Raw genomic sequence first — 57,671 nt, 5'->3', positions numbered from 1 at the left:
CGATCAGGGCTGGCGCGTAGGAGCAGGGCCAACTTTGGGCTGTCAAAATATCTGGACTGATCAGATCAACAGTCTGGTGCAAGTGGAACTGCCTTATTGGGAAGATTCGCATCACTGGCATCTGAAGCTAAATACCCAATTGCAATATGCCTTTACTGCACAGAATGCAGTTCGATTGTCTTGGGAATATCAGCAACAACAGGCGAAAGACTGGGATCAATGGAGTTTGGGCCTGATCCGTTATTTTTAAACGGCTTACATATTTTAAGGGCTAGTTTACGAAACTTTTCCTGTGAATCATCGATCAGTATAATTGGAATAATCTTGTCGATATTTTAGTTAATGTACCCGAATTTTGTTATATTTGTCACATAATGTTAATACAAATTGCAATATTTGGGGAATAGGCTGTATGAATAATGAATGCATGGCAATGCTGGCCGAACAATGGAAGCAGATTTGTCAGAATTATTCATCAGATGACCTGTTACATGCCTTCCAGTTCATTCAAGACCATTCTCAGGTACTGGTTGAAGAATTCTATAAAAATATGCTGCTCGAACAAGAATCGGCACATTTTTTAACCGATGAACTGGTGCAAAAACGTTTACGCAACACCCTGATTCAATGGTTATCAGAAAGTTTTAGTGTGCCAATCAATAAGCGCTATGTCGAAGCAGTGCAAAAACAGAATATCGTGGGACATGTACATGCGCGCGTGGGCATTCCATCCTGGCTGATCATGCGCGGCATCCGTGAAATTGAACGTAAAATGTTTGAATTGCTGAGCCTGAATCCCCAGCCAAACATGCTGACAACCTGTAGCTATATTATCCAAATCATGGGCTTTTCGACTGAAATCATGTGCCGTTCTTATGAAGCCAAAACCGCCATGAATCAGGAAATCAAACACAGTTACCGGGTTTTTTCTGCGATGCAGGATGTGGCGGTACAAAAAGATAAACAGCGCAGCTCACTGCTGGACTGGGAAAATGAACTGATGTTCAAGGTCTTTTCTGGTCATATCGGCTTGAAGCATCCGATGCTGTCCAAGTCTGAATTTGGTTTATGGTTTATACACAAAGCCTCTTATGCCTTTACCGGTTCCGATCAGGTCGACCTGATTATTGAACGGATTTACCAGGTCGATGCACTTAATCAGGCCATGCTGAACTGTACTGATAAAAATAATGCGCTGGGCTTAATTCAGCAAATTCGTGACTTCAATCGTGAGATCCAACTGCTGGTCGATCAGTTATTTCAGGTTGCAGAATATATTGAATCAGGCAATGATTCATTGACCCAGCTTTTAAATCGCCGTTATTTAAATACGGTGATTTCCCGTGAAATCACTTTTTCCCGCAAAAATCATACGCCCTTGTCTTTACTGGCCATAGATGCCGATTTCTTTAAAAGCATCAACGATAAATTTGGCCATACGGCAGGGGATTTAGCGCTCAAATTTATTGCAGAAGCATTGCAAAAATACAGTCAGGGCAGTGATTATGCATTCCGGATTGGCGGTGAAGAGTTCTTATTGTTGTTAGTCGATACGGATCAGCAACGTGCCTTGAATATTGCCGAAAGTATTCGCAAATATGTTGAAAATGGCATGATTAACACGACGCAAGGACAACAGTTTAAAATCACGATCAGTATTGGATGTACGCTCTATGACGGGCATCCGGATTATCAGCGATTTTTAGATGCTGCGGATGCCGCACTGTATATGGCGAAAAATACCGGTCGTAACCGGGTCTATATGGCACAGTCGCCCTCAAATCCGGTAGGGCAGCAATGATCCAGCTAGCTTAAAAGTTTTATTCCTCTGCCGTATGTTGCTGGATAAATGCCTGAAATTTTCGCTTTTGCTGAATATAGTCTGGATGGTTTTTCGCATCATTCCATTTTTGTTTAAAAATGTCGGCGGCCGCTGCTTTGACCGGATCTTCGTGGCTGCGTGGCAATTCTGAACGGCCATGTGCGCCGCTTAAGCCTTTCTTATCTTGCGGAACCGGCCCATCATATTTTTTCCCACCTTTATGGTTGGCGTAACGGCGGGCACGGGTATAACCCATCTGTAAAAACTTGCGTGCCATGTCCGCACCGATAAAATCATCTTGTTTTAAATAAGCTAGGAATAGCTGATAAATTTTGTCACTGCTGGCTTGGGCTTTTTCTTCATCCGCAAAGCGCCAGTGCGGCAGAATTTCAGATTTATAAGGCTCCACCAATAATACGCCTTGTTCTCCTCGGCCAATTCGGTACAACTCGGGCCGTTTGCGAAAATTAATCTTTTCGAAGTCCAGAGAATAATCAAAACTATTCGACACCACCCGTGACTGACGTTTTGGCGGCGGATTTTGGCTGCTGGACTCATATCTTTGCCTTATATTTAGAAGAGTAGATATCACCCAATAAAGAACACACTAAAAAATATAAAATAATTCTACTGATCTACTCACCCGAGATCAGGATCAAGAAAAGCCCCAGTCATGGGGCTTGGATTTTACTTTGACTTTTTCGAACTGGTCTTCGAGGTTTTGGCTTTATCAGACTTGCTCTTGGACGAAGTGCTTGACTGCTTTTTGGCCGGTGCTGATTTTTTTGAAGAAGATTTTTTCGTCTTGCTGTCTTCATCTTTGCTCTTATTGCTGCTTTTCGCTTTAGACGGTTTTTTCGCTGAAGATGTTTTCAGGTCTTTGGCTTTATCGCTGCCTTTAGAACTCGCACTTTTCTTCGTCTTCACTTTTTCATCTTTGCTGGCATTCTCTTTTTTAGAAGATGCTGCTTTAGATTTAGCACTTTCAGCTTTTTTGCTGACTTTGCGATCGCTGTCCTTGTCACTGCTTTTGTTTGACTTCTTCAGTTTTTCATCTTGCGTCTTTTTAGCAGTTTTTGCAGATTTCTTGCTGTCTTTGTCCTGATTGTTTTTGCTATTCGCCATGGTCATTTTCCTTGTCATTAAAAATCAAGCAGAAAGATATAAAGCTGTTTGCTGTATATCAACGTCAATTTACTTTAAGCGAGGACTAACTGGATTAAAACTTTATCATGTATCTAAATGTAGGCTTGTTGCAAAGATAAGCAGCAATTGTTTAGCTTCAAGTATAACGAATGCAAATTTGGTCAACAGCAGCTGTGATATCGATATTCTCTGACCAGAGCAATTTATAAGAAATTAAAAAAACCCCGAATGATCGAGGCTTTAAGTAACTGTTTTTTTTAAGGCTTAGTAGCTTTCTGGAACTGCACTTAAAAACTCACGGCGGGTTTCTTTATCGGTTTTAAAATCACCAATAAAAGAGACTGTACGTGTAGTCGATTCCTGTTTGCCCACACCACGCATCATCATGCACATATGTGCAGAATCAATCATCACGGCAACACCACGTGCTTTGGTGATTTCCGCCACTGCTTCTGCAATTTGCTGGGTCAGGTTTTCCTGGATTTGCAAACGACGCGCAAACATTTCAGTAATACGGGCAAATTTGGACAGGCCCAAGACATGACCTTCTGGTAAATAGGCGATATGGACACGGCCATAAAATGGCAATAAATGATGTTCACATAAGGAATAGAATTCGATGTTTTTGACCAGTACCATTTCACGGTTGTCGGAAGGAAAGACCGCTTTGTTGGTGACTTCTTCAAGTGTCTGACTATAACCCGAGGTTAAATATGAAAATGCTTTGGCAGCACGCACAGGCGTATCTTTGAGACCAGGGCGATTGAGATCTTCGCCAACGGCAGTAAGAATGTTTGCGTAGGATTGCTGCATAGTCATATGACGTATTCACTTAAACTGAGAATGAACAAGGACGGCATTGTAGCAGAAAACTTTTACAATGCCTTGTTTTGAGGCGAAAACCGGTTACTGTTTAAACTTTGGATTCTTTTCTGCACGTTTTAGCAGAACCAGAACTGCACCAGTACCGCCTTGTTTTTCAGGCGCACTGACAAAAGCCAAAACATCGCGATGCTGACGCAGCCAACCATTCACATAGGTTTTTAAAATCGCTTCCGGGCCTTTACCGTGTACGATCTTAATCACGTTCTGGTTTTCATCTTTGGCGATCTGGATAATTTGTAGCACCGCCTGACGCGCTTCTTCCACGGTACAGCCATGCAGATCCACAGCTTCAAACCAGCGTAAATTGCCGGCTTTTAAGTCTTCAAACACTTTATGCTGCAAGGTGGCAATGCGATAGCTCAAGTTGGCCTGACTCCCGACAGGATTGAGCATGGCCTGCGTGTCCGATAATGCCATGGCATCTGTTTCCATCGGGCCAGTCGCCGCTGCACGCTTTGCCAGAACTTGTGCATCCGGTTTTTTCTTGCGTGGTTTGTCCAATTGAACGGTATTTCCCGATTCAATTTTTTGCACGCCCTGCATTTGCTTGCGGAATAATTCCAGTTCTTCTAAAGCTTCTTGCTCGACAGTCTTTTCAACGGGTGCAGCAACAACCGCAGGGGTATGTGGCTGTGTAATTTGCTTCTTAAAAGATTTCAGCAGGTTGTACTGATCTTTAGATAATGAACAATCGTGTTTACTCATAATGTAAAAACAAGGAAGATGCGGAATTTAACAGAATTATAGTCTGAAAATAGATAAAGGAGAAATGAATTGCTTGCATGACATGCTTCGGTATTTGTGAATTCACATGATGCTATTTCTTTTTCTTATTAATCCTGAAAATAAAAAAGCCCAATCCTGAGATTGGGCTTGGTCTAAATATTAAAGTGAGTCAATAGTTAAACCGATTCAGGCTCACCAAACAGGTTACGGAATGCATGATCAGGTCGAGGCTGTTTCATAAAACTTTCACCGACCAGAAAGGCATGAATATCATGCTGTTGCATCATCGCCACATCGGCAGGGGTAGCAATACCACTTTCAGTGACTAACAGGCGAGAGGGATCGAGTAAGTTCTTTAAACGAATCGAGGTATCTAAATCGACATCGAAGGTTTTTAAATTACGGTTATTCACACCCAGCAAGCAGCGATCTGAAAGTTTCAGCGCACGTTCCAGTTCTGCTTCATCATGTACTTCAACTAAAACATCTAAATTATGCTCAAAAGCAGTTTTCGACATTTCTTCTAGTTGCTGATCTGACAGACATGCCACAATCAGTAAAATACAATCCGCATCTAAGGCACGTGCTTCAATGACTCCATAAGGATCGATCAGGAAATCTTTGCGCAGCGCCGGCAGGTCACAATGCGAACGGGCAATCTGAATATTTTCATCTGCACCCTGAAAAAAGTCCACATCGGTCAGGACAGATAAACATGCGGCACCCGCATCTTGATACTGTGCTGCAATTTCTGCAGGATTAAAATTCTCACGAATAATCCCCTTAGATGGTGAAGCTTTCTTGATTTCAGCAATTACACCCGGACGTTTTGACATTAAAGACTGGGTAAAACCACGCACAGCTGATGCACCTTGAGCCAGCTCTTCCAGATCTTTATAGCTTTTCTGCTTTAAACGTAGAGCAAATTCTTCCGTTTTACGGTCAACAATCTTGCCTAAAATTGTATTTGCGATATCCACCATGATCAAAATTCCTGACCGAATTAAGCTTCGTATTGTTTAATGGTTTTGGTAAATTCAGACAGCACACTCATTTTCTCCAGAGCCTGGCCGCCATAAATAATGTCATGTGCCAATGCAACACCATGTTTATAGCTGCTGGTCAAACCGGAAACATAAATACCTGCACCGGCATTCAGGGCAATCATATTGGCCGCTTTATCACCGATCTCTGATTTTTTCTTGCCCAATGCATCCTTGATTAATGCCAGACTCTGTGCAGAATCTTCTACAATTAAACCAGTCAAGGTTTGAGATTCGATATTAACCAATTCAGGGGTAATTTCCCATTCAGTCACTTCGCCATTTTTTAGCTCAGCCACATACGTTGCAGATGCAAGACTGATCTCATCCAGCCCGTCGCGAGAATGCACCACCATCACATGTTCAGCACCGAGCTGTTTCATCACTTCTGCAATCGGACGGCACAGTTCATTGGAAAACACGCCAATGACTAAGCGATTGACGCCGGCTGGATTGGTCAGCGGGCCAAGTAAATTGAAAATGCTGCGAATCCCCAATTCTTTACGCGGGCCGATTGCATATTTCATGGCTGTATGATGATTCGGTGCGAACAGAAACCCGACCCCCACATCACGAATACAACGCTCGGTTTGCTGCATATTCAGGTCAAGATTAATCCCAGCCTGTTCCAGTAAATCTGACGAGCCTGATTTGGTTGAAACGCCACGGTTGCCATGTTTAGCAATGGTTGCGCCTGCTGCTGCAATCACAAATGCAGACGCGGTAGAGACGTTAAACAGGTTTTGACCATCACCGCCTGTACCGACAATATCGACTAAATAGGGAATATCGCTGACATCAATTTTGGTAGCCAGTTCACGCATGACCCGTGCGGCTGCGGTAATTTCATCAATGCTTTCACCTTTAAGGCGTAAACCCATCAGCAGGGCACCAATCTGGGCATCAGTGGTTTCACCTGACATGATGGCACGCATCACGTCTTGCATTTGATCCTGAGTCAGGTGAATGTTTTTGGTAATATTGTTTAAAGCTTGTTGAATATTCATAAGATGTTCTTAGGCATAAATTTCGAGAAAGTTTTTAAAGATTTGATGGCCATGCTGGCTCAGGATCGATTCAGGATGGAACTGCACGCCTTCGACCGGCAATGTCTTATGTTTTACCCCCATAATTTCTTCCATAGAGCCATCGGCTTCATTGGTCCAGCAGGTCACTTCCAGACATTCAGGCAAGGTGGCTTGATCAATCACCAGGGAATGATAGCGCGTTGCAGGAAATGGCGACGGAAGATTACTGAAAATCCCGGTATCGCTGTGGTACATATCCGACAGACGGCCGTGCATGACACGTTTGGCACGTATGATGTCACCGCCAAATGCCTGACCAATACTCTGATGGCCGAGACAAACGCCCAATAACGGAATTTTTCCAGCAAAATGCTGAATCGCAGGAATCGAAATGCCTGCTTCACTCGGCGAGCATGGGCCGGGGCCAATCACTAAATACTTGGGTTGCCATCGCTCTATATCTTCCAATGTCACGGCATCATTACGGACTACTTTTACTTCTTGATTCAGTTCGCCAAAATATTGAACGATGTTATAAGTAAAGGAGTCATAGTTGTCGACCATTAAAAGCATGAGCTTAACCTATTGAAATTAATGCACTTAACTGTGCTAAAGTTGTCCAGATCGTACTTTATTTGCGCTTATTGCAAGCACGGGTGTACCACGACTAAATCATTGATTTCATTGTGTGAAAATAAAGTACTATTCATCATAGCAAAAAATAGCCGTATTCGGCGCAACAATTTTGCTCAATTTATTTGCTTTAAAAGCATCTGTATCAACTGGAATAAAATTTTAATCATGATTTAAAGTAATAGACTTACTTAAAGAAACTTTAGAATTTATATTTTTTAGGGAAAAATTGATAAGTTAAAAATAATCAGCAATATTGATCTAAAATCTGTTGAAAAAAGCATCACTTGAATAATAGAAATTTATATAGATTATGGTATAGAAAGTATATTTAAAGAAAATGCATCAAAATATTCACTGAGCAACTGCATGTTGCAGATTTCTGTTTGCCTCAGACCATGAGAAAAGAGTCAATTTTTAGCAACATATGGGTGTTTTTTAAACAAATACACGAAAAAGTAGCAAATTTTATATAAAAAACTATGTTTTTAATACACTTCTATAGGTGATTGCACTATTTAGGTGCGCTAAAAAATAAAGCCGAAATAAAATAAATGAAGAATGCCTGAATATAGTGCATTTAGTTTCTCAACTAGTATAATAGTCGCAAAGTATTTTTGTCACTTCATGATTTCTTATATAGATTTCAAGATTTTATCTATACTTTGAATAGTTGGTACGGTAATTGCTTAATGACTACCAACTACTAACACGCACGTAACGAGTGCAACAAAAATTCATCGGAGCAAAATGAGCATGGCGAACAAAGTCCTTCAACTCATCCAAGAAAGTGGCGCGAAATGGGTCGATTTCCGTTTTACGGATACTAAAGGTAAAGAACAACATGTGACTTACCCAGCAGATACAATCGACGAAGATACTTTTGAAGACGGTAAAATGTTCGACGGTTCTTCAATTGCTGGTTGGAAGGGCATCGAAGCATCTGACATGATTTTACGCCCAGATGCAGAAACCGGTTTCATCGACCCGTTCTTTGCCGAGCCTACAGTTGTTGTGACTTGTGATGTGATTGAGCCTTCTACAGGTCAGGGTTATGACCGTGACCCACGTTCGATTGCTCGCCGTGCTGAAGAATACCTAAAATCAACAGGTATTGGTGATACAGCATTCTTTGGCCCAGAACCAGAATTCTTCGTATTTGACGAAGTAAAATGGGAAATCGATATGTCTGGCGCGCGCCATACATTGATCGCTGAAGAAGCTGCCTGGTCAACCAACAATGACTACGAAGGTGGTAACTCTGGTCACCGTCCACGCGTAAAAGGCGGTTACTTCCCGGTTCCTCCAGTTGATTCTTCACATGATATGCGTGCAGATATGTGTGCCAAAATTGAAGACATCATGGGCCCAGGTCGTGTAGAAGTACATCATCATGAAGTTGCATCTTGCCAGTTGGAAATTGGTGTAAGCTTCAACACCATGGTTCGTAAAGCGGACGAAGTTCAACAGTTTAAATATGCGGTTTGGAACGTTGCGCATCAATATGCGAAAACAGCAACCTTTATGCCTAAACCAATGGTTGGCGATAACGGTTCTGGTATGCACGTTCACATGTCGATCTCTAAAGATGGCAAGAACTTGTTTGCTGGTGATGAATATGCAGGCCTTTCAGAAATGGCATTGTACTTCATTGGCGGTATTATCAAACATGCGCGTTCATTGAATGCATTAACCAACCCTTCTACAAACTCGTACAAGCGTCTGGTTCCGCATTTCGAAGCACCGATTATGCTGGCTTACTCAGCGCGTAACCGTTCTGCATCTATCCGTATTCCTTACGTGTCAAGCCCGAAAGGCAAGCGTATTGAAGCTCGCTTCCCAGATCCAATGATGAACCCGTACCTCGGTTTCGCGGCATTGTTGATGGCAGGTATCGACGGTATCCAAAACAAGATTCATCCAGGTGAAGCGGCTGACAAAAACCTGTACGATCTTCCTCCTGAAGAAGAAGCGAAAATCCCGACAGTGGCGCATAGCCTGGATATGGCGCTTGAAGCACTTGAAGCAGATCATGATTACCTGCTGAAAGGTGGCGTGTTCACGAAAGACATGCTTGATGCCTATATCGAACTTAAAACTGAAGAAGTGCGTCGTTTAAACACCACCACTCACCCAGTTGAATTCGAGATGTACTACAGCCTGTAATTCTTTCAAGAATTTCCCTGTAAAAAACCCGCGCATGTCGCGGGTTTTTTCTATACTGGGTTAATATAAAGCAAAGAATGTTGAATTAGATTGTTATGGCTAAACCACGTAAAAAACATACCGGATTTTTTCCTTGGAATGATCCTAAAGACCATGCACAAGGTTTTAAGTTAAATTTTTCTGAAGTTACATATTTGGAAGTAGGGCATACCATTGAAGGTTATAAACAAGCACAGTTTGTTGAACTGAAAAATCCTGAACTGGCACTTACATTTGACTATCCAAAAGAGTTTTATTTAAGCGCTGAAGGCTTAATTTTAATTAAAACACCCCAAGGCAAATTTGAAGTGATTGCTAAAGCAGATAACTGTTAAACATGACGTATTTTTCTAAAAATCAGCATGCCTTGATGCCCACTATGTCTGCTGAGCTAAAACCATGGCTGTATGCCTCAGGTTCTCTGACACAGCAATTGACCGGCTTGGCGCAGGGACAATTTCATGTTGAGCCTATTCAAGAGCATTTTCAGCGTTTAAGCTTCGCCAATGCCAAATGGATGCAGATGTCACATCAGCATACTTCCTGGGTGCGGGAAAGCTATCTCTATGGTTCAGAACAGTCGCCCTGGGTGAAAGCAAAGAGTATTTTTCCAATTTTAAGCCTGCAGAAAAAAGCCCGAATCTTTCAGCATATTGGGACTAAGCCAATTGGCTGGTTCCTGTTTCAACGGACGAATCCACTTTGCCAGCGTCGGGTCATTCTTTTAGAAGAGGGTTGGACGCGTCAGAGCTGCTATACTTGGCACGGCTGTAAATTTATCGTACAAGAAACATTTTTACCGGCATTTGAAAACTTTATACAAAATTCAAGGGCTTGACTTTATATGGCAACTGCACAAGCAATAACCTGGCGTGAGCGTCTTGGCGCCTATTATTATCTTTGTCGTTTTGATAAACCAATTGGTACTGAACTGGTCTTTTGGCCAACCTTGTGGGCATTATGGATTGCGGCTCAGGGGATGCCACGCATTGAAATTTTAATTCCCATGATTTTGGGTGTGATTTTTATGCGGGCGGCGGGTTGTGCCATCAATGATTTTGCTGACCGTAAAGTCGATGCGCATGTGGAGCGTACTAAAAACCGACCACTAGCGACCGGAGTCATCAGCGCCAAAGAAGCGGTGATGGTATTTCTGGTTTTGGTGGCTGCCAGCGCCTGTCTGCTATTTTTCTTGCCGATCGAAACTTTTTACTGGTCATTTGGGGCTTTGCTGTTAGCGTTTATTTATCCTTTTATGAAACGTTATACCCATTTGCCTCAGGTATTTTTGGGTGCAGCATTTTCCTGGGCCATACCCATGGCCTATACCGCTGTTGGGCAAACTCCCGATCTGACCTGCTGGTTATTGTATTTTGGCAATCTGGCCTGGACTGTGGCCTACGATACTCAATATGCGATTGCAGACCGTGAATATGATTTAAAGATTGGAGTAAAATCAACCGCAATTCTGTTTGGTCGCTATGATATTCCAATCATTAGCACCTTGCAGGCGAGCAGTATTTTATTGATAGGTGCTGCACTTTGGCTGGAAAATTTATTGATTCCATTTGGCTTGTTAGCACTTTTGCTGGTTGCTGCTGATTTTATTTACCAATGGTTTAAAACTCGCGATAAAAATCCACAGCTATGTTTTTGGGCATTCCGTCATAACCGTTGGATTGGCCTCATTATTTTTGTGGGAATATTGTTTGCTCTAAGATAATTACCGTATGTCGGATAACAACAAAAGCATCCTATAAAGGATGCTTTTTTTATGATTAATTTTGAGTGATCTCGATTAAGAGATAGGGAATAACAATAAAAGGATAGAAATATGCAGAACAGTTATAAGAAATTGATGTTAGGTGTGCTGTGTTCCTCGGTACTATTTTTATCTGCGTGTAACGATGATGATGACGACAATTTTATAGGGTTTAATCCGGTTCGAACTTATGCAGTCGATGAGCAAGTAAAAACAGTGGTCGAACGTCATGATATTTTTACTTATAGAATGGAAGGTGTACAAGGTCGAGAAATTCGTGCGACCACATTGGTATTTACCCCGAAAGGTACTCCACCTGTAGGTGGTTGGCCGATCGTCGTCTGGGCGCATGGTACTACAGGTGCAGCAGATAAATGTGCTCCTTCACGCCTTGCTCTGGATGGGCCTGAAAAGGCCTTGGTTATGGGATTAGTAGAACGTGGTTATGCAGTGATTGCACCGGATTATGAGGGTTTGGGTAATGACAATGTGCCTCATCCATATTTACATCTGGAGAGTGCTGCCAAGTCAATATTGTCAGCGATTAGTGAAGCTCAAAAACAGTATGGTGGACTGCTGGCTAAAGATTGGGGAGTGATTGGTTGGTCTCAGGGTGGTCATGCTGCCTTGGCTGCTGCAGAATTTTATAAGGCTTTACCAAATAATACCTATCGTGGAGCAGTGGCGATTGCCCCGGCTTCCTATCTTAACGATACCTTAGAAGAGGGGCTTTTATTTGCTCAAGATCTGGCTGAGTCAGGGAATGTGGCACAAGCAGTTCCAATTGCTGCGACTTTGTATACGTATGCAGCCATCGTCAGTTCAGGAATTAAGGCAGAAAAAACCAGCTTTAATTACAATCAGGCCTTTGTCAATGCCAAGGTTGATCTGGCCAGGCAGGCTGAAAGTTTATGTTCCCCTGAGCTTGCACAACGTTTTGGTGCAGATATTCAAACGACATTACAAAGTGGTGTGAATTTCTCGCAATACCAAGCGTTGCAGAGAAACTTTCTGAGTGATCTTGATATTATGGATTATCTGATCGATAATCAGCCTGCACAAACTAGACTTGATCGCCCAGTTTATATTTTTCAAGGCACAGCAGATACCACTGTACCTTATACTATTACCGAGATGTTATATAAAGATATGCTGGCAGATGGAACTGATGTGGAGTTAATTCCAATACTGAATGCAACGCATGCCACAGTGGTCACTGAAAATATTCCAGCATTACTCAATACGGTAGAAGCGGTCATGAATACCCCAGTGTCTTAATTAAAACAAGAATAATAAATCCATGTTGGCTTGAGGTCGGCGTGGATTTAAATGTTTTTCGGCCTTGAGCTATGACTTTATTTTGTTATATTGAGCAGTGCAATTAAATGACGAAATTAAAGTAGGTTTGTTATGTCTGAGCAGCCGCAGCCCCGCAGTGTTAAAAAGCTGGTAATTTTAGGTGCGCTGGTATTATGTATACCGATATTTTTGGTGAGTATGGCTTTTCTTGCGGTAAATAGTGATGCTAAAAATCAGGAAAAATATAAACAGCAGCAGGCAGAAATGATTGCGCGCATCGAAGCGCGAGAAGCTGCGGAAAAGCTCAAAGCAGAGCAAGATACAAATTCAACCCAAGCTGCATCCGAAAGCGCAGTAACCTTACCTTAAATTATCTCAAATCTCTTTGCAGTTGTCTGATGCTTGGAATCTGAGTGTATCGAATCACGGTATAGCCTGCTGCAATCAGCATAGCATCCCGTTCAGCATCTTCCTGCTCTTTGCCAATGTGGCTGGGATCATCCAGTTCAATAATGGCCAGTACATTATAGTCACGATCAAGCACCACAAAATCTGTAACTTTACGATTGAACTGATTACGCATGTTCATCTGGTCATGCGTAATCAAGGCGCTAAAGGCAACCTGAGCCAGAATATGATGATGAGGAAAGGCTTCTTTTAGGCGTGTAAACATCCTGCTTTCAAAAGCAGTAATCACACGCTTCGGATAGAATTTTTTTTGACGGGTGAACAGATGCGGGAAGAGCAGGCAAACTAACGCAAAAGTTGCCAGGCAGCCAATCACAAAAAATATAAACTGACTCAAATTAAACACAGATCACAAATAGGGAAGAATAAAAAAAACCCACTTCGCAATGAGTGGGTTTTTTCAGAATCTTGGCTCTCCCACCTGGGCTCGAACCAGGGACCTGCGGATTAACAGTCCGTCGCTCTACCGACTGAGCTATGGGAGAATAGATTGGCTCTCCAACCTGGGCTCGAACCAGGGACCTGCGGATTAACAGTCCGTCGCTCTACCGACTGAGCTATTGGAGAATCTGACAGCGATTATAGAGAGATTTGAAAAGGGGTCAAGGCACTTTTAGAAAAAAGCCGAAGAAATTGAATCAAGTGTTTTAAAAATAGTCGAAAAGGCTTGGAGTTCAAACTGTTATGTTTATGTAAACAGTCTGAGCAGTCAGATTGTTATCAGCCTTAATTTTTGTAAGTGATCTGGCTCAGAGAATATAAGGTAGCTAATTGTATATACAGATATCACTACCGATCTCAATTTAAAAAAAGCAGATATAAAAAAACCCACTTCGTAATGAGTGGGTTTTTTAGAATCTTGGCTCTTCCACCTGGGTTCGAACCAGGGACCTGCGGATTAACAGTCCGTCGCTCTACCGACTGAGCTATGGAAGAATAGATGGCTCTCCAACCTGGGCTCGAACCAGGGACCTGCGGATTAACAGTCCGTCGCTCTACCGACTGAGCTATTGGAGAATCTGATCGGCATTTTAGGCAGGAAACCCAAGGTCGTCAATCAATTAATGTAAAGAAATGAATTGTTTGCTTTATAAATATTCATTTGGGGCTTAAAAATAAAAAAATCACCCGAAATGGGTGATTTTTTAGCAAAGAAATAAAGAATTATTTCTCAACACCTGCAGGCTGACCTGCATATTTCGCATTTGCATAATCCCAGTTTACTAGGCTTTCCAGGAAAGTAGAGATGTATTTAGGACGTGCATTACGGAAGTCGATGTAATAAGCATGTTCCCAAACGTCAATCGTCAATACTGCAACTTTACCGTGCGCCATTGGCGTATCAGCATTTGAAGTTTTCATGATTGACAGTTGACCGTTTACTTGGTCAGCCACTAACCAAGCCCAACCTGAACCGAACTGAGTGGTTGCAGCAGCAGCAAATTCTTCAGCAAATTTTTCGTAAGAACCGAAAGCTTCATCAATTTTTGCAGCCAAAGTGCCCGTTGCTTTACCGCCACCGTTTTTAGCCATACAGTTCCAGTAGAACGTGTGGTTCCAAACTTGAGCAGCGTTATTGAAAATACCTGCTTTAGACGCATCACCAGCAGTTGCTGTAATGATTTCTTCTAGAGTTTTGCCTTCAAGCTCAGTACCAGCGATCAGGTTGTTCAGGTTAACCACATAAGTATTGTGGTGTTTGTCGTGATGGTATTCTAAAGTTTCTTTGCTGATGTGTGGAGCAAGATCTTCGTAGCCATAAGGTAATGCTGGTAAAGTAATGGTTGTCATGTTCTCAATTCCTTGCATTTAGCTGGGTTTTAACAATAAGTGGCTTTATTGTAATAGATAATCGGACCAAATGGGCATTGCGTATAAATAACAATACACAATAAATCCTGAAAATATATAAATAAAGCTCGTGGAAAATGCTGTCAGCGAGAATTAAATCGGATTGTTTAATTCGTAATAAGCATACTCAATATTAAACTGTTCTGAAATCGCTTTGGCCAGGCGCTGTACACCATATTTTTCAGTGGCATGATGGCCACAGGCATAATAATGTACATTCAGTTCCTGAGCTTCATAGAAGGTGCGTTCGCTCACTTCACCAGAAATATAAGCATCACACTCTTGTAGCGCTGCTTTATGAATATAATCCTGCGCACCACCGGTACAGAAACCGACTTTATGGATTTGAGTTTTGTCCGCAGGAAGATGAATTGCATCAAAGCCAAGTTTTTCTGAAATATGGTTTTTAAAATATTCAGGACGCATCGGTTGTTTTAAATAGCCAATATTGCCAATCGGATGGCGTTCACTCGGATCCAACTGTTCAATATTTTCCAGTTCTAATAAATCTGCAATCGCCGCATTATTGCCTAAAGTTGGATGACTGTCTAAAGGCAGATGATAGCCAACCAGAGAGATATCATTTTGAATTAAGGCTCTAATCCGTTTACCGCGCATACCAGTGATCGGATAGGCTTCACCTTTCCAGAAATAGCCATGATGAACCAGCAGTAAATCTGCGCCTTGCTCAATTGCCGCTTCGATCGCACTTTGCGAAGCACTCACGGCACACAGGATTTTATTGACCTCAGATTTACCTTCAATCTGCAAGCCATTCGGTGCATAGTCCTTAAATTCACGTGCTGCCAAAGTCTGTTCACACCACTGAATAATATCGTTTAAATTCGCCATAAAATTCCTGTTCGTTTAAAAATTTGCCAATATTTATCTTTATATTTAATTGTAACTAAAGCTGCACAAAACTCTGTGGAATTTTTTGTGTTTAGTTATGTATTTCGCATTACAATAGAACACAAATTACTTAGTCATCAACGAATTAAAATATTTTAGAGGATAACAACGTGCGCCGCACCTTTACATGGTTACCCTGGGTGTTACTGATTTTGGTCATTATCGGTTTTTTGGGGTGGCAACAACTACAAAAACCAAAAGCACCGGTTGCACCAGATGGTGTCAAGATGCCTGCTGAAAAAGTAGAGCCGTTGATTGATACGTCGCGCTCAGGAGGCGTGGTCTCCTATAGTGCTGCGGTAAGAGTGGCAGCGCCGGCTGTAGTCAATATCTTTACCACTCAAAAAGTCAAACAGCAGGCTCATCCTTTGCTGACCGATCCGGTATTTCGTGAGTTTTTTGGCGATCAGTTGCCTGACCAGTATGGACAAAGTCCGAATGAGAACAGTTTAGGTTCCGGGGTGATTGTACGTCCTGATGGGTATATCCTGACCAATAACCATGTGATTGCACAGGCAGACCAGATTGTGGTGGCATTGCAGGATGGACGACGTGCTGAAGCAAAAGTTGTGGGAATGGATCCAGATACCGATCTGGCAGTGATTAAAATTGAACTGGATCAATTACCCGTGTTGCCTTTTAAATTGAGTGGCAATGAAGTCGGTGACGTCGTTTTGGCCATTGGTAACCCATTTGGTGTGGGTCAAACCGTAACGCAAGGGATTATTTCAGCAACAGGGCGTTCAGATCTGGGCATTAATACCTATGAAGACTTTGTGCAAACCGACGCTGCAATTAACCCGGGAAATTCAGGCGGAGCCTTGATCGATGTCGCCGGCAACTTGATTGGGGTGAATACGGCAATTTTCTCGCAAACTGGTGGTTCACTGGGGATTGGTTTCGCCATTCCAGCCAAAATCTGTCAGCAGGTGATGAATGCTATTCTGAAAGATGGCCGTGTCGTTCGTGGCTGGTTAGGAATCAGTTTATTACCGACAGAACGTGATGATGTACTGCAACCTAAAGAGAAAGGGGTGACCGTCGCAGAAGTGCTGGCAGATGGACCGGCAGCGAAAGCGGGCATTCAGCGTGGCGATAAAATTATGAAAGTGAATGAGGAAGAGATCAGTTCGGCTTCGCATTTGATTAATTTTGTTGCCCTGCAAAAGCCGAATAGTACCATTCAGATTGAAGTGGAGCGTGCTGGCAAAACCATGATGCTGGATGTAGTAGTGACTGAGCGTAAAGCACAAAACAGTTCTTCTCAATATATTCCACTGCCAGGTCAGTAAGTTTTTATTTAAAAAAATCCCTCTGCAGAGGGATTTTTTTGCTTGTTATTTTTTAGTTACCTGATACAAAAATGAAATACGGCTTTTGGTTTAAATCATTTAACTTGATGAAATTACATCAAAAGAGAAAATAAAAAATGACTTTTATGACGGCGGATCAGGCCAAGGTTTTATCAGATGTGGCCAATTTGAATATTGAGGTCTATAAGCCGCGTCTAGCCAAGTTAATTGAAGAAAATGCGAAACAGGGCAATACCGCAGTCATTACTGTATTTCCCAAACATTTGCCTTTGGAAGATATTCGGGCTTTATCAGCCGAGTTGACTGAACTGGGCTATAACGTACGTTTTGAAGTGCTGGAGTTTTATTATAGCTTTAATGTGTACTGGCTCTAGTGTGAATCTTCATTGAACTAAGGCTTATTTTGAGCCACTATTTTACTGGATCTGTCTGATTTGATCTTATGAGTGATCGGGCTGTATGTGATCAAAGACGCGAGTTTTTATAAGTAGGTGCTCAACTCTAAAAAATCCATCAGTTTTATTTTAGAATCATTATTGTAATGTACCGAGAATCTACAACTTCTCGGTACATATTCATTTGACGGATAGGCTGAGATCAGGGTAAGCAACTAAAATCAGCTGAGCTTTATTTAGCCTAAGTAACTTATGAATCATCTGCAAAATTAAATTGTGAGCTTATTTCTAAAACGGCTCAATTTCATCTGCAACCAAATTATTCCTGATTCACCTGATATTCCTGGATCACTTCAAGTGCCGCCCGAAATGCTTCCTGAGTTGCTGGTGCACCGCAATATGGCAGGCTATGGAGTAACACTTCCTGAATTTCCTCAACCGTCGCACCGTTGTTAAGAGCGCCCCGAACATGGCCTTTTAGTTCAGTGGGGCTTTTTTGAGCCGTAAGGAAAGCAATGGTAATTAAAGAACGATATTTACGTGGCAATACACCTTCACGTTGCCAGGTTGAACCCCAGGCATGTTCATTAATCCAGTCTTGTAGAGGCTGGGTAAAAGGCACGGTATTTTCCTGTGCACGTTTGACAAAGCTTTCGCCCATGACATCAGTACGCACTTTCAGGCCATTTTCATAATCTTGTTGTGACATGGTTTACCCTCAATTTTCTTATAGCTCTAGCTTAGTGCTTTTTATGCGAAATACCATCGTGCCATAGTCGTAAAAAAGTGGCTAAAAAGCCACTTGGAAAGGTTCTAAAGTGAAATATTCAACTACGATCCCACTTTGGAATTTATGACACCTTTGGTCAAAGTTTGATTTAAGGCGAAGTTGAGTGTAAAGGATCGGTTTGAACAGAAGTATCGGTTCCTGTCGCATCTGCTTTACGAATATGGGGGTTCTCCAACTCCAATACTTCCTGTAAATGCAGATCAAAGACATCTGTGAGCATGCTGTCATAACGACGTGCATTATAGTGAAGCAGCTTTTCTGCTTCTTCATCATTAATAAAGCCATGTTGCTGTGCATCTGTCACATGCTCGGCAAAGCTTAGACCTTTAAACTGACCTTTGTTTTCAGCTTTTTTAAAGCGATCCCAAAGCTGTTCAATATCCAGTAGCAAAGCGAAAGTCGATTCCATGCGTCCAGTGACATCAGTTTTATGAGTATTATAATAGACATGCTTCTTCAATACCTGACGGAATGCGTTATCTTCCATCATGCTATTTGCAACCTGCTGTTTAAGCTGGTCTGAGGGTTTGTGTACGGGACGGCCAAATGGGAAACATAACAGTTTGATCATGCCTGCTGCTGCACCGGCCGGGAAGTTAGCAAACAGATCATAAAATGCTTCCTGCGCTGTATAGAGTGACTTTTCTATTGCAAGCTGTGCATGCAAACGTTCAGCTTCAGTCTTTTTGCTATGCTCAAAATACTTCAGAATAGAGGAGGCAATAAACAGGTGAGCATGAATATCGGCGAGACGTCCGGACAGCATTTCCTTGCGTTTGATATCGCCTGCCAGTAAACCCAGACACATGTCTGCAGTTAAGGCAAAGTTGGCGCTCAGCCGGTTAATGACCTTGTAATAAGGTCGGGTAAACTCAACCGCACTTTGAGGTGCTGTACTTGAACCACCCGTAAATGCGTAGGCAAAGGAACGGGCGGTACGGTTAAAGGTATATCCCAGATGTTTAAACAATAAATGATCAAAAGGCTTGAGTGCGGCTGCCGGGTCTTCAGCCTGTAAGAGTTGTAATTCTTCATAGAGATAAGGATGGCAACGCATTGAACCCTGACCGAAAATCATCAGGGAACGACTGAGAATATTTGCACCTTCAACGGTAATGGAGACTGGAATCGCCTGATAATAAGGTGCCAGAAAATTACGTGGCCCCATCTGAATGGCGCGGCCACCGACCACATCCATCCCGTGATTCACCACCTTACGCATTCCCTCTGTGGCATAGTATTTGGCAATCGCTGTCATTACAGCAGGCTTGCCGCCCTGATTAAGGCCACAAGTCACCAGATAACGGAAAGCTTCCAGCATATAGGTATCACTGGCAATTTCACTATTGGCTTCCTGAACACCTTCAAACTTGCCGACTGAAATTTTAAATTGTTGACGGATTCGGGAAAAAGCCCCGACATTTAAATAAGTCATTTCTGCCGCAGAAGTAGACAGTGCCGGTAGGGAAATGCCACGACCCACAGCCAGACATTCCATCAGCATGCGCCAGCCCTTACCGGCGTTTTTTACGCCACCAATAATCCAGTCCAGAGGAATAAATACATCTTTACCTTCAACTGTACCATTCATGAATGGTGGGCCGGGATTATGACGAGGACCTACTTGGACCCCTTCATGACTGGCAGGCAGCAGGGCACAGGTAATACCATATTCAGTCTGTTCGCCCAAAAGATGATCCGGGTCATACATTTTAAAGGCCAGACCTACCACTGTTGCAATGGGTGCCAGCGTAATCCAGCGTTTGGAAAAATTCATTCGCAAGCCTAGGACTTCCTGACCTTCAAACTGGCCGTAGCAGACCACGCCAGTATCGGGAATAGCGCCTGCATCAGAGCCCGCTTCCGGACTGGTCAGGCCGAAACAGGGAATTTCTTCACCTCGCGCCAGGCCCGGCAGGTAACGGTTTTTCTGTTTCTCAGTACCATAATGCAGCAATAGTTCACCCGGGCCGAGAGAGTTCGGTACCATGCAACTCACGGCCGTGGTGAGGGAGCGAGAGGAAATCTTGCTCATCACCCGGCTTTGAGCAAAAGAACTAAATGCGCGACCACCATATTCTTTGGGAATAATCAGGCCCAAAAAACCATGCTCCTTAATATATTGCCAGACATGATCAGGCAGCACTTTCTGCTCGTGAATTTCCCATTCATCCAGCATGCTGCACAAGGTTTCAACTTCATTGTCCAGAAAGGCCTGTTCTTCTAGCGAGAGTTTTGGATAAGGATAGCTATTAAAGGTTTCCCAGTTCGGTGCACCCATAAACAGTTCTTTTTCCCACCAGCTGGTTCCAGAGTCGAGTGCTTCACGCTCTGTCGGACTGATGCTCGGCATGGCATTGGCCAGTGCTTTATAGGCCGGTCTGGAAATAAACGACATGCGCAAAGGGTCGATTATCACCACGAGGCTGATCAGGATGAGCGGGATACCAAGAATCAGTGACCACGGACTAAGAAAGGCACAGACCACTGACACGACCATCAGCACGATTGCACCTGCACTACGCGAGAGCTGAAAATAGAAAACTGCCCATAAACTCAGTAATAGCAGTAGCACAGCGAAAATAAATGACATTGTTATATTTCTCCAGATTTATACAACACTGGCTTTGTCTGGATTTCTCGGATATTTCACCACCGTTCATTCATTTTTAGTCGTTCGAGAATCAGACAGGTTTAGCATTGGATTTGTGAGAATGATCTTTTTAAGTATGGCAACGATATGTTTAAGTCTTGCATCTATTTTGAGGTTGTTGGAAAAATGATCAATCTTCAAGTGAGAACGCGCAAAGAAATGTGAAGATAAGTAATGACTTAATCTTTATCTAAAATAAAAAATGGGGTTTAACGCTCAGTAAAATTTTAATATGGATATTAAAAAGCCCTCTACTGGAGAGTAAAGCTGATCAGTTAAAGAATTTAGAAATAGACTCTTTAACTGCTTAGTCGTTCAAGGTCGTTCAAGATGGAGTCTTAACTTTTTAAATCAAATATTTGTAAATCATTTGTTACTTTGGTTTCGCCCAAATGAGAAGCGAAACTTCGCAAGGAAGGCATCTTGTGATCCCTCACCGCAAAACTCGTCAGCCACCATCCACTAGTAAATTTGTCATGGAAACCATCATTTTTTTAATATTGCCGTGCAATATACCTCATGCTTCAAACAGTTGCGGATAACTTTGCTATCTATCAAATATAATACTGAATTTAAAAAATAAAATGCCAGTCAATTGCTTAACTGACTGGCATTACTCTACTTGAGAGGGCTTTTATTTCATTGGTTTAAACAGGACTAAGCTTCAATGGCCTGAACAGCAATTTTCTTGGCAGGGTCAGTTTTACGACGCACTGCTGGAACCGGTTCGCCGTAGTATTGACGATCGGCAAAGTAGCTTGAACGAACCATGGGTGCTGCCCAGATATTGCGGAAGCCCAGTTTTTGGCCATGTTCGGTATAACGTTCGAATTCTTCAGGGGTCACAAAGCGATCAATCGCTGCATGTTCTTTAGAAGGCTGTAGATACTGACCAATCGTCACATAGTCCACGCCGTGTGCATGTAAATCGTCAAGTAAGGCAAGCACTTCTTCTTCAGTCTCACCAATACCGACCATCAGGCCACATTTGGTTGGAATATTCGGGCAATATTCTTTAAACATTTTTAACAGGTTTAAAGAGTGCTGATAATCAGAACCTGGACGCATCGCTTTATATAAACGCGGCACTGTTTCAATATTATGATTAAACACATCGGGTGGACATTCGGTCATGATGCGCAGTGCAATATCCATACGGCCACGGAAGTCCGGTACCAAAATTTCAAGTAAAGTTTTTGGACTTAAAGCACGTGCTTCTTTAATACAATCGACAAAATGCTGCGCACCACCATCGAGTAAGTCATCACGGTCTACAGAGGTAATCACGGCATATTTCAACCCAAGATTAGCAATGGTTTCGGCCATGTGGCGCGGTTCATCTGCATCCAATGCATTTGGCCGACCATGTGCTACATCGCAAAATGGACAGCGACGGGTACAGATATCACCCATAATCATAAAGGTTGCGGTACCGCCACCAAAACATTCAGGCAGGTTTGGACAGGCTGCTTCTTCACAGACAGTATGTAGTTTTTGCTCGCGAAGCGTTGTTTTAATCCGTTGTACTTCTTCCGGCGCTGCCATCTTTACGCGAATCCAGTCCGGCTTACGTGGTGTTTCAACCGTAGGGATCACTTTTACAGGAATACGAGCGACTTTCTCTGCGCCACGAAGTTTGACACCCTGTTCAGGTTTACGGTTTTCAGACATATTCAACTTTTCCACTGTTTTTGAAGGGGGAGATGATCAAAGATAGCGCGTTTATTATAACGAACTTAGCTATAAATAGGGCAAAAAGGGGTATTCATTTAAAAAATGTTCTCATCAACCAATATATGTGAGTTAAATACACAAAATCAACAGGATTTACGTCATAATAAGCAGGTAGATTAAAGTGAATTTTTTAATTTTGAGGAGCGTTGAATGCCACGTAAAAAAGAGGTCGTTAGTGGGACTTTCGTTAAATATGATGCGGTAGTTCTAGGTTCGGGCCCTGCGGGCGAAGGCGCGGCAATGAAACTTGCCAAATCTGGTAAGCGTGTTGCAATCGTTGAGATGCGTGAACAGCTAGGTGGTAATTGTACCCATGTGGGTACCATTCCAAGTAAAGCATTGCGTCAAACGGTATCCAGTATTATCCGTTATCAACGTGATCCACTGTTTCAGAAAGTTGGGGACTGGAAACAGTTCACCATGAAGCAAGTATTGCGTCATGCGCATAAAGTGATTCAACAACAAGTAGATACACATTCACGGTTCTATGACCGTAACAAGATCGATATCTATCATGGTCGAGCCTATGTTCAGGATCAAAATACTATTTTTGTATTTAGTCCAGATGGCATTAAAGAAACCTTGATGTTTAAGCAACTGGTCATTGCTAGCGGTTCGCGTCCGTATCGCCCAGAAATTCTTGATTTTAATCATCCACGTGTATTTGATTCAGATAAAATTCTGGATCTGGACTTTTCTATCCAGAAAATCATTATTTATGGCGCAGGTGTAATTGGCTGTGAATATGCATCGATTTTCATTGGTCTTGGGCATAAAGTTGATTTGATCAATACCCAGCACAAACTGTTAAGCTATCTGGATGATGAAATTTCCGATGCGCTGTCTTATCACTTGCGTGAGCAAGGTGTGCTGATTCGTCACAATGAACAGATCGACTTCCTGGAAACATTTGATGATCACGTGGTGATGCACACGCAAAGCGGCAAAAAAATTAAAGCCGATGCAATTTTGTGGTGTAACGGCCGTTCAGGCAATACCGATGGTTTGGGGCTGGAAAATGTCGGCCTGAAACCAAACAGCCGTGGTCAGTTGACGGTAAATGATCAATATCAGACTGAAGTTGAAAATATCTATGCTGCCGGTGATGTAATCGGTTGGCCGTCGCTTGCATCTGCTGCTTATGACCAAGGTCGTTGCGCGGGTGCCAATATGAGCGGTGAGCCAGATGTTGCCCCCGTCACTGATATTCCAACCGGAATCTATACCATTCCCGAGATTTCTTCGATTGGTAAAACTGAGCAGCAGTTGACTGAAGAAAAAATTCCGTATGAAGTCGGTCAGGCCTCGTTCCGTCATTTGGCGCGTGCGCAAATTACCGGTGACACTATGGGCGAATTAAAGATTTTGTTCCATCGTGAAACGCTGGAAGTTTTGGGTGTACATTGCTTCGGTAATAATGCATCTGAAATTATCCACATTGGTCAGGCGGTGATGAACAGTCCAAACAATACGATCAAGTATTTTGTGGAAACCACGTTTAACTATCCGACCATGGCGGAAGCCTACCGTGTAGCGACACTCAATGGTATGAATCGTTTATTCTAAGCGAGATGTTTGCCTTGGATTTAAAAAACCCGTAAGTGAAGGCTTGCGGGTTTTTTGTTTTAAATGCTTTAAATCAGCTAGAAGATAAAGCATTGACCAATTCAATTCGGATGAAGATAAAGTTGATTAACTTGGTTTTTAAGCAGCCATTTTTCGGCATTCTTCCGCACAACGGCGACAGGCTTCTGCACATTGCTGACAATGTTCATGTTGGTGCTGACTGCATTCTTCTGCGCAATAATCACAAGCCTTGGCACACAGCTCGCAGATTTCCTGCATAAAAGGCGATTGCTTCTGCTCCATACGCGCGCAGAGCTGACAAATATCGGCACAATCCAGACAACGCTGGATGCATTCACGCATCATTTCTACATGTTCTTCTTTTAAGCAGGCAGCTGCACAAGCGGTACAGGTAAGGGAGCAGCTCATACAGGTTTGAACACAATCTGACAAATGACGGGTATTCATCTTTTTCTCCTTAAGGCGATAAACATATTTATGACTGAATACGCTAAGCAGAAAAAGGAAAACACACTAGGTTAATTAGGTGAGAAAAAGTAAAGAATAACTTGGTTATGTAAAGGATATACGAAAGAATCTTATATTCATCAAGCTTGAAAAATAAAATTCACTCGAGCAGAACTGGCAATATTCCAAAAATAAAACACCGTTGAGGTGGTTAGTTCCTCAATGCTGAAAGTGTATACCTCGCTGATCTAATTCTTCTGGAAGGCTGGATTATCCCTTTTTTATTATGATGTTTCTCATTAAAACGGGCGACTACTGGCAAGACTGATCCGTTTAAGCAAATGGTACTGATCGGCTGGAAAAAGACAACGGGAGTGTAAAGTCTCGGAATTTTCTTGTTCATGAGCATCTAAGAAAATTTCCAGATTGAAATAAAATTAAAAAAGTAATGATCAGTTTATGAATAACCTTGTATTTTTATTATTCTATTGATTATGAATCATTTAAGTTATTGTGCTGTGAATTGTGTTTATTTAGCTGAGTAAATTTCAGCAGTTTAATGCGCACAAAAGGCCTGATTAAAGTATTCAAACAGCTGCGGTGTCTGGATCCATAATGCCACCGACAGAGCGAATAAAAGCAAGAGCGCCACAGCAATCGAGATTTTGAGTATGAGCATAGAATCAGTCATGCACAATTTGCTCCTCATTGACCCAGAAATGTACCAATACGCCAAAAATGCTTAAGGCAATCGACAGCATCCAGACAGCATTATAATTACCACTCAAGTCATGATTGACTCCGCCAAGATAACCACCGAAAAACGAGCCGACCTGATGGGTAAAAAACACGATACCACTGAGCATGGTCAGGTATTTCACCCCGAACATATTCGCCACAATGCCGTTGGTGAGCGGAACGGTCGATAGCCAGAGTAATCCCATAATGACACCAAAGGCATAGACTGTCCATGTGCTCAGTGGCAGCATGAGAAAGGCAATAATTGCGATCCCGCGTAAGCCATAGAGACCCATCAACAAATGCGGCTTGGAATATTTACCCCCGAGCCAGCCCGCAGTATAGGTGCCGACCACATTAAATAGACCCACCAATGCCAGAAAAATAGTCCCTGTGGTGGCATTAAAACCGTGATCAATCAGATAACCCGGCAGGTGAATGCCAATAAATACCACCTGGAAACCGCAGACAAAAAAGCCCATAGACAGAAACCAGAAGGGTTTATGATTTTTCACTACCAGCAGAATCTGTTTAAAACTGAGGGACACTTTATTGGGTGTAGATGCTGCATTTGGATGAATATACATTGGTGCTTTCAGCATCCAGGCCAGTGGTACAATCAGGGCAATCAAAATCGCACTGACCACCAATGCTCCTGACCAACCAACATTCTGTAACAGCAACAGGGTCGAAGGCAGCATGATAAACTGGCCAAAAGATCCGGCAGCACTGGCAATACCCATCGCCAGACTGCGTTTTTCTGGTGGTGCAGCACGTCCTACAGCAGACAGTAAAACCGGGAAAGATGTTGCAGACAGGGCCAGACCTAAAATCAGGCCCACACTCAGATTTAACAGCAGTCCAGTAGAACTGATCGCCATGAGTAGCAAGCCCACGGCATAGAGTGCCCCACCTACGGCAACGACAATCTTGCTGCCATATTTATCTGCGAAGGCTCCAGTAATGGGTTGTACTGCTCCCCAGATCAGGTTTTGCATGGCAATCGCCAAGCTAAAAACATTATGTCCCCAACCAAATTCATCACTCATCGGCACCAGATAAAGACCAAATGCATGACGTACGCCCAATGACAATGCCAGAATGATAGCGGAGCCAATCAGCATAAAAATAAGCGCTTTGGAAAATGGAGTATCGGACATAGGGCAGGCAGGCAGATAAAGTCAGCGCTTATAGTATTCGATTCAGGTAAAGGAGGCGATAAAATAAAAATTGATCGAAAGATAAATTTTTTTTATCAATATTTTAAGCCTAAAAAAACGGCCGAAGCCGTTTTTCTGAAACCTGATATTGAACTTAGAAACGCATGCCAATACCTGCATAGGCCAGAATCGGATTAATCTCAATATCTGCCTTGGAACGAATCAGTTCGCCCAACGTACTATCAGTGACGGTAATGGTTGTATCATTTTTCAGATGTGCGTAGGAGACTGAGCCGACCGCAAACCAGGTATCATTAAAGTCATAACTGAAGCCAACCGTAGCGACAGGGGCAAAGACATCTGAGGCTTCAAGTTTTACTTTAGGATCGGCTTCACTTAGCTTACCTTCAAGGGAAGCACCAGCATTGCCTTGTTTAATATTGGCAATCATATGTCCAGCAGCAATCAGGTCCTGCTCGGTACGCGAGTTGATTTCCAGTTCATTAAAATAGGCATACATCACACCTAAGCCGACATAAGGACGAAATTTATTCACTCCGGTTTTACCAAAGTGATACTGGAATTCAACGGCAGGTGTCCAGGCACGGGCCGAGGCAGCAGGGCCATAGGCTTCCAAGTCTGTAATCAGAAGATCATTGGCCAATTCAAGGTTGCCTAAGGCACCCCCCAGGGGGGTTGCGATGGCCGAAAATGGGGCATAGATTTTACCACTGCCTTGTAAATCCACTTTGGGTGGAATACCAGCTTTCACTTCAAAGGAAATATGATCAGTAAAATAGTAATTGGTCATGATGCCTAAAGTCGTGACATCATCGGCTTCCAGACCAGTCCCTGGATTATTCCATTGTTCTAAACCTTGAATGGTGGCTTGCCCACTGAGGGGAGCCGAGATTTCGGGTAGGTTTAAAGCTAAATCGAGTAAAGGCGGGATTTTATAACCTTCACGAATATTGTCGCGTACAGTACTTGACTTGACTGCCCCGACATCACTTACTTCACCATTTTTGACCGCAGTATTGACTGCAAAAGCTTGGGCCTTACCTTGTGGCATCACATGTAGTGCACCCACAGACACAGAAAAGCGTTTAAAGCCATCTCCATCCTGTAGACTAAAATAAGGCGAATCTGCGTGGGCGACCATAGGTAAAGTGACAAGGCCTGCCATACATGCCAGCATTGTTTTCATTGATTTGGAACTCCATGTCCAGTGTATTTATTCGTTTTTCTAGTTCACTAATTATGTGAACTTCATTAAAAAATTCAGTTATAGAACAATAGATCAAAGGTTAACCATCGGTTAAGATTGGTAGCTTTTGTGTGTTTTTTGTATTCAAGGTTTGAGCTGTTAACAAAGAAACATCTGTAAAATAAGTCTTTTAAAATGTAGACAGTTAGTTTAAGTAGAGAAAAATCTGGTTTTTATCTCAGCAAAATTTTGATTTTTTAAGTCCTCAATATAGGTTTTTGTTCCTGAATGAGGCCGATTTTTGCAGCAAGTCGTTTAGGAATGAATTGATTTTTTGCTTTCCGTGCTTGAGCTCCAAATAGCACTAACAGAATTTATCCAAGATCCTGCTACCCAGTTGCTTGAGTTTTTTTGTACAATAGGCGCATATATTATTGAGTGAATCATATGAGCACCCAAACACCTCCCAAAAAAAAGCCTCTGGTTAATTTACCTTTCCCGATCAAACAAGCGGAGCAAAATGCTGCGGAAGAAGTTCTGGAAGATTTAAGACCAAGACCGCAGCGTTATGCTGACCGTACCTGGATGCCGCCACGCGGTACGCGTCGTTCAATGGGTAAACGCTAATTGGTCGAACTCAAAAAGCTATGATGAGTCATGGCTTTTTTTGTGTAAATTTTTAGATATTCAGCAATTAATATTTCATCTATTTCCTTATTTCTCGAGCAGATAAAACCCTGGTCAGATTTTTCTCATTTCTCATTTCTCATTTCTCATTGCTAAGCAGAATAAAATAATTAGTTGATCTATTGATCTTGCACATCTTATGCCCATAAAAAAAGCCAATTCAGAAATTGGCTTTTAGAGAGATAGGTTATTAGCGAATGCTTTTACGTGCTTTATTTTCCGGTTTTGGTGGGGCAATTTCTCGCTGTTCTTGCCAGACATCAATAAAGTCTTTTTCATTAATATTATACAGCTCAAGTAGCGCTAAAATTACACCCCCAAACAGCATGGCACCTTCCGAATGACTCTGAAAATCGATCAGTTTGGTATTTAGATTATGCAGGATATCTTCAATTTCGAAGACCCGTTCCCGCCCATTGCTGTCGGTCGGATAGATCTGGGTATTTAAAATAATCCTCGCCAGACTTTTTTCATTTTCGGTCAATGGCAATTCTTCAATCAGCTCATCAGTCGCAGGATTTAAAATGACTGAATCGCGAAAAATCGTATGTAAGAAGTTTGCGCTTAATTTGGGTAGAGGCTTTTCCACAAAAGGGCGAAAAGATTGCGGGAAAATGACATTGCGTGAAATGCCTTTAAACATCGGTGCAATTTCTTCGACTTTATAACCTGCGATCCCGCATCCTAAAGACGTAATAAAATATTTATTTTTAGAATGGTTTTTGGTGTAAATCTTGAAGTCATCGATATAGTGCTGGATTTGTGACAGCGGCATTTGCTGCAAATGCTCGTTCATGGTTGGAATGGCATAGCTTTGACCCGACCAGCCACGACCGACGCCCATGACTGCACCAAAATGCTCAAGCGCTGTTCTTGCTGCACCTGCACCATGCTGTCCCGCCAGATTGCTGCCAAAAACAAACACAGTATTTTCCGGAAGGGATTTAACAATACTTTCATCGTGATAGTGGTAAGTCATAATTGTCTATTCGAGGCCATCCTGATCTTCATGTTGCCTTTGATCGGGGTTGGGGTCAAGTAAAAAGCCGGGATGGCCTGAATGTTGAAAGACTGACTAAATATGAGAATTCTCAACATATTTCTCGACTGTCATCATCTGTTGGATTTCGGTATTTTGGCTATGGAATCTGCTCCGGCAAGTCTGAAATCTGCTAAAATTCCTGATCCGCATTCGAGTTGAGACATGTAGCTGTGACTGATAAGCAACCCTTTGAATTAGTAACCAGTTATCAACCCGCAGGTGATCAGCCACAGGCCATTGAAAAGCTGGTCAAAGGTATTGAACAGGGCTTTCATGATCAGCTTTTACTGGGCGTTACCGGGTCGGGTAAGACTTATACCATGGCCAATGTAATTGCACAGACCCAGCGTCCGACCATTGTCATGGCACATAACAAAACGCTGGCTGCACAGCTTTATGGCGAATTTAAAGCATTTTTTCCGAATAACGCCGTCGAGTATTTTGTCAGTTATTATGATTATTATCAGCCGGAAGCTTATGTGCCATCTTCAGATACTTTTATCGAGAAAGATGCCGCAATTAATGACCATATTGACCAGATGCGTCTTTCCGCGACCCGATCATTATTAGAACGTCGTGATGCAATTATTGTCGCATCAGTTTCTGCAATTTATGGTTTGGGTGATCCGAATGCCTACATGAGCATGTTGCTGCATGTGGTGGAAGGCGACCGCATTGGTCGTGATGACATTATCCGCCGTCTGGTCGAAATGCAGTATTCGCGTAATGAACTGGAATTCCTGCGCGGTACTTATCGTATTCGTGGGGAAATTATCGATATTTTTCCGGCAGAATCGGATCAGGATGCCATCCGGCTTGAACTGTTTGATGATGAAGTCGACTCCATCCGCTGGTTTGATCCACTGACCGGAAAAATGGTGCGCAAAGTCTCGCGGGTGACGATTTATCCCAAAAGTCACTATGTCACGCCAAAAGACAATTTATCCCGCGCGATTGAAACCATTCGGGAAGAACTCAAAGAACGACTGGTGTTCTTTCGTGAAAATGACAAATTGCTGGAAGCGCAGCGGATTGAGCAGCGTACCCGTTATGATCTGGAAATGATGCAGCAGTTGGGCTATACCAATGGCATCGAAAACTACTCGCGTCATTTGTCTGGACGTCCTTCAGGCGAGGCACCGCCAACCTTGTTCGATTATATTCCCGATGATGCCTTGCTGATTATTGATGAATCGCATGTGACTGTGCCACAAATTGGTGCCATGTATAAAGGCGACCGTTCGCGCAAAGAAAATCTGGTGAATTACGGCTTCCGTTTGCCAAGCGCGCTAGATAACCGCCCGATGAAATTTGAAGAATGGGAACGCATTGTCCCGACCACCGTTTATGTCAGCGCAACGCCAGCACGTTATGAACTGGAAAAATCGCAGCAGATTGTCGAGCAGGTGGTACGTCCGACCGGTCTGATCGATCCTGAAATTGAAATTCGTCCGGTACTGACGCAAGTCGATGATGTACTTTCAGAAATTAATCTGCGTAAAGATATCAATGAGCGGGTACTGGTCACCACCTTGACCAAGCGCATGGCAGAAGACCTGACCTCTTATTTGAAAGAGTACGGGATTAAGGTCGCTTATTTACACTCGGATATCGATACTGTTGAGCGCGTCAAGATCATTCATGAGCTGCGTACTGGCGTACACGATGTGCTGGTCGGGATTAACCTGCTGCGTGAAGGTCTGGATATGCCAGAAGTGTCGCTGGTTGCGATTCTGGATGCCGATAAAGAAGGTTTCCTGCGTTCTGAGCGTTCTCTCATTCAGACTATCGGGCGTGCTGCGCGTAACCTGAAAGGGAGGGCGATTTTGTATGCAGATCGAATAACTGACTCAATGCAAAAAGCCATTGATGAGACAGATCGACGTCGTGCCAAGCAGATTCAGTTTAATGAAGAGCATGGTATTACTCCGCGTAGCGCAGTCCGTCAGGTAATCAAGGAAATTGATACCGGTGAAATATTGGATGATGATTCAATTGAATTGAAAGCTTCTGATCAGGCGCGCGCGATCAGTGCAGATGAACGACATATCATGGCAGACCCGAAAATGTTTGCGAAGCATATTAACAAGCTTGAAAAGGAAATGCTGAAAGCCTCTAAAGAGTTACAGTTTGAGCAGGCTGCACGTCTGCGTGATGAAGTTTTGCGCTTAAAAGCCCAGATGTTTGATTGATTTTTTTTACATGAAGTTTTATTTCGATGACCTAAAGTCAATCATAAACCAAACATAATGTAACAAATCAAGTGCTTGGATAAGGCTATTGTAAGAACAGAAAATTTTTAAATAAATATTTTGTGAACATATAATAGGTATTTTTATGACAACTCAAAATTCTTCAGGTAATGGATTGAAGCTGGCAAAAATTGCTGTGGGTAGTGCGGTTCTTCTGGGTTTGGGCGCAGCGACGATGGCCTATGCGCAAAAGGAGCCATTACCGACCGTTGAAAAAGTTGAACTGGACCGTTATTTGGGGACTTGGTATGAAGTGGCGCGCAAGCCTTTGTCTTTTCAAAATAAATGTGATCGTGATGTCACTGCAACCTATACCTTGAATGAAAATGGCAATATTGTGGTCGATAACCGCTGTACTAAAAAAGATGGTCAGCCAACCCAATCCTTGGGTGAGGCATTTGTGCAAGATCCACCGCAAAATACCAAATTAAAAGTCAGTTTCCTGCCCGACTTTATTCGCTGGATTCCGGTCGGGCGTGGCGATTATTGGGTCTTAAAACTGGATGAGAATTATCAAACCGTTCTGGTCGGTGAGCCTAAACGTAAATACATGTGGATACTATCACGTAATCCGCAATTAGATAAAAATGTTGTAAACGAATATTTGCAATATGCACAGTCTGTGGGTTATGACCTGAGTGATGTGATTCATACCAAACAAACGCAAAGATAGAAATATCTTCTTAATCGAAACCATGCTTAGGCATGGTTTTTTATTTTTATGCCTAAAAATCTAGTTTAAAGTGGGGTAGTAATTTCACTTTAAATAGATGAAGCATCAAGCTTTCTAGTGTACTAATCGTTATAATGCCGGCGAATGAAAGTAGAGTTTGACTATGTATAAAGGCATTGCGTTATCTGTATTGGCCTCGGTGGTTTTCGGGGTGCTCTATGTATTTACGCCTTTCTTACAGCCTTTAGATAGTGAACAGACCTTTGCCTGGCGCATGCTGGCCACGATTCCGTTTTTAACTGCCTTTATGTGGTGGTCGGGTGATCTGCAACATATCAGCAGTATCTTTAAGCGGGTTTTGCAGCAACCTGCCTTGTTGATCTGGCTGCTGATCAGCTCCTTGTTATGTACCACACAATTATGGCTGTTCTTGTGGGGCCCTATCAATGGCCGTGGCCTAGAAGTCTCACTCGGCTATTTTTTGTTGCCTCTGGTGATGGTGCTGGTCGGCTGTATGCTCTATAAAGAAAAATTGTCATCATTCCAGATGGTCGCTGTCGCTTTGGCGGTATTGGGTGTAGGGCATGAGATCTGGCGAATTGGTTCAATTGCATGGGAAACGGTCTATGTGGCTTTGGCCTATCCTTTATATTTCTTCATGCGGCGTAAATTTGCTACGGATCATCTGGGGGGCTTCTGGTGGGATCTATGTCTGATTTTGCCCGCTGCATTTTATCTGGGTTTTATTTATAGCGACTCGATGCAGCTCATGTTAAATCATTCTCATTTAATCTGGGCAGTATTGGTACTGGGTTTTTTGAGCGCACTGGGACTCGGTAGCTATATTCTCGCCAGCCGATATTTACCCTTTGTTATTTTTGGGTTGTTGAGTTATCTGGAACCTGTGCTGTTGGCCTTTGCCTCGATGGCTTTGGGGGAGCGTGTGGAAGCTGGCGAGTGGCTGACTTATATTCCAATTTGGCTCGCCGTATTGGTGCTGGTGATTGAAGGGATTCTGCATCTATTTAAGCAGCGTAAACAGCAATTAGCGCTTAAGAAAAATCTGGCAAACTATCAGGATCGACTAGACTCTTAAAATTAAAAAGAGATCGAATGAATAAACAACATTTAACAAATTTCTGCTCCGTACGGGAAAACGCATGCTTTTAAAATTTTTGAATGCAAAATCATTTAGCTAATTGCAACTATTTCCCAGATTTATAGTGAATATACGTTAAAAACCACTCGTCTCGGTGAGCTTTTGATTCAAAGTTGCCTCCAATTCCATTACAATTATGGGGTTTTGAAATTTATGCCTAGATTTACAATTAATTAGAGGACGTATCTGTGAGCAAAGACACTATCGTTGCCCTACATGCAGAGCACCAAGGTCGCTGGAAAAACCGTGAAGAACTTGCGGAACGCATGATTGCCCTTGTTGGTCAGTTATATCGTGAAAAAAATATTGTAGCTACAGTTTATGGTCGCTCTTTAATTAACCGTTCTGTGATTCAGATCTTGAAAGCACACCGCCGTACTCGCGTACTCGATGTTGAACTTTCGGTTGTAAATACATTCCCAATTCTTGAAGCGTTGGCGAAAATTGAGAACATCGGTTCTGCTGAAGTTGATCTAGGTAAACTTGCTGTTGAATTTAAAGAAAAAGGCGGCGACATCGATGCATTTGTTGCAGACGCTGTTAAATCTCTAGAAGGTAATGCTGCTGCTGTAGAACATAAAGACGTAGTTCTTTATGGTTTCGGTCGTATCGGTCGTATCCTGGCACGTTTGATGATTGGTCAATCAGGTCTGGGTCGCGGTCTTAGCCTGAAAGCAATCGTGGTTCGTAAATCATCTGATGGTGATTTGGAAAAACGTGCATCTCTACTGCGTCGTGACTCGATTCATGGCCCATTTGCAGGCACGATTTCTGTAGATGAAGAAAACGAAGCAATTATTGCAAACGGTAACTTCATTAAAGTGATCTATGCGTCTAATCCTTCTGAAGTGGATTACACAGCATATGGTATTAACAATGCACTTGTGATCGACAACACTGGTAAATGGCGTGATGCTGAAGGTCTTGCTCAACACCTGAAATGCCCGGGCGCTGCTCGTGTTATTTTGACTGCACCTGGTAAAGGTGACATGAAGAATGTGGTTTACGGTGTGAACCAGGCGGACATCCTTGCTGAAGATAGCATCATCTCTGCTGCAAGCTGTACGACTAACGCAATTACTCCAACACTGAAAGTATTGCATGATAAATACACCGTGTTAAATGGTCATGTTGAAACAGTTCACTCGTTCACAAACGACCAGAACTTGATCGATAACTACCATAAAGCGGACCGTCGTGGCCGTGCTGCAACATTGAACATGGTTATTACTGAAACTGGCGCAGCGAAAGCAGTTGCTAAAGCGCTGCCAGCACTTCAAGGTAAATTGACAGGTAATTCTGTACGTGTTCCTACGCCAAATGTATCACTTGCAATTCTTAACCTGACTTTAGGTCAAGACGTTGATCGTGATGAAGTAAACGAATATATTCGTCAGATTTCAATCGGTTCGATCCTTCAAGGTCAAATCGGTTATACCAACTCGACTGAGGTGGTCTCTTCTGACTTTATTGGTTCACGCACTGCAGGTGTATTTGACGCGCAAGCAACAATCACTTCAGGCAACCGTTTAACTGCTTATGTTTGGTACGATAACGAAGTGGGTTATAGCTGCCAGGTATTACGTATTGCTGAACAAATGGGCGGCGTAAGCTATCCTAAAGTTCCTGCAGAAACAAATGCATAATTTGTTGATGTAGTTTAAAAAAGAGTCTCTATGGAGGCTCTTTTTTTATACTTATTTTTTATTGAAGTCGGGTGGATTCGATTCAATCACGAAATGTAAATCAGCTTGCTGACGAAATATTAATCTGTTAGCTTACAAAGAGTAAGTATATTAAAATCAGTAAGTAATAAAATCAGTAAGTAATAAAATCCCGAGATAGATTTATGACAAATTATGCAATTAGTCCGTTACTAGGGCAGGTTTTATCAACTGAATGTCCATCACGTGAAATATTGGAACATCTTGCCAATAAATGGTCGGTCTTGGTGTTGCGTTGCCTGAGTGAAGGTGTGCATCGTTTTAGTGAACTGAAACAACGGATTGAAGGGGTGAGTGAAAAGATGCTCTCCCAGACTTTAAAAGTGCTGGAACAAGATGGTTTTGTGCTCAGAACGGTTTATCCGGTTGTGCCACCAAAAGTGGAATATCAGTTGACCATTACCGGTTCACAAGCTGCAGATAAAGTGATGCAAATGATTCACTGGATTGAACGTGGTTTACCAGAAATTTTAGAAAATAAACAACGTGTTGCCAAATAGAAGCTAAATTGCTTTTGGGGTAGCAAGAGATGAAAAAGTCAGAAAATCTGTTGGCTACTTTACTGGCAGTGTATGCAATCATTTTAGTTTTATGCATTGCGATTTATGCAATCTTCAAACTTTTAGATGTTGATATTGCTTTAGCGACCAATCTCTTGCTTTGGTCAGCAGGGATATTTGCACCGATTGCCGTGTTGATGACATATACGAGTTGGTGAGAGCAAAAAAGTGCTGAAACAATTGCAGAGTATAGTAATGAGATATATAAAAAATTTATTCATTATTGCAGAGTTCTAGAAAACTATTCCTTAACATGGCCAAAGCGAAAAGATACAGCAATGGTTACGAAAGAACTTGAAAATTATTTTGAGGATATTTATCCAATATTAATTCTATATTTTGATTTTCTTAGAGAGTTAAATAAGTATGAATTAGTGGAAAAAACTCTACGATTTGAGAGAGTGCATTATGATCTATTGCAAGTAATGGAAGCTATTGATGAAGAGGAGGATTTGGAAAAATGGTGTGAGTATTCAAATGAATAGCCTATATATTCAGTTGGGGCTACACAGATACTTAAACAAATTAATAATGATTTAGTAAAAATAATATTTCATAATAGCTGAATAACAAAAGGAATAAACCGCTCAATTTATTCCTTTGTGAATCAAGCGTTTTGCATTTTCTTAAAATCCAAGCGATCAATCATTAAAATTCCAATCGAGAAAACTAAACCTAATACTACACATCCAATCCATTCAAAGTGTTGCCAAGCATAGACTGCACCAAGCGAACCTAAAGCGGCACCACTAAAGTAAATCGTCATATAGACTGCATTAATACGTGAACGCGATTTAAGATCAATCCGATAAACCAGATTCTGATTCAAAACATGGAAGGCTGTCAGACCAAAGTAGGCCATCAGCACACCAATCGCATAGATTACAATATTGTGCTGGGCAAAATATAAGGGCAGTGTAGAGCCGAACATCAGGACAATGCATAGCTTGGCGACCAGATTTTCTCTACCTTGTCCTACGGTTTTGCCTGACCAGCTTGATGAATAAATCCCGATCACGCCCAGTAAGCCAAATAACCCAATTTCGAAATCGGTGAAATAATAAGGTGCATTGCCTAATACAAAAGTCATCGAGGTAAAGATCATCGATAAAATTCCAAAACCCAAGGCACCCGCACAGGCACGCCGGATTAAATGTGGATTCTGACCTGCAAGGCTAAACAAAGAGCGGTAAATGTCACCAATAGTTAAGCCTGCCTGAGCTTGAGTATCGGGTAGTTTTTTCCACATGAGTGCTGCAAAGAGCAAGGTGATCACACCGCTGGATAAATACACACCTTCCCAAGACCAGTAAGTGGAAACAAAGCCGGCAAAGGTACGTGACAGAATAATTCCCATCACCAACCCACTCATCAGCTTACCCACTGTAGCAGCGCTGGATTCAGGTGGGCTAATGGTCGATACAAAAGGAATTAAGACCTGCGCCGAGATTGCGCCAAAGGTGGCACACAAGGTAAACAGATACAGCATTGATAAAGTTGTACTGAATGAAAGCAATATCTGCGAAATGGCTGCAAAGACCATCAAGCTAACGATCAGTTTGCGTTTATTCAGAAAGTCTCCCAAAGGAACCAAAAGCATTAAGCCGAGAACATAACCAATCTGTGCAATCACCACGGAAAAACCGGCCTGACTGGTACTAATGCCCAGACTTTTCTCGATTGAATAGATCAGAGGCTGGTTAAAATAGGCAGAGCCTGCACATAAGCCACATGCCATTGCCATCAATAATACAAATTGTGATGACAATGGACTGACAGATTTCCTTTCTGAATTGCTCATAGGCCCAACTCTTTTAACATTGCCTGCACTATAGGTAGTTGCACGACAAAGCAGAAATAATTAAAAACAATCAAGTGATCATTAAAAAGTATATTAAAACAAAAGCATAGAGCTTAGTTTTGAAACTTATCAAAAATTAATGGCTGCTCAATAACATGACAGGATTAAATAAGCGATCTTCATGGAATAGCATATAAATATAGTCGAGAAATTCTTTAAAATATGGCAGAATATGGGGTTTTAAAGTTTTTAGAGGATTGGCAATATGCGCTTTGTTGATGAAGCAGTCATTACCGTAGAGGCTGGCGACGGTGGCAATGGCGTAGCCAGTTTTCGCCGTGAAAAATTCGTGCCATTTGGTGGTCCAGATGGTGGTGATGGTGGTCGTGGTGGCAGTATTTATATACAGGCTGACGACAACACCAGTACGCTAGTTGATTATCGTTATACACGTAAATTCCGTGCAGAACGAGCAAAAAATGGCCGTGGGGCGAACTGTGCTGGTCGTGGCGGTGAAGACACCGTATTAAAAGTTCCAGTCGGAACAACAATTGTAGATGTTGAGTCTGGCGACATTATTGGCGATTTGATCGAAGATGGTCAACGCGTGAAAGTGGCAGCAGGCGGTGACGGTGGTTTAGGAAATACGCACTTTAAATCATCGACCAACCGTTCACCACGTAAGTGTACGCATGGTCAAAAAGGCGAATTCCGTGAAATCCGTCTGGAGCTTAAAGTTCTGGCAGATGTGGGCTTGCTGGGTATGCCAAATGCGGGTAAATCAACCTTCATTCGTGCAGTATCGGCGGCAAAACCAAAAGTGGCAGATTATCCATTTACCACCATGGTGCCAAACCTGGGTGTGGTCGATGCCGATAGTCACCGTTCATTCGTGATGGCCGATATTCCGGGTCTGATTGAAGGCGCATCTGAAGGTGCAGGTCTGGGGATTCGCTTCCTGAAGCATCTGGCACGTACCCGTATCTTGTTACACATCGTTGATGTACAACCGATTGATGGCTCAGATCCGGCACATAATGCTAAAGCAATTATGAAAGAGTTAGAAAATTTCTCCCCAACACTTTCAAAACTGCCGATCGTATTGGTGCTGAATAAAGTCGACCAATTGGCTGAAGAAACACGTGAAGAATGGTGTACTCATATTCTTGAAGAATTGCAGTGGGAAGGCCCGGTTTTTGAAACTTCTGGCTTAACCGCTGAAGGTACCAAAGACGTGGTTTACTACCTGATGGATCAGATCGAAGAGCAGCGTGAACGCGAAGCTGAAGATCAAGAATATGCAGCAGAAATGAAAGCATTCCGTGATCAGCTTGAAGCTGAAACACGTGAACAAACCATCGCTGCAAAAGAAGCGTATCGTGAGATGCGTCGTCAGCAACGTCTTGCCGGTATTCTGGGCGACGATGAAGATGATGAAGATGGCGATGATGATAGTGATGTGGAAGTGTACTACGTACGCTAATCTCTGAGAGAAGAGTCTGAGGACAAGATGATAGAAGTGGTAGATGGGCAGCGTCAGCTCAAGGGTTGTAAACGAATCGTTGTTAAAATCGGATCATCTTTACTCACAGCAAACGGACAAGGTTTAGATTTAGATGCCATCTCGCACTGGGCGGGACAAATCGCAGATCTACACAATGCAGGACACGAGATTATTCTGGTGTCTTCCGGTGCTGTGGCTGAAGGTATGGTGCGAATGAAACTTGAGAATCGACCCACCGATCTACCCAGTCTTCAGGCTTGTGCTGCCATTGGTCAGATGGGCCTGATTCATACCTGGTCAAGCGTACTGGAGAAACACCAGATTCGAACGGCGCAGGTATTATTGACCCATGATGATCTGGCAGATCGTCGCCGCTATCTCAATTCATGTGATGCTTTGCAGAACCTGATTGACTGGCGCGTGATTCCAGTGATCAATGAAAATGATACCGTTTCTACCGATGAAATCCGCTTTGGTGATAACGACACGCTGGCTGCCATGGTGGCAGGTCAGGTGCATGCCGATCTTCTGATTATCTTAACGGATCAGGAAGGTATGTTTGACTCAGATCCACGCTCGAATCCAGATGCCAAACTGTTCCATACGGTACGTGCGATGGATGAGAGCCTGTTTGATATGGCCGGTGGTGGTGGTAAATTTGGTCGCGGCGGCATGCTGACCAAAGTTCGTGCTGCACGACTGGCGGCAAAGTCCGGTTGTCCGACCTTAATTGCAAGCGGTGATAGTGATGCTGTGCTATCTCGTCTGATGTCTGGTGAATTGTTAGGAACCTTGTTTGTGACTGACAAAGATCGGATGACCGCGCATCAGCAATGGTTGGCAGCACACCTGCAAACGGCAGGTCGTTTGGTGATTGATGATGGTGCGGTAAAGGCCATTAAAGACAATCATCGTAGCTTGTTGCCTGTCGGCGTCAAAGCGGTTGAAGGACATTTTGAGCGCGGTGATGTGGTGGAATGTGTGGATACACAAGGTCACCGAATTGCAGTCGGTCGTGTTAACTTTAGTTCGCGTTCGGCAGATATTGTACGTGGTCTGGCTTCTGATAAAGTGCATCAGGTTTTAGGTGAAGCGCGTTCACTCGAGATGATTCACCGCAATCATATGGCGATCTACTAAGTCATTCAGATTTAAATTTCAATCATAAAAAATCCCGCTTTCGAGCGGGATTTTTTATGACATCTTAATGCGATTTATTTAATCCAGCCCATCCGGATTAATGGCGCAAACAGTGACTGATGAATAGTTAAAATAAACTGCATGAGTTTATCCTGATATTTCCACCACAATGGTAATCCAGCTAAATTTACTGTTATTGCAATCAGGAATGCACCCAGCATATCCATCGGAAAATGCACACCGACATAAACACGTGACCAAGCTACTAGCCAAGCTGTCCAGATTAGAATTCTTCCCAAATCACGTTGTGATGAAAAATAACAAGATAGGGCAATCCCACTAAAAATACTCATATGATTGCTGGGAAAAGAACCAGTCGGTGCATGTTCGATCAGGGTGCGACCAATATCTATTACAAACGGACGTGGGGTATTCAGGATCGCGGACAATACCTCGCTGATCGACAAGGTAATTGCTGTAAAAATAAATGCCTTGATAATGCCAGTTTTTACTTCATAACTGCCACGGAACCAGGCAATAGCAAAAATCAGCAGAAAGAGATAAACCAGATCATGCGCAATCAGGGAGGCATATTGGATCATCCAGATCGAGGCGTGTTCAGGTACATTTAGGATATGAAACAGGTAAAGATTCAGTTGGTCAAGAGACATGAGCAGAGAGGATTGGTACAAATGTCCGTTACTCTAAACCGGTCAAACCTCAATTCCTACCTGAGTTTGTATGAATTTGTAGCCTTGATTATTAAAGAATATTCAAATGATAGAAAACCACCCAAAAGGGTGGTTCTTAAAAATCCGAATAATATGATGAAATCTTATTTAAACTGAATCGCACCATTGGCACTCACCGTCATTTGCGATTCACCCGCAGCAACTTCCTGCTCTGGAACAGCCATATCCGCCGATGCAGCTTTCATCATGGCCATACGCGGTACAGGTTGTGGTGAATAGTTATTGGTATTCAGATTTAAGTTTACCAGTTGATAACTCGGTTTGTTCCAAGCTTGAGTCAGGGCCTGTGCGCGTTGCTGGAAGTTTTTAGAGGCTTCAATCATCAGCTCATTTTCAACTTTTTTGCGCTTTTCGTCTGAAACTTTGAAGTTAATTGACTGGGTCTGGAAGTGCTGTTGTAATTCAGCAATCAGTTGAGACGCCGCTTTAAAATCTTTCGATTCCAGACGAATCTGGGCACGTCCACGCCATTCTTTCAATTTGCGGTTATCATTGTCATAAATAGGGTAAGTGCTTTGTGCGCCCGTCTCGATTTTCACAGTTGGATATTTGCGCGCTGTGGTAATGGCCTGATTCATTAGCTGGTTAATTTGTGTAGCCAATTCAGCTGGCTGTTTGTTGGATTTTTCAATATAAAGCACGGCATGCATTTCATCATTTGAGATTTCACGACTGGCCTCTGCTGAAAGATTCACAACATTGTAATTCAGCGATTCAGCCGGAGCTGCAAATGCGCCTGTGGCCAAGGTAGATGCAAGGATAAAACTGGTAAGTGCTAAGAGACGCATGAAATTGTCCTGTTTTTCTTAAAATTGGCCATCTAAGCCGTTGTTAAAATATTAAATCTCAATTGTGATCTTTTTACGAAATATTTGTGGTAAGAGTGTTAAATTTTCTTTCATTTTACACTCTTACTTGATTTATGTTTATCGTTAATAATTAAGTGCTTAATGGTGGATTTTAAGCTTTTTTGCCTGAATGTTAGCTGTGCTACAAAAAAGCATAAAAGAACCCGCTTTTCTTTCTGCTGTCACACTGTAAGATGATCATTCAGGTTATAGGTTGGTGTGATGTTTTTTTTCGATAAAGATTAGGACAAAATGCAACTGAAAGTTGTTTATTTTCCTGAAAAATTCGGTATCATCCGCCTCCTAGTTATTTAAATACAAACTGCTAGCTAGAACCTCTTTATAAAGCGCCGAGTCAAAGGACCAAACGTCACCAGACTTATTTCTTTCACCCATATCAGAGATGGTAATTCGATATGAGCGTTACTTCTGTAAACCCTGCCACCAATTCCACAAACGAATACTACTTGACTCGCCAAAGTCAGATGGAATCGAATGTGCGTAGTTATCCACGTAAATTACCGTTAGCGATAGCGAAAGCACAAGGTTGCTGGGTTACCGATGTTGAAGGTACTGAGTACCTTGATTGTTTAGCTGGGGCAGGGACGTTGGCATTGGGCCATAATCATCCTGCAGTCATTCAAAGTATCCAGGATACAATTGCAAGCGGCTTGCCATTGCATACACTGGATTTAACTACGCCTTTAAAAGATGCTTTTACTGAAGCACTTCTTTCTTATCTTCCAGGTGGTCAAGAAGAATACTGCTTGCAGTTCTGTGGCCCATCCGGTGCAGATGCAACAGAAGCAGCCATCAAACTTGCGAAAACCTTTACCGGTCGTAGCTCGGTGATCAGCTTCTCTGGTGGCTATCACGGTATGACGCATGGTGCATTGGCCATGACCGGTAACCTGTCTGCGAAAAACGCAGTTAACGGTTTGATGCCAGGCGTTCAATTCATGCCGTATCCGCATGAATACCGTTGCCCATTGGGTCTTGGCGGTGAAGCGGGTGTAGATGCTTTAACGTATTTCTTTGAAAACTTCATTGAAGATGTAGAAAGCGGTGTGACTAAACCGGCAGCTGTGATTCTTGAAGCGATTCAAGGAGAAGGCGGTGTGGTAACTGCACCTGTGAAATGGTTGAAGAAAATCCGTGAAGTGACTGAAAAGCACAACATCGTGTTGATTCTTGATGAAGTTCAAGCGGGCTTTGCACGTTCAGGCAAAATGTTTGCCTTTGAACATGCGGGCATCGAACCGGATGTGGTGGTGATGTCTAAAGCTGTTGGTGGTAGCTTACCGCTCGCAGTACTCGGTATTAAACGTAAGTTTGATGCTTGGCAGCCAGCAGGTCATACCGGTACGTTCCGTGGTAACCAGTTGGCAATGGGTACAGGTCTTGCAACGATCAATACCATTAAAGAACAAAACCTGGCGCAAAATGCCCAAGAACGCGGTGATTTCCTGCAAGCTGAGATTAAAAAATTAGCTGCCGAATTCCCATGTATTGGTAACGTGCGCGGTCGCGGTTTGATGATTGGTGTTGAAATTGTGGACGAGCGCCAAAAGGCAGATCACATGGGTTCTTTACCTGCTGATGGTCAATTGGCAGCAGCGATCCAGACGGCATGTTTCAACAATAAATTATTGCTTGAGAAAGGTGGTCGTAACGGTACAGTGATTCGTTTACTTTGCCCATTGATCATCACGCATGACGAATGTGTTGAAGTGATTGCTCGCTTTAAGAAAGCAGTTGCTGAAGCTCTTGTTGCAGTTCGAGGCGCATAATTCATGGTAGATTTTGCAGAACATCGTAAAGCTTTACTTTGTAATGATGCTGCATCCATCGCTGACTACCAGTCAGCCATGGATCAAGCGACCAAAGCGGTTGCAGCATGGTTGCAAAATGACAAAATGTACACGGGTGGCAGCATTAACGAGCTGCGCAGCGCGATTACGTTTAATCCTTCTAAACAGGGGTTGGGTGTAGAGAAATCTTTAGAGCGTATGGTTGAGTTATTCCTCAACAAGAGCTTAAAAGTACATCATCCGCATTCACTTGCGCATCTTCACTGCCCAACCATGGTGACCAGCCAGATTGCGGAAGTACTGATTAATGCAACCAACCAGTCAATGGACTCATGGGATCAAAGCCCGGCCGGTTCACTGATGGAAGTTCAGTTAATCGATTGGTTACGTCAAAAAGTAGGCTATGGCGCAGGCCAGGCAGGCGTATTTACCTCTGGTGGTACACAGTCTAACCTGATGGGCGTACTGCTGGCACGTGATGCTTGCATCGCGAAAAACTGGAAAGACGAAAACGGTAAGCCGTGGTCGGTTCAGCGTGATGGTATTCCTGCGGATGCGATGCGTAATGTCAAAGTCATCTGTTCTGAAAATGCACATTTCTCTGTGCAAAAGAACATGGCGATGATGGGCATGGGTTTCCAGTCTGTAGTGACTGTTCCTGTGGACGAAAATGCGCGCATGGACATGGACGCACTTGAGAAAACCATGGCGCACCTTCAAAACGAAGGCAAAATCGTGGCATGTGTGGTGGCAACTGCAGGTACAACCGATGCAGGTGCAATCGATCCACTGAAGAAAGTCCGTGAAATCACCAACCAATATGGCGCGTGGATGCACATCGATGCAGCTTGGGGTGGTGCTTTAATTCTGTCTAACGATCATCGCGATATGTTAGGTGGTATCGAGCTGTCTGATTCGATTACGCTCGATTTCCATAAGCATTATTTCCAGACCATTTCGTGTGGCGCGTTCTTGCTGAAAGACGAAGCAAACTACCGTTTCATGCATTATGAAGCGGAGTACCTAAACTCTGCCTATGATGAAGAACATGGTGTGCCGAACCTGGTATCGAAGTCACTGCAAACCACGCGTCGTTTTGATGCGTTGAAATTGTGGATGACGGTGGAAGCATTAGGCGAAGAGCTTTATGGTTCAATGATCGATCACGGTGTTGGTTTGACGCGTGATGTGGCAGATTATATTAAAGTGACTGACGGTCTGGAGCTTCTGCTTGAGCCGCAATTTGCCTCTGTGCTGTTCCGTGTGGTTCCAGCGGGCTATCCGGTTGAACTGTTAGATACACTAAACCAGAACGTGGCAGATGAGCTGTTTGCACGTGGTGAAGCGAATATTGGTGTGACGAAAGTCGGTCAGGTTCAGTCTCTGAAAATGACCACTTTAAGCCCGGTTGCAACGCTGGATAACGTGAAGAACTTGCTGGCACTGGTGCTTGCAGAAGCGGATCGTATCAAAGATTCAATCGCTGATGGTACTTATACGCCACCTATTGCATAAGTGATGGTGGTGTGAAAAAAGGAGATCGAAATGATCTCCTTTTTTTATTTTTGAGTCATAGAATGATCAATTCTATAGGTAGATTCATCAGAAAAATACCGAATATCTGTACTTATTTTAAGCTGTTATAAAATCGTCATCTAATTATGTAAGGCTAGGGAGCAGGATTTATCCTGAGTTCAGGTTTATAAAAATTGTTACATGTCATTGGTCTAAAATTTTTTATTGAAGTGAATGACAAAAAGAACTTAATCATTGAAATCCATAAAAATTTAATCAAGAAAAAACTGCTAGATTAAAAATCATTAAATCGTAATAAAGCTGTAACTTATTTGTCATATTCTAAAATCAAAATGCATGTATCGAAATAAGTACAAAACTGAATAAAAAGTGGCGTACTCCAAATTGTATAAATGAGAGAGATACTAGAATGCGCTTTACAAATATAGCTTTAGCATTAGCAGTAACCGGGGCAGCTGCTGTAACGACTGCACACGCAGCTCGTGACACCATTCAAATTGCAGGTTCTTCAACTGTACTTCCATATGCCAGTATCGTGGCGGAAGAATTCGGTAATACTTTTCCACAGTTTAAAACACCAGTTGTCGGTTCTGGCGGTTCTTCAGGTGGTTTAAAGCAGTTCTGTAATGGCGTGGGTGATAACACCATTGATATCGCTAACTCTTCTCGTCAAATCAAATCTACAGAGCTGGCTGAATGTAAAAAGAATGGCGTTAACCAAGTATTAGAAATCAAAATTGGTTATGACGGTATTGTATTTGCTTCAAATGCCAACAAAGCGGCTTATAAACTGCGTCCACAACATGTCTTCGCTGCACTTGCTGCACAACTTCCATCAAATGGCAAAATGGTCGCCAATCCGTATACACGCTGGAACCAAATTGACAAAGCACTTCCGAATGAGCCGATCACGCTGGTGATTCCTGCTTCGAATCATGGCACGCGCGAAGTGTTCCAGGAGAAAATGGTGGATGCAGGTTGTGAATCGTATGCTGCAATTAAGTCTCTAGACAAAGATGCCAAGAAAAAAGCCTGTACCACATTCCGTAAAGATGGCCGTGTAGTTGAAATTGCAGGCGACTATACCGAAACACTGGCGCGTTTGAAAACTTCTCCAAGTGCAGTCGGGGTGTTTGGCCTAGGCTTCTATGACCAGAACCGTGACCGCTTACGTGTTGCAACTGTGAACAATGTAGCACCTTCTGAAAAAACAATTTTGAATGGTGCTTATCCGGTATCACGTCCATTGTTCTTCTACGTGAAAGGCGAACACTTGAAATCGATCAAAGGCTTACCACAGTTCACTGAATACTTCCTGAACAAGAAGGTATCAGGTAAGGGCTCTAAGCTGGAAAAAGCAGGTCTGATTTCAATGTCTGATAAAGAACGCGCAGCAGTCCTTGCAAATTTCAAGGCTGGTAAAGCGGTCATTGTAAAATAATCGATGATTTTGAAATCGCTGGTGGTAGGGTCAACCTACCATCGGCTTTTTGCGATAAACAAGTTTTTTCAAACCATGAAAATTGAGAAAACAGTGGAGAATACATGAATCTGCTACTTATAGGTGTGTTATTGGCCATTATGGCCATAGCCTATCAAATCGGATTAAGTAAAAGCCGTAATTTAGCAGGTAAGGGAAGCAATTCTGCAAACTTACACTCGCGTCCCGGATATTATGGTGCACTGGTTGCACTGTGGTGTGGTATCCCTGCGTTTTTAATTTTGATTGTTTGGAATATGGTTGAGCCAAGTTTTCTGGAGCAAGTGGTACTCAACCATTTGCCGCAGGATATTTCGGCCAATCTGGATCCGGCAAGTCTGGGCGTTGTTGTTGATCGCGTTCAGGCACTTGCCTCAGGTTTCGGTGTCAGTGATACACCTGCAGCCTATGAACTGGCCGCAGCAGAACAGTTAGCTAAATTTTCGACCATTGGTACGTTTGCCAAATTGGCAGTGGTGATTTCGGCTGCACTGGCTGGTCTGGTCTGGGCCAAGAAACATATTAGCCAGGAATTCCGCGCACGTAACCAAGTCGAGAAAATGATTAATATCGGCTTGGCATTGTGTTCGGGTGTGGCAATTCTGACCACGCTCGGGATTGTCATGTCGATGTTTGGTGAGGCGATGCGCTTCTTCAGCTTCGTCAGTCCACTGGATTTCTTCTTTGGTACCGAATGGAACCCGGGTTTTAGTACTTCTGGCAGTGCCGAGGGCAGTTACGGTTTATTGCCACTGCTGTGGGGTACGCTCATGGTCAGTGCGATCGCACTTTTGGTCGCGGTACCGGTCGGCCTGATGATTGCGATCTATCTGGCAGAATATGCATCACCGCGCTTCCGTTCTTGGGCAAAACCGACCATTGAAGTGTTGGCGGGTATTCCTACGATTGTTTATGGTGTCTTTGCCTTGATGATCATCGGTCCATTTCTTAAAGCCATGGGTGCCATGGTCGGACTCGAAATTAATGCCACCAGTGCGCTGACCGCGGGTCTGGTGATGGGCATCATGATTATTCCATTCGTATCTTCTCTATCCGATGACATTATTACCCAGGTGCCACGTGCCTTACGTGATGGTTCTCTGGGGCTAGGTGCAACCAAATCTGAAACGATCCGTCAGGTGGTTTTACCTGCAGCTTTGCCGGGTATTATTGGTGCTTTCCTGTTGGCAGCATCCCGTGCGATTGGTGAAACCATGATCGTGGTACTTGCAGCGGGGAACAGTCCGCAGCTGCATGCCAATCCACTTGAAGCCGTATCTACGGTCACCATTACCATCGTCAATCAATTAACAGGTGATACCGACTTTGCCAGTCCGCAAGCACTGGTGGCCTTTGCCCTGGGACTGACCTTATTTGTGATTACCCTAGGTTTGAACATTGTTGCACTGATCATCGTGCGTAAATATCGTGAGCAATACGACTAATGAGTACTTCAAATACAACGCCTGTGGATCAGCGTGTTGATCCATCCGTCGCTGCCGAGCTGCGTGAAAAGCGTAAGAAGACCATTCAAAGCTCTTTGGGGCGACGTCATCGTAAAGAAAAAACATTCCGTCTATTTGGTTTCTCTGCGGTATTGGCCGGTCTGTTCTTTGTGGTATTGCTCTTCGGCAGTATTTTATCCAAAGGTTTGCCTGCCTTCTGGCAAAGCAGCATGAGTTTGCCGATTCATTTCGATCCGGCCATTGTAGAGATTGGTCCAAAACCCAAGCCAGCTGCGGGAGAGTCTCCGGCGCAGTTTGAAGAGCGTATGATTGCCTGGCAAATGGATGTCGGCATGGTGGACTGGGATGCACTGATCATCAACGGCATGATCGCCAGAGACAGCAAGCTGGAAAGTCAGCGTGATGAACTGGGTTATTTATATACCAGTTCTGAGGCTTATCGCTTACGTGACATGGTCATGAATGATCCAAGTCTGGTCGGTCAAAGCACAGAGGTTAAAATTCTGGCAGATGCCAATGTCGATGTCTGGCTGGCGGGTAATATTGATCGTTCGTTACCAGCAGAACAGCAACAACTCAGTCCTGAAGTACGCCAGGTGGCGGACGAGATGAAAGCCTCAGGTGTAATCGAAAACAGTTTCAATACTAATATTTTTACCAGCCCTGACTCGCGTAGTTCACCGGCAACGTCAGGTCTGGCAGGCGCTTTCATGGGCTCGCTGTTCATGATGATGATCGTGATTTTTATCTCGATTCCAATTGGGGTAGCATCTGCGATCTATCTGGAAGAGTTTGCGCCGAAAAACTGGATTACCGATATTGTCGAAGTCAACATCAACAACCTGGCAGCAGTGCCATCGATTGTGTTTGGTTTGCTGGGTGCCGCGATCTTTATTGGCTGGATGCATTTACCGCTATCGGCCCCTCTGGTCGGTGGTCTGGTGCTGAGTCTGATGACTTTGCCAACTGTAATCATCACCACACGTGCATCGCTTAAAGCGGTTCCACCTTCGATTCGTCAGGCAGCGTTGGGCTTGGGTGCTTCACGACTGCAAACGGTTTTCCATCATGTCTTGCCATTGGCTTTGCCGGGTATTTTAACTGGTGCCATTATCGGGGTCGCGCAGGCATTAGGTGAAACCGCACCATTGTTATTAATCGGGATGAGTGCTTTTGTTGCCAGTGTTCCAGCCACACCATTTGATCAGTCTACAGCGTTACCTGTGCAGATTTTCTTATGGCAGGGCAATGAGTTACGTAACTTCTTTGAAGGGCGTACCGCAGCAGCAATTATTGTACTTCTGGCCATGATGATCAGCTTGAACAGTCTGGCCATCTGGTTACGTAAAAAGTTTGAAGTCCGTTGGTAATAGGGGCAGAATCATGAACACAACTGTTATTCAAAACTCCTTAAAAAAGGATCAATCCGTGAATCCACAACAGACACAATTCACTAATGATGAGGCTACACAAAAGCCAGCAACATCGTTTGTCTCCCAATTCGATACGCAAAGTAGCAGCAAAAAAGATGAAAAGTCGACAAATGTGAAACTGAGTACATCTGATGTGCATGTGTACTATGGTGAAGCGGAAGCGATTAAAGGCATTGACCTGAACATTTATGAAAATGAAGTGATTGCTTTTATTGGGCCATCAGGCTGTGGTAAGTCAACCTTTCTGCGTACCCTAAACCGCATGAATGACACCATTGACAGTTGTCGTGTGACCGGTAAAGTCATGCTGGACAATCAGGACATTTATGATCCAAACCTGGATGTGGTCTTGCTACGTGCTCAAGTCGGTATGGTATTCCAGAAGCCCAACCCGTTTCCAAAGTCTATTTTTGACAACGTTTCTTACGGCCCGAAATTACATGGTCTTGCACGTGATAAATACGATCTTGAAGAAATTGTCGAAGGCAGTTTGCGTAAAGCCGGTTTGTGGGAAGAAGTAAAAGACCGTTTGAATCAGCCGGGAACAGGTTTGTCAGGTGGTCAGCAGCAACGTTTATGTATCGCGCGTACCATCGCAGTTTCGCCTGAAGTGATTCTGATGGATGAACCATGTTCTGCGCTGGATCCAATTGCAACAGCAAAAGTAGAAGAGCTGATTTCTGAGCTTTCAACTCAATATACCATTGCGATTGTAACCCACTCCATGCAACAGGCAGCGCGTGTATCTGACCGTACTGCGTATTTCCATCTGGGTGATTTAATTGAGGTGAATGCGACCGAGAAAGTCTTTACCCAACCAGACCATCAATTGACTGAAGCTTATATTACAGGGCGTTTTGGTTAATACGATATATAAAAAAAGAGCCGTAAGGCTCTTTTTTATAGGTGAAATAGATGGTGATAATCGTAATAATTCTCGAAATAAAGTTGAAAAAAACCGAAATTGACCTAATCTAAAGGGATAAATCCGAATTAAATAGAGAATAGATTTTTTATGTTATTTCATACTCCGAAACTGTCCGCTGAAATCCGTATTAGTCATCTCAATGCGCGCATCAATGAACAACGAAAAAAAATAGCGCAAACTACTGGGTCTAAACTCGAACTTTTACAGTTATCGCAACAACTGTCAAAAGAAGCGCGTGCACGTAAGAAAACCAATCAAAAAATCTATGTACTCGATTTTAAAGGTGATATGGCGGCTTCTGCGGTAGAAGGCTTACGTGAAGAAATCACCTTGATTCTGGCCACAGCCAAAGCAGGTCGTGACCGCGTTGTAGTGCGTCTGGAAAGTCCGGGGGGCATGGTACATGGTTATGGACTTGCAGCAGCTCAACTGGTGCGGTTACGTGAGGCAGGTTTTCATTTGACCATCTGTGTCGATAAAGTGGCGGCTAGTGGCGGTTATATGATGGCGTGTATCGCCAATGAAATTATTTCTGCACCATTCGCGATTGTTGGTTCAATTGGTGTAGTTGCTCAAGTACCCAATTTTAACCGTCTGCTAAAAGACAATAAAATCGACTTTGAACTCTATACCGCTGGACAGTACAAACGTACCGTGACTATGTTTGGTGAAAATACCGAAGAGGGTAAGGCTAAGTTTGAAGAAGAACTACAGCAAACCCATGCTTTATTCAAACATTTCGTTGAAAAGTATCGCCCGCAGCTGAATATTGAAAAAGTGGCCACTGGTGAGCATTGGTATGGCCGGGATGCGCTGGATCTGAATCTGGTGGATAAACTGCAAACCTCAGATGAATACCTGCTCAACTTATTAACCCAGCATGATATCTATTCCATCCAGACCCGCAAGAAACCAACTTTGGGTGAAAAGCTGGGCCTACAAGCAGCGCAAATTGCTGATTCACTGGTACCAACTGTCATGAATAAAGTCATAGAAAGCTTAAGCAAAGCCAATGCAAATCTGGTGCAAATGCGTGATCCAAAACTTTAATTCAGTTGATCTTGAATGAATTTCAAAGCTCACTTCGGTGGGCTTTTTTATTTTTTGAAATCATATTGTTATGATATAAGTGGAGTACTCTGATTGAGTCTAGGCTCATATGCTCACGTTTATTTTGTTGCTTGGGTTTTTTAGTATCGTATTTATTCCGATGTTATGTATGCTTTGTTCTGAAGCAAAATTAACTCAGGATGATTCTAAGAAGGTTTTGTTTTGGCTGAGTTTTCTACCCGGCGTTTGTATCTTTCTGCTGTATAGCTTTCTAAAGCCCAATGATCCACCTGTTATTCCATCGAAGGAATGTGGTGTTGTGCAGTTTTATCAGATGCATAAAGTTCGAGGTGGTAACGAATTTGAACGTGTGAGTATTCGCTTTGATGGCGCTCAATATAGTCGGCATTTATTCTTCGATAAGCATCTGGATAAAATTCCTCAAGGCCAAAAGGCCTGCTTTGAATATCTAGATAAGTTCAAATATCCACATTTGTCAGAATCTAAGTTTGTTCAATGGATTGAACCGAATGAAATGTAAACCAGCACTGAAACTAATCAGATAAAATAAAGCATATTTTATTGTTAGAGCAGAAACATGGCTATAGCTGAAGCATTTATTGCAACGCAAAATTGTTATTTTAATTATGAATTTGAAGAACTCTATTTAGAGGATGATTTTCCTGAGGAGTTATCTGTGTCACTGCGTGGCATGATGTTCCGTCATGAGATTCAATATCCTGATGCAACCTATTTCATTTATTACAGTGAGATGTTGACGGGGAATGAACTGCAAAAAATGAAGGATGATTGGATGCGATATTGCCCACATTCATAATTGAAGATATGAATGTAATTAAATCCGTGATCCAAAACTTTAATTCAATTGATCTTGAATGAATTTCAAAGCTCACTTTGGTGAGCTTTTTTATTGGTCGATATCAACTGCAGACCGCCTGTTATCGCCGCGCCAATCGTAGCAAGCAAGACGTCTTTGTGCGCATCCCACATATCACCTTGTTGTCCATTATAGTTTTCAGCTTCCTCAGGAGATAAACCAATGGCAATCAGCCATTCCAGCCATTCATAGAGCATGCTGCTGGCCACCACAAACTGAATTACCAGCAGGAAAATGACCACGGGTTTTTGCTGCGGCAACCAGACCTGAAACAGACGATAGAAAATTGGATAAAGTAATAATCCGTAGGCCAGATGGACAAATCGGTCGAACATATTGCGTGACCAGTGCATCACTTCATTCAGATGAAAGCCAAAAATCTGCTCGATCCACTGGTTATAAGGCACATAAGAATACAGATAGTGTGCAGCAATCACATGAATAATCAAAAAAAGAATATATAAATTAAAACTTAAAAAATTCAGGCCGATTTTATACAGGCAGATGAGCAGCATGATGATCATGAAAACTGTGCCTGCCTGATGCAAGAGATAAGCTTCCAGTTCTAAAGGACGAATACTGGCAAGCAAAATCGCCAGAATTAAAATGCCTAGGCTTGTGTAATGTTTGGCGGAAAGTCGATGATCAATCATGTCGTTATTGTGAAATATCTTTTTTAGAATAAAATACATTATAAATAAAAAGGCGAAGCCTGAGCTTCGCCTTTTGGTCTTATTTTAAATTAGATTTTAGCAATCAGCTCAGCCACTTGTTTGGCCTGTTCAGCAGCATTACCTGTATAAGAAGCAGGTGTCATTTCAGCTAAACGTGCACGATCAGCAGCAGGAACCGCTTCTAACTCGTTACCGTTTACGAAATCAACCATCATGTCGCGTGTCATGGCCTGACCACGAGTCAGGGCTTTTAATTTTTCGTATGGTTTTTCAACGTTGTAACGACGCATTACAGTTTGAATCGGTTCAGCCAACACTTCTTGCGCATTGTCTAAATCTTCATTGATACGTGCAGCATTGAGTTCAAGTTTGCCGATCCCTTTAGCACATGCTTCGAAAGCAATTAAGCTTTGTGCAAAACCAACACCCATGTTACGTAGTACAGTAGAGTCAGTCAGGTCACGCTGCCAGCGAGAAATTGGCAGTTTTTCACCCAAGTGTGCAAGTACAGCATTGGCAAGACCCAAGTTACCTTCAGAGTTTTCGAAGTCAATCGGGTTTACTTTATGCGGCATGGTTGAAGAACCGACTTCGCCATCTTTTAGCTTTTGCTTGAAGAAACCAAGCGAGATATAACCCCAAACATCACGGTTAAAATCGATCAGAATAGTGTTGAAACGACGCAGGGCATCAAACAGTTCAGCCATATAATCATGTGGCTCGATTTGTGTGGTGTACGGGTTGAAATCTAGACCCAAAGATTCCACAAATGCTTGTGAATGCGCAGGCCAGTTGATGTCTGGATAAACAGAATAGTGCGCATTGTAGTTACCTACTGCACCATTGATTTTGCCTAGAAGTTCAACATTTTTGAACTGTTTGATTTGACGTGCAAGGCGGTAAGCCACGTTCGCCATTTCTTTACCCAACGTCGTTGGGCTTGCAGTTTGACCATGCGTACGAGACAACATTGGCTGGTCAGCATGCTTTTCAGAAAGTGCAACAATTGAATCAATGATTTGCTGCATAGATGCAATCAGTACATCACGACCGCTTTTCAGCATTAAAGCATGTGACAGGTTGTTAATATCTTCAGACGTACATGCAAAGTGAATGAATTCACCGGCATTTTTCAATTCGTCGATATTGGCAATTTTTTCTTTCAGGAAATATTCAACCGCTTTAACGTCGTGGTTGGTGGTGCGTTCAATTTCTTTGATACGATTGGCATCATCTTCAGAGAAATTGCTTACAATCGCATCAAGCGCTGCATTAGTTTCGCCTGAAAACGCCGGAACTTCAGTAATTTCCGGATGGTTCGCAAGCGCCTGTAACCAACGCACTTCAACAGTCACACGAGCATGGATTAAACCAAACTCAGAAAGAAAGGGACGTAGAGCATCACATTTGCTCGCGTAACGTCCATCTAGTGGAGAAAGTGCAGTTAAAGCGTTCATATCGATTCCTTAGATTTTGGAATTAAACGTAAAACGAAACACGTGCAGTATCAGTTAAACCACCTGAAACTGTAAACGCGCCAGATTCTGAATATCTTTTAGCAACTTGCGTTTGCCAAATACCATGCCCCAGGAGCTGCCACCAAGCTGACGCCACAGGTGCGCCATTTGCAAACCGGTAAAGAGGGAAGCGCGGATGCGGTTGGTATGTCCGGCATCTTTAAAGGCTTCGGCATTGCCACGAACCATGATGCGCGGATTGATTGATCCCGCAGTATCGACATAGGTTTGAGCCAGATTGGCAATGATGCTGGGGTGCAGGTAATTGTTATCGAAGAAGGAAAGCTGTCTGAGAATTTTCTGTTGGGACTGTTCAATAATTTCAACAAATTTGGGATTGCTATAGACCTTCTTTTCTAATTGAAGAAGTGCCATGGCATAGCTCATTGGAAGTTTGGTGCTGGAAAGTTTTGGAATTCTGGATTTTGGTGAAGTATTGAAGGGCTGAATAATGCTGCTTTCTAATGTTTTTAAGCCTAAGGAAATATCGGCCAGTTGATTAAAAAAGTCTAGGGTCTGGGCATTTTCGTTATTGCCGGGACGGATATTGAGACTGGCTTTAATCAACTGTTCAAAATAAAAGTTACCGTTTTCACCAATACTTTGCTGACCACTCAATGCGGTCATATGGGTCAGCTGGGTGGCCTGAAACACACCCGCTAACGCCAAAGCGCGATTTTGACGAGTATTCAACGTTGTGGCTGGTTGAAATGGTAACTCCGTCATGCCGAATTCATCCTTTTATAAAATCAGGTTTAGGTGCATTGGTATGATGAATCACACCACCGCCTAAACAAACTTCACCTGAATAAAACACCACACTTTGACCTGGGGTCACTGCACGTTGTGGTTCATCAAACTCCACACGTACACCATTGGGTGATTCTGAATCTTGGTACACCGTACATGCTTGATCAGTCTGACGGTAACGGGTTTTGGCCGTGCAACGAAAACCTGTTTCAGGAATATCCTGCTCGCCGGCCACCCAGTCAATTGCTTCACTCCAAAGCATGGTGCTTTGCATCAGTGGGTGCTCATGGCCTTGACCCACCACCAGACGATTGCCTTCGATATCTTTATGTAATACGAACCAGGCACCTTCCGCGACGCCTTTCATTCCGCCAATACCGATGCCGCCGCGTTGACCGAGCGTATAGTACATTAAGCCGTGATGATCACCAACCTCTTTACCGTCTTCCAGCACGATTTTTCCGGGTTGTGCCGGTAAATATTGCTTCAAGAAGTCATTAAATCGGCGTTCGCCAATAAAGCAGATCCCGGTCGAGTCTTTTTTCTTTGCCGTAGCAAGATCTAATTCTTCAGCGATTTTGCGGACTTGCGGCTTTTCAATTTCACCGACAGGGAATAATGTCTTGTTAATTTCACGACCATGTACGGCATGCAGGAAATAGGTTTGATCCTTATTCTGATCAACACCACGTAAGAGTGGTGCGTATTCTTCACCGCGTGAATTGGTCATGGTTGCACCGCGACGACAGTAATGACCTGTGGCAATAAAGTCTGCACCCAAGTTCACCGCATGATCTAGAAAAGCGCGGAATTTAATTTCTTTATTACATAAAATGTCTGGGTTTGGGGTACGGCCAGCCGCATATTCTGCTAAAAAATGCTCGAATACACGATCCCAATATTCCATGGCAAAGTTTGCGGTATGCAGTTTAATCCCGATTTTGTCGCAGACGGCCTGAGCATCGGCAAGGTCATCCATCGCCGTGCAATATTCTGTGCCGTCATCTTCTTCCCAGTTTTTCATGAAAAGGCCTTCAACCTGATAACCTTGTTGAAGTAAAAGCGCAGCAGAAACAGATGAATCTACACCACCTGACATTCCGACGATGACACGTTGTTGCATAGGATTAGGCATCCAAATTTGAAATTAAGGGAGAGTTTTGGTGCTCGTAAATGAGCGATAAAGGATATTTTTGACCTGACAGGGCATCTTGAATGGCTTTAATCACCAAGGGGCTGCGCGCACGAGCCGACTCTTGCAGTTCATCTAAGCTCATCCAGACTGCACCGACAATGTCTGTATCTAAAGTGGCATTTGGGTCGTAGTCAATCGATTTGGCTAAAAAGCAGAAGCGGAAATAAGTACGATCCGGGAACATCGGCGGGGTGTAGGTATACATCCCTAATAGATGGGTTACTTCAACCGTATGTCCGGTTTCTTCCATGGTTTCGCGAATTGCAGCCTCGACAATGCTTTCACCGCATTCTACATGACCTGCTGGCTGATTAAATACTGTGTGTGTCACACCTTCTGTATGTTCTTCTACAAACAGGAATTTTCCGTCTTTTTCAATGACGGTCGCGACAGTGACGTGAGCAGTCCAAGCGGTCATAAAGCAGCACCATGGAAAATGATGCACTATTGTATAAAATTTTGCGGTGTGTGGCTATGAGGGGCGGGGATTTCTTTGATTGTTTAAATCATCGGGATTGGAGGTTTTAAGCTTAATCAAATCCTGCTATGTGAAAAAGTCCTATTGATAGGTTTTGATTTTCTTTTATCAAAAAGTGAATGAGCTTGAAAAGTGTACTATAAAGCAGAGAATTTAAAGCAAAAATTTATCAATAAAAAGCCTGTTTTCAGGGCAATATCTAGCTCAAAATCACTACATCAACGCATAAGATCAAGAGATGTAAAGAGGTTGCTCTTAACGGATTTAAGTAAAAAACAGGAAAAGCTTAACATCTTTATTGTTTTAGGGTATCTAATGATTGTTTTGATCAAGCATAATTTCAGACAATTCAACATAAAACAAATCCATGAAATTATAGAATATAGGACTTACGCATTGACGGATTCAAAAAAGTATTAAAATACTTTATAAAGTATCTGTGATCAGACGAATTAAACATGCTTCTACAGCAACTTGTACATTACCCATTTATATGGGCTTTCTCATGA

General features: G+C 42.9%; 56 protein-coding genes, 4 tRNA genes and 1 pseudogene (1 of these 61 running past the window's edge). 30 read left to right on the top strand and 31 right to left on the bottom strand.

The genetic code is table 11. From position 1 onward, the window contains the following. Both FTT73_RS06190 and FTT73_RS06185 read left to right on the top strand, forming a co-directional pair. Positions 1-250, top strand: partial view of a DUF4105 domain-containing protein gene (locus tag FTT73_RS06190; protein ID WP_180191155.1) — the 3' portion only. It extends 1,637 nt beyond the left edge of the window; 250 of the gene's 1,887 nt are visible here — the last part of the coding sequence; its start codon lies off the left edge, out of view; it ends in the stop codon at positions 248-250. 162 nt (positions 251-412) lie between these two features. After that, a complete protein-coding gene (locus tag FTT73_RS06185) occupies positions 413-1,801 on the top strand; it encodes a diguanylate cyclase (protein ID WP_180191154.1) in 1,389 nt (462 codons plus the stop codon). Between the two features lie 19 nt (positions 1,802-1,820). On the opposite strand, the gene FTT73_RS06180 is transcribed toward FTT73_RS06185, so the two are convergent. From FTT73_RS06180 to FTT73_RS06150, 7 genes are all read right to left on the bottom strand, one after another. Beyond that, complete coding sequence (locus FTT73_RS06180; protein ID WP_180191193.1) at positions 1,821-2,393, bottom strand: DUF4385 domain-containing protein; 573 nt, start codon at positions 2,391-2,393, stop codon at positions 1,821-1,823. A gap of 116 nt (positions 2,394-2,509) precedes the next feature. Continuing rightward, positions 2,510-2,947 (bottom strand): hypothetical protein, encoded by a 438-nt coding sequence (locus tag FTT73_RS06175; RefSeq protein ID WP_180191153.1) that lies wholly within the window; start codon positions 2,945-2,947, stop codon positions 2,510-2,512. 285 nt (positions 2,948-3,232) lie between these two features. Next, on the bottom strand, positions 3,233-3,781 hold the full coding sequence (gene folE, locus FTT73_RS06170; protein ID WP_005096407.1) for a GTP cyclohydrolase I FolE: 549 nt from the start codon (positions 3,779-3,781) through the stop codon (positions 3,233-3,235). Positions 3,782-3,874: 93 nt separating this feature from the next. Continuing rightward, a complete protein-coding gene (locus FTT73_RS06165) occupies positions 3,875-4,558 on the bottom strand; it encodes a Smr/MutS family protein (protein ID WP_180191152.1) in 684 nt (227 codons plus the stop codon). A 197-nt stretch (positions 4,559-4,755) separates the two neighbouring features. After that, the gene (trpC, locus tag FTT73_RS06160) at positions 4,756-5,562 is read right to left on the bottom strand and encodes an indole-3-glycerol phosphate synthase TrpC (protein ID WP_180191151.1); all 807 of its coding nucleotides are present in this window, start codon (positions 5,560-5,562) and stop codon (positions 4,756-4,758) included. A 20-nt stretch (positions 5,563-5,582) separates the two neighbouring features. Continuing rightward, entirely contained in the window at positions 5,583-6,629 is a 1,047-nt protein-coding gene (gene trpD, locus FTT73_RS06155) for an anthranilate phosphoribosyltransferase (protein WP_005096410.1), read from the bottom strand. A 9-nt stretch (positions 6,630-6,638) separates the two neighbouring features. Continuing rightward, positions 6,639-7,223, bottom strand: a complete 585-nt coding sequence (locus tag FTT73_RS06150; protein ID WP_005096412.1) for an aminodeoxychorismate/anthranilate synthase component II — start codon at positions 7,221-7,223, stop codon at positions 6,639-6,641. A gap of 810 nt (positions 7,224-8,033) precedes the next feature. On the opposite strand from FTT73_RS06150, the gene glnA reads away from it, so the two are divergent. The 6 genes from glnA (at position 8,034) to FTT73_RS06120 (ending at position 12,918) form a co-directional block, all read left to right on the top strand. Beyond that, positions 8,034-9,449, top strand: a complete 1,416-nt coding sequence (glnA, locus tag FTT73_RS06145) for a type I glutamate--ammonia ligase (RefSeq protein ID WP_171063330.1) — start codon at positions 8,034-8,036, stop codon at positions 9,447-9,449. Positions 9,450-9,544: 95 nt separating this feature from the next. After that, positions 9,545-9,823 (top strand): hypothetical protein, encoded by a 279-nt coding sequence (locus FTT73_RS06140; RefSeq protein WP_005096415.1) that lies wholly within the window; start codon positions 9,545-9,547, stop codon positions 9,821-9,823. 35 nt (positions 9,824-9,858) lie between these two features. After that, positions 9,859-10,326, top strand: a complete 468-nt coding sequence (locus tag FTT73_RS06135) for a chorismate lyase (RefSeq protein WP_035337906.1) — start codon at positions 9,859-9,861, stop codon at positions 10,324-10,326. A 6-nt stretch (positions 10,327-10,332) separates the two neighbouring features. Then, the gene (gene ubiA / locus FTT73_RS06130; protein WP_005096418.1) at positions 10,333-11,211 is read left to right on the top strand and encodes a 4-hydroxybenzoate octaprenyltransferase; all 879 of its coding nucleotides are present in this window, start codon (positions 10,333-10,335) and stop codon (positions 11,209-11,211) included. A 111-nt stretch (positions 11,212-11,322) separates the two neighbouring features. Next, a complete protein-coding gene (locus FTT73_RS06125; protein ID WP_180077278.1) occupies positions 11,323-12,528 on the top strand; it encodes a S9 family peptidase in 1,206 nt (401 codons plus the stop codon). A gap of 132 nt (positions 12,529-12,660) precedes the next feature. Continuing rightward, entirely contained in the window at positions 12,661-12,918 is a 258-nt protein-coding gene (locus FTT73_RS06120) for a hypothetical protein (protein ID WP_005096421.1), read from the top strand. Between the two features lies 1 nt (position 12,919). Here FTT73_RS06120 and FTT73_RS06115 read toward each other — a convergent pair whose 3' ends face one another. From FTT73_RS06115 to FTT73_RS06085, 7 genes are all read right to left on the bottom strand, one after another. Continuing rightward, the gene (locus tag FTT73_RS06115; protein ID WP_005096422.1) at positions 12,920-13,363 is read right to left on the bottom strand and encodes a DUF2726 domain-containing protein; all 444 of its coding nucleotides are present in this window, start codon (positions 13,361-13,363) and stop codon (positions 12,920-12,922) included. Between the two features lie 63 nt (positions 13,364-13,426). Then, positions 13,427-13,502: transfer RNA gene (locus FTT73_RS06110), tRNA-Asn, on the bottom strand. A gap of 6 nt (positions 13,503-13,508) precedes the next feature. Next, positions 13,509-13,584: transfer RNA gene (locus tag FTT73_RS06105), tRNA-Asn, on the bottom strand. 293 nt (positions 13,585-13,877) lie between these two features. Then, positions 13,878-13,953, bottom strand: a tRNA-Asn gene (locus tag FTT73_RS06100). Positions 13,954-13,958: 5 nt separating this feature from the next. Continuing rightward, positions 13,959-14,034 (bottom strand) — tRNA-Asn (locus FTT73_RS06095). Between the two features lie 147 nt (positions 14,035-14,181). Next, the gene (locus FTT73_RS06090; protein ID WP_005096423.1) at positions 14,182-14,808 is read right to left on the bottom strand and encodes a superoxide dismutase; all 627 of its coding nucleotides are present in this window, start codon (positions 14,806-14,808) and stop codon (positions 14,182-14,184) included. Between the two features lie 153 nt (positions 14,809-14,961). Next, entirely contained in the window at positions 14,962-15,720 is a 759-nt protein-coding gene (locus FTT73_RS06085) for a Nif3-like dinuclear metal center hexameric protein (protein ID WP_100357212.1), read from the bottom strand. Positions 15,721-15,890: 170 nt separating this feature from the next. Here FTT73_RS06085 and FTT73_RS06080 point away from each other — a divergent pair, with 170 nt between their 5' ends. Together FTT73_RS06080 and FTT73_RS06075 are read left to right on the top strand one after the other, a co-directional pair. Next, positions 15,891-17,072, top strand: coding sequence for a trypsin-like peptidase domain-containing protein (locus FTT73_RS06080; protein WP_005096426.1), 1,182 nt, complete (start codon positions 15,891-15,893; stop codon positions 17,070-17,072). A gap of 137 nt (positions 17,073-17,209) precedes the next feature. Then, a complete protein-coding gene (locus FTT73_RS06075) occupies positions 17,210-17,467 on the top strand; it encodes a hypothetical protein (RefSeq protein ID WP_005096427.1) in 258 nt (85 codons plus the stop codon). Between the two features lie 340 nt (positions 17,468-17,807). Here FTT73_RS06075 and FTT73_RS06070 read toward each other — a convergent pair whose 3' ends face one another. The 3 genes from FTT73_RS06070 to lipA form a co-directional block, all read right to left on the bottom strand. Then, positions 17,808-18,197: a carboxymuconolactone decarboxylase family protein gene (locus FTT73_RS06070; protein ID WP_100357211.1), complete on the bottom strand. Its 390-nt coding sequence runs from the start codon at positions 18,195-18,197 to the stop codon at positions 17,808-17,810. Between the two features lie 169 nt (positions 18,198-18,366). Then, a complete protein-coding gene (locus tag FTT73_RS06065) occupies positions 18,367-20,871 on the bottom strand; it encodes an acyl-CoA dehydrogenase (RefSeq protein WP_180191150.1) in 2,505 nt (834 codons plus the stop codon). Between the two features lie 717 nt (positions 20,872-21,588). Continuing rightward, positions 21,589-22,602, bottom strand: coding sequence for a lipoyl synthase (gene lipA, locus FTT73_RS06060; RefSeq protein WP_180072149.1), 1,014 nt, complete (start codon positions 22,600-22,602; stop codon positions 21,589-21,591). A 213-nt stretch (positions 22,603-22,815) separates the two neighbouring features. On the opposite strand from lipA, the gene sthA reads away from it, so the two are divergent. Next, positions 22,816-24,231 (top strand): Si-specific NAD(P)(+) transhydrogenase, encoded by a 1,416-nt coding sequence (sthA, locus tag FTT73_RS06055; RefSeq protein ID WP_005096431.1) that lies wholly within the window; start codon positions 22,816-22,818, stop codon positions 24,229-24,231. Between the two features lie 138 nt (positions 24,232-24,369). Here sthA and FTT73_RS06050 read toward each other — a convergent pair whose 3' ends face one another. From FTT73_RS06050 to FTT73_RS06040, 5 genes and pseudogenes are all read right to left on the bottom strand, one after another. Continuing rightward, positions 24,370-24,699, bottom strand: coding sequence for a four-helix bundle copper-binding protein (locus tag FTT73_RS06050; RefSeq protein WP_005096433.1), 330 nt, complete (start codon positions 24,697-24,699; stop codon positions 24,370-24,372). Between the two features lie 299 nt (positions 24,700-24,998). Continuing rightward, a pseudogene (locus tag FTT73_RS16325) lies at positions 24,999-25,094 on the bottom strand (TauD/TfdA family dioxygenase); the annotation flags it as partial. Positions 25,095-25,255: 161 nt separating this feature from the next. Then, a complete protein-coding gene (locus tag FTT73_RS16320; protein WP_005096435.1) occupies positions 25,256-25,390 on the bottom strand; it encodes a hypothetical protein in 135 nt (44 codons plus the stop codon). After that, a complete protein-coding gene (locus FTT73_RS06045) occupies positions 25,383-26,597 on the bottom strand; it encodes an MFS transporter (protein WP_180000824.1) in 1,215 nt (404 codons plus the stop codon). The genes FTT73_RS16320 and FTT73_RS06045 overlap by 8 nt, the downstream gene beginning before the upstream one ends. Positions 26,598-26,751: 154 nt before the next feature. Beyond that, a complete protein-coding gene (locus FTT73_RS06040) occupies positions 26,752-27,804 on the bottom strand; it encodes an OmpW family protein (protein ID WP_159138013.1) in 1,053 nt (350 codons plus the stop codon). Between the two features lie 447 nt (positions 27,805-28,251). On the opposite strand from FTT73_RS06040, the gene FTT73_RS06035 reads away from it, so the two are divergent. Then, a complete protein-coding gene (locus FTT73_RS06035; RefSeq protein ID WP_004646507.1) occupies positions 28,252-28,431 on the top strand; it encodes a hypothetical protein in 180 nt (59 codons plus the stop codon). A 250-nt stretch (positions 28,432-28,681) separates the two neighbouring features. Here the strand turns inward: FTT73_RS06035 and FTT73_RS06030 are convergent, their stop codons facing one another. Further along, positions 28,682-29,470 carry a hypothetical protein gene (locus tag FTT73_RS06030; RefSeq protein WP_180191149.1) on the bottom strand — a complete coding sequence of 263 codons (789 nt, stop codon included), beginning with the start codon at positions 29,468-29,470 and terminating at the stop codon, positions 28,682-28,684. A 233-nt stretch (positions 29,471-29,703) separates the two neighbouring features. Here FTT73_RS06030 and uvrB point away from each other — a divergent pair, with 233 nt between their 5' ends. From uvrB to FTT73_RS05995, 7 genes are all read left to right on the top strand, one after another. Further along, on the top strand, positions 29,704-31,725 hold the full coding sequence (gene uvrB / locus FTT73_RS06025) for an excinuclease ABC subunit UvrB (RefSeq protein ID WP_180191148.1): 2,022 nt from the start codon (positions 29,704-29,706) through the stop codon (positions 31,723-31,725). Between the two features lie 145 nt (positions 31,726-31,870). Beyond that, on the top strand, positions 31,871-32,458 hold the full coding sequence (locus FTT73_RS06020; RefSeq protein WP_180185952.1) for a lipocalin family protein: 588 nt from the start codon (positions 31,871-31,873) through the stop codon (positions 32,456-32,458). A 163-nt stretch (positions 32,459-32,621) separates the two neighbouring features. Next, positions 32,622-33,554: an EamA family transporter RarD gene (rarD, locus tag FTT73_RS06015; protein WP_100355226.1), complete on the top strand. Its 933-nt coding sequence runs from the start codon at positions 32,622-32,624 to the stop codon at positions 33,552-33,554. Positions 33,555-33,805: 251 nt separating this feature from the next. After that, positions 33,806-35,263: a glyceraldehyde-3-phosphate dehydrogenase gene (locus FTT73_RS06010; RefSeq protein ID WP_180100957.1), complete on the top strand. Its 1,458-nt coding sequence runs from the start codon at positions 33,806-33,808 to the stop codon at positions 35,261-35,263. Positions 35,264-35,466: 203 nt separating this feature from the next. Then, positions 35,467-35,841 (top strand): helix-turn-helix domain-containing protein, encoded by a 375-nt coding sequence (locus FTT73_RS06005; RefSeq protein ID WP_005171768.1) that lies wholly within the window; start codon positions 35,467-35,469, stop codon positions 35,839-35,841. A 29-nt stretch (positions 35,842-35,870) separates the two neighbouring features. Beyond that, positions 35,871-36,059, top strand: coding sequence for a hypothetical protein (locus FTT73_RS06000; RefSeq protein WP_228730814.1), 189 nt, complete (start codon positions 35,871-35,873; stop codon positions 36,057-36,059). Positions 36,060-36,179: 120 nt separating this feature from the next. Continuing rightward, complete coding sequence (locus tag FTT73_RS05995) at positions 36,180-36,386, top strand: hypothetical protein (protein WP_180077293.1); 207 nt, start codon at positions 36,180-36,182, stop codon at positions 36,384-36,386. 122 nt (positions 36,387-36,508) lie between these two features. Here FTT73_RS05995 and FTT73_RS05990 read toward each other — a convergent pair whose 3' ends face one another. Then, positions 36,509-37,702: an MFS transporter gene (locus FTT73_RS05990; protein WP_180191147.1), complete on the bottom strand. Its 1,194-nt coding sequence runs from the start codon at positions 37,700-37,702 to the stop codon at positions 36,509-36,511. A 265-nt stretch (positions 37,703-37,967) separates the two neighbouring features. Here FTT73_RS05990 and cgtA point away from each other — a divergent pair, with 265 nt between their 5' ends. Both cgtA and proB read left to right on the top strand, forming a co-directional pair. Beyond that, entirely contained in the window at positions 37,968-39,185 is a 1,218-nt protein-coding gene (gene cgtA / locus FTT73_RS05985; protein ID WP_005096448.1) for an Obg family GTPase CgtA, read from the top strand. Positions 39,186-39,212: 27 nt separating this feature from the next. Next, positions 39,213-40,346: a glutamate 5-kinase gene (gene proB, locus FTT73_RS05980; RefSeq protein ID WP_074383013.1), complete on the top strand. Its 1,134-nt coding sequence runs from the start codon at positions 39,213-39,215 to the stop codon at positions 40,344-40,346. Between the two features lie 74 nt (positions 40,347-40,420). On the opposite strand, the gene FTT73_RS05975 is transcribed toward proB, so the two are convergent. After that, positions 40,421-41,017 (bottom strand): phosphatase PAP2 family protein, encoded by a 597-nt coding sequence (locus tag FTT73_RS05975; protein ID WP_005096450.1) that lies wholly within the window; start codon positions 41,015-41,017, stop codon positions 40,421-40,423. 164 nt (positions 41,018-41,181) lie between these two features. Further along, positions 41,182-41,886 carry an SIMPL domain-containing protein gene (locus FTT73_RS05970; protein ID WP_005096452.1) on the bottom strand — a complete coding sequence of 235 codons (705 nt, stop codon included), beginning with the start codon at positions 41,884-41,886 and terminating at the stop codon, positions 41,182-41,184. A gap of 476 nt (positions 41,887-42,362) precedes the next feature. On the opposite strand from FTT73_RS05970, the gene FTT73_RS05965 reads away from it, so the two are divergent. The 9 genes from FTT73_RS05965 (at position 42,363) to FTT73_RS05925 (ending at position 52,488) form a co-directional block, all read left to right on the top strand. Then, positions 42,363-43,736 (top strand): diaminobutyrate--2-oxoglutarate transaminase, encoded by a 1,374-nt coding sequence (locus FTT73_RS05965; protein WP_005096454.1) that lies wholly within the window; start codon positions 42,363-42,365, stop codon positions 43,734-43,736. Between the two features lie 3 nt (positions 43,737-43,739). Continuing rightward, positions 43,740-45,272 carry an aspartate aminotransferase family protein gene (locus FTT73_RS05960; RefSeq protein WP_180191146.1) on the top strand — a complete coding sequence of 511 codons (1,533 nt, stop codon included), beginning with the start codon at positions 43,740-43,742 and terminating at the stop codon, positions 45,270-45,272. A 430-nt stretch (positions 45,273-45,702) separates the two neighbouring features. After that, complete coding sequence (locus FTT73_RS05955) at positions 45,703-46,734, top strand: substrate-binding domain-containing protein (protein WP_159515939.1); 1,032 nt, start codon at positions 45,703-45,705, stop codon at positions 46,732-46,734. Between the two features lie 104 nt (positions 46,735-46,838). Further along, entirely contained in the window at positions 46,839-48,218 is a 1,380-nt protein-coding gene (gene pstC / locus FTT73_RS05950) for a phosphate ABC transporter permease subunit PstC (RefSeq protein ID WP_180077295.1), read from the top strand. Next, entirely contained in the window at positions 48,218-49,609 is a 1,392-nt protein-coding gene (gene pstA, locus FTT73_RS05945; RefSeq protein WP_005096458.1) for a phosphate ABC transporter permease PstA, read from the top strand. Before pstC ends, pstA begins: the two co-directional genes overlap by 1 nt. 13 nt (positions 49,610-49,622) lie before the next feature. After that, the gene (gene pstB / locus FTT73_RS05940; protein WP_005171697.1) at positions 49,623-50,537 is read left to right on the top strand and encodes a phosphate ABC transporter ATP-binding protein PstB; all 915 of its coding nucleotides are present in this window, start codon (positions 49,623-49,625) and stop codon (positions 50,535-50,537) included. Positions 50,538-50,687: 150 nt separating this feature from the next. Then, complete coding sequence (gene sohB / locus FTT73_RS05935; protein ID WP_004730096.1) at positions 50,688-51,650, top strand: protease SohB; 963 nt, start codon at positions 50,688-50,690, stop codon at positions 51,648-51,650. A gap of 109 nt (positions 51,651-51,759) precedes the next feature. Further along, positions 51,760-52,191, top strand: coding sequence for a hypothetical protein (locus tag FTT73_RS05930; protein WP_153566484.1), 432 nt, complete (start codon positions 51,760-51,762; stop codon positions 52,189-52,191). A gap of 57 nt (positions 52,192-52,248) precedes the next feature. Next, positions 52,249-52,488: a hypothetical protein gene (locus FTT73_RS05925; RefSeq protein WP_180072123.1), complete on the top strand. Its 240-nt coding sequence runs from the start codon at positions 52,249-52,251 to the stop codon at positions 52,486-52,488. 65 nt (positions 52,489-52,553) lie between these two features. Here FTT73_RS05925 and FTT73_RS05920 read toward each other — a convergent pair whose 3' ends face one another. The 5 genes from FTT73_RS05920 to FTT73_RS05900 all read right to left on the bottom strand — a co-directional run bounded on the left by FTT73_RS05920 (position 52,554) and on the right by FTT73_RS05900 (position 57,102). Beyond that, positions 52,554-53,201 (bottom strand): DUF2238 domain-containing protein, encoded by a 648-nt coding sequence (locus tag FTT73_RS05920; protein WP_180077297.1) that lies wholly within the window; start codon positions 53,199-53,201, stop codon positions 52,554-52,556. 89 nt (positions 53,202-53,290) lie between these two features. After that, positions 53,291-54,679, bottom strand: coding sequence for an adenylosuccinate lyase (gene purB / locus FTT73_RS05915; protein ID WP_180077299.1), 1,389 nt, complete (start codon positions 54,677-54,679; stop codon positions 53,291-53,293). 54 nt (positions 54,680-54,733) lie between these two features. Next, on the bottom strand, positions 54,734-55,465 hold the full coding sequence (hflD, locus tag FTT73_RS05910; protein ID WP_005096468.1) for a high frequency lysogenization protein HflD: 732 nt from the start codon (positions 55,463-55,465) through the stop codon (positions 54,734-54,736). A gap of 7 nt (positions 55,466-55,472) precedes the next feature. Continuing rightward, positions 55,473-56,612, bottom strand: coding sequence for a tRNA 2-thiouridine(34) synthase MnmA (mnmA, locus tag FTT73_RS05905; RefSeq protein WP_005096469.1), 1,140 nt, complete (start codon positions 56,610-56,612; stop codon positions 55,473-55,475). Between the two features lie 4 nt (positions 56,613-56,616). Further along, on the bottom strand, positions 56,617-57,102 hold the full coding sequence (locus tag FTT73_RS05900) for an NUDIX hydrolase (protein ID WP_074382996.1): 486 nt from the start codon (positions 57,100-57,102) through the stop codon (positions 56,617-56,619). Between the last annotated feature and the right edge of the window lie 569 nt (positions 57,103-57,671).

Origin of the sequence: Acinetobacter sp. YH01006 (assembly GCF_013420445.1) — a bacterium.
Taxonomy (GTDB): Bacteria; Pseudomonadota; Gammaproteobacteria; order Pseudomonadales; family Moraxellaceae; genus Acinetobacter; species Acinetobacter pseudolwoffii.
Note: the sequence above shows the minus strand (reverse complement) of the source record. Positions and strands in the feature narration are given on the sequence as shown.

Bases quoted from the DNA above. Each gene is read 5' to 3' on its own strand.
- FTT73_RS06185 (WP_180191154.1), top strand. From the start codon at position 413: ATGAATAATGAATGCATGGCAATGCTGGCCGAACAATGGAAGCAGATT.
- FTT73_RS06175 (WP_180191153.1), bottom strand. From the start codon at position 2,947: ATGGCGAATAGCAAAAACAATCAGGACAAAGACAGCAAGAAATCTGCA.
- folE (WP_005096407.1), bottom strand. From the start codon at position 3,781: ATGCAGCAATCCTACGCAAACATTCTTACTGCCGTTGGCGAAGATCTC.
- FTT73_RS06165 (WP_180191152.1), bottom strand. From the start codon at position 4,558: ATGAGTAAACACGATTGTTCATTATCTAAAGATCAGTACAACCTGCTG.
- trpC (WP_180191151.1), bottom strand. From the start codon at position 5,562: ATGGTGGATATCGCAAATACAATTTTAGGCAAGATTGTTGACCGTAAA.
- trpD (WP_005096410.1), bottom strand. From the start codon at position 6,629: ATGAATATTCAACAAGCTTTAAACAATATTACCAAAAACATTCACCTG.
- FTT73_RS06150 (WP_005096412.1), bottom strand. From the start codon at position 7,223: ATGCTTTTAATGGTCGACAACTATGACTCCTTTACTTATAACATCGTT.
- glnA (WP_171063330.1), top strand. From the start codon at position 8,034: ATGAGCATGGCGAACAAAGTCCTTCAACTCATCCAAGAAAGTGGCGCG.
- FTT73_RS06140 (WP_005096415.1), top strand. From the start codon at position 9,545: ATGGCTAAACCACGTAAAAAACATACCGGATTTTTTCCTTGGAATGAT.
- FTT73_RS06135 (WP_035337906.1), top strand. From the start codon at position 9,859: ATGCCCACTATGTCTGCTGAGCTAAAACCATGGCTGTATGCCTCAGGT.
- ubiA (WP_005096418.1), top strand. From the start codon at position 10,333: ATGGCAACTGCACAAGCAATAACCTGGCGTGAGCGTCTTGGCGCCTAT.
- FTT73_RS06125 (WP_180077278.1), top strand. From the start codon at position 11,323: ATGCAGAACAGTTATAAGAAATTGATGTTAGGTGTGCTGTGTTCCTCG.
- FTT73_RS06120 (WP_005096421.1), top strand. From the start codon at position 12,661: ATGTCTGAGCAGCCGCAGCCCCGCAGTGTTAAAAAGCTGGTAATTTTA.
- FTT73_RS06090 (WP_005096423.1), bottom strand. From the start codon at position 14,808: ATGACAACCATTACTTTACCAGCATTACCTTATGGCTACGAAGATCTT.
- FTT73_RS06085 (WP_100357212.1), bottom strand. From the start codon at position 15,720: ATGGCGAATTTAAACGATATTATTCAGTGGTGTGAACAGACTTTGGCA.
- FTT73_RS06075 (WP_005096427.1), top strand. From the start codon at position 17,210: ATGACTTTTATGACGGCGGATCAGGCCAAGGTTTTATCAGATGTGGCC.
- FTT73_RS06070 (WP_100357211.1), bottom strand. From the start codon at position 18,197: ATGTCACAACAAGATTATGAAAATGGCCTGAAAGTGCGTACTGATGTC.
- FTT73_RS06065 (WP_180191150.1), bottom strand. From the start codon at position 20,871: ATGTCATTTATTTTCGCTGTGCTACTGCTATTACTGAGTTTATGGGCA.
- lipA (WP_180072149.1), bottom strand. From the start codon at position 22,602: ATGTCTGAAAACCGTAAACCTGAACAGGGTGTCAAACTTCGTGGCGCA.
- sthA (WP_005096431.1), top strand. From the start codon at position 22,816: ATGCCACGTAAAAAAGAGGTCGTTAGTGGGACTTTCGTTAAATATGAT.
- FTT73_RS06050 (WP_005096433.1), bottom strand. From the start codon at position 24,699: ATGAATACCCGTCATTTGTCAGATTGTGTTCAAACCTGTATGAGCTGC.
- FTT73_RS16320 (WP_005096435.1), bottom strand. From the start codon at position 25,390: ATGACTGATTCTATGCTCATACTCAAAATCTCGATTGCTGTGGCGCTC.
- FTT73_RS06045 (WP_180000824.1), bottom strand. From the start codon at position 26,597: ATGTCCGATACTCCATTTTCCAAAGCGCTTATTTTTATGCTGATTGGC.
- FTT73_RS06040 (WP_159138013.1), bottom strand. From the start codon at position 27,804: ATGAAAACAATGCTGGCATGTATGGCAGGCCTTGTCACTTTACCTATG.
- FTT73_RS06035 (WP_004646507.1), top strand. From the start codon at position 28,252: ATGAGCACCCAAACACCTCCCAAAAAAAAGCCTCTGGTTAATTTACCT.
- FTT73_RS06030 (WP_180191149.1), bottom strand. From the start codon at position 29,470: ATGACTTACCACTATCACGATGAAAGTATTGTTAAATCCCTTCCGGAA.
- FTT73_RS06020 (WP_180185952.1), top strand. From the start codon at position 31,871: ATGACAACTCAAAATTCTTCAGGTAATGGATTGAAGCTGGCAAAAATT.
- rarD (WP_100355226.1), top strand. From the start codon at position 32,622: ATGTATAAAGGCATTGCGTTATCTGTATTGGCCTCGGTGGTTTTCGGG.
- FTT73_RS06005 (WP_005171768.1), top strand. From the start codon at position 35,467: ATGACAAATTATGCAATTAGTCCGTTACTAGGGCAGGTTTTATCAACT.
- FTT73_RS06000 (WP_228730814.1), top strand. From the start codon at position 35,871: ATGAAAAAGTCAGAAAATCTGTTGGCTACTTTACTGGCAGTGTATGCA.
- FTT73_RS05995 (WP_180077293.1), top strand. From the start codon at position 36,180: ATGGTTACGAAAGAACTTGAAAATTATTTTGAGGATATTTATCCAATA.
- FTT73_RS05990 (WP_180191147.1), bottom strand. From the start codon at position 37,702: ATGAGCAATTCAGAAAGGAAATCTGTCAGTCCATTGTCATCACAATTT.
- cgtA (WP_005096448.1), top strand. From the start codon at position 37,968: ATGCGCTTTGTTGATGAAGCAGTCATTACCGTAGAGGCTGGCGACGGT.
- proB (WP_074383013.1), top strand. From the start codon at position 39,213: ATGATAGAAGTGGTAGATGGGCAGCGTCAGCTCAAGGGTTGTAAACGA.
- FTT73_RS05975 (WP_005096450.1), bottom strand. From the start codon at position 41,017: ATGTCTCTTGACCAACTGAATCTTTACCTGTTTCATATCCTAAATGTA.
- FTT73_RS05970 (WP_005096452.1), bottom strand. From the start codon at position 41,886: ATGCGTCTCTTAGCACTTACCAGTTTTATCCTTGCATCTACCTTGGCC.
- FTT73_RS05965 (WP_005096454.1), top strand. From the start codon at position 42,363: ATGAGCGTTACTTCTGTAAACCCTGCCACCAATTCCACAAACGAATAC.
- FTT73_RS05960 (WP_180191146.1), top strand. From the start codon at position 43,740: ATGGTAGATTTTGCAGAACATCGTAAAGCTTTACTTTGTAATGATGCT.
- FTT73_RS05955 (WP_159515939.1), top strand. From the start codon at position 45,703: ATGCGCTTTACAAATATAGCTTTAGCATTAGCAGTAACCGGGGCAGCT.
- pstC (WP_180077295.1), top strand. From the start codon at position 46,839: ATGAATCTGCTACTTATAGGTGTGTTATTGGCCATTATGGCCATAGCC.
- pstA (WP_005096458.1), top strand. From the start codon at position 48,218: ATGAGTACTTCAAATACAACGCCTGTGGATCAGCGTGTTGATCCATCC.
- pstB (WP_005171697.1), top strand. From the start codon at position 49,623: ATGAACACAACTGTTATTCAAAACTCCTTAAAAAAGGATCAATCCGTG.
- sohB (WP_004730096.1), top strand. From the start codon at position 50,688: ATGTTATTTCATACTCCGAAACTGTCCGCTGAAATCCGTATTAGTCAT.
- FTT73_RS05930 (WP_153566484.1), top strand. From the start codon at position 51,760: ATGCTCACGTTTATTTTGTTGCTTGGGTTTTTTAGTATCGTATTTATT.
- FTT73_RS05925 (WP_180072123.1), top strand. From the start codon at position 52,249: ATGGCTATAGCTGAAGCATTTATTGCAACGCAAAATTGTTATTTTAAT.
- FTT73_RS05920 (WP_180077297.1), bottom strand. From the start codon at position 53,201: ATGATTGATCATCGACTTTCCGCCAAACATTACACAAGCCTAGGCATT.
- purB (WP_180077299.1), bottom strand. From the start codon at position 54,679: ATGAACGCTTTAACTGCACTTTCTCCACTAGATGGACGTTACGCGAGC.
- hflD (WP_005096468.1), bottom strand. From the start codon at position 55,465: ATGACGGAGTTACCATTTCAACCAGCCACAACGTTGAATACTCGTCAA.
- mnmA (WP_005096469.1), bottom strand. From the start codon at position 56,612: ATGCAACAACGTGTCATCGTCGGAATGTCAGGTGGTGTAGATTCATCT.
- FTT73_RS05900 (WP_074382996.1), bottom strand. From the start codon at position 57,102: ATGACCGCTTGGACTGCTCACGTCACTGTCGCGACCGTCATTGAAAAA.